24 protein-coding genes and 1 pseudogene are annotated in these 41690 nt (G+C 70.6%); 5 read left to right on the forward strand and 20 right to left on the reverse strand.

Features of this window, described 5'->3' with window-relative positions; genetic code table 11:
• Nucleotides 1-145 precede the first annotated feature (145 nt).
• Nucleotides 146-1363 (reverse strand): glycoside hydrolase family 19 protein, encoded by a 1218-nt coding sequence (locus G4D87_RS02620; protein ID WP_163778223.1) that lies wholly within the window; start codon nt 1361-1363, stop codon nt 146-148.
• Nucleotides 1364-1535: 172 nt separating this feature from the next.
• Nucleotides 1536-2897, reverse strand: coding sequence for an MFS transporter (locus G4D87_RS02625; protein WP_163778226.1), 1362 nt, complete (start codon nt 2895-2897; stop codon nt 1536-1538).
• A gap of 357 nt (nt 2898-3254) precedes the next feature.
• Between G4D87_RS02625 and G4D87_RS02630 the strand changes: the two genes are divergently transcribed.
• Nucleotides 3255-9719, forward strand: coding sequence for a MupA/Atu3671 family FMN-dependent luciferase-like monooxygenase (locus G4D87_RS02630; RefSeq protein ID WP_163778231.1), 6465 nt, complete (start codon nt 3255-3257; stop codon nt 9717-9719).
• Nucleotides 9720-9788: 69 nt separating this feature from the next.
• Here the strand turns inward: G4D87_RS02630 and G4D87_RS02635 are convergent, their stop codons facing one another.
• Together G4D87_RS02635 and G4D87_RS02640 are read right to left on the reverse strand one after the other, a co-directional pair.
• Nucleotides 9789-10139, reverse strand: coding sequence for a BP74-related protein (locus G4D87_RS02635; RefSeq protein ID WP_163778235.1), 351 nt, complete (start codon nt 10137-10139; stop codon nt 9789-9791).
• Between the two features lie 60 nt (nt 10140-10199).
• Nucleotides 10200-11012: a phytanoyl-CoA dioxygenase family protein gene (locus G4D87_RS02640; protein WP_163778238.1), complete on the reverse strand. Its 813-nt coding sequence runs from the start codon at nt 11010-11012 to the stop codon at nt 10200-10202.
• Between the two features lie 136 nt (nt 11013-11148).
• On the opposite strand from G4D87_RS02640, the gene G4D87_RS02645 reads away from it, so the two are divergent.
• Nucleotides 11149-12357, forward strand: a complete 1209-nt coding sequence (locus G4D87_RS02645; RefSeq protein WP_205507391.1) for an extracellular solute-binding protein — start codon at nt 11149-11151, stop codon at nt 12355-12357.
• Nucleotides 12358-12468: 111 nt separating this feature from the next.
• Nucleotides 12469-13299 carry a GNAT family N-acetyltransferase gene (locus tag G4D87_RS02650; RefSeq protein WP_163778244.1) on the forward strand — a complete coding sequence of 277 codons (831 nt, stop codon included), beginning with the start codon at nt 12469-12471 and terminating at the stop codon, nt 13297-13299.
• A 130-nt stretch (nt 13300-13429) separates the two neighbouring features.
• Here G4D87_RS02650 and G4D87_RS02655 read toward each other — a convergent pair whose 3' ends face one another.
• Nucleotides 13430-14527, reverse strand: coding sequence for a helix-turn-helix transcriptional regulator (locus G4D87_RS02655; RefSeq protein ID WP_240357962.1), 1098 nt, complete (start codon nt 14525-14527; stop codon nt 13430-13432).
• A gap of 270 nt (nt 14528-14797) precedes the next feature.
• On the opposite strand from G4D87_RS02655, the gene G4D87_RS02660 reads away from it, so the two are divergent.
• On the forward strand, nt 14798-15925 hold the full coding sequence (locus G4D87_RS02660) for a metallophosphoesterase family protein (RefSeq protein WP_163778247.1): 1128 nt from the start codon (nt 14798-14800) through the stop codon (nt 15923-15925).
• A complete protein-coding gene (locus G4D87_RS02665; protein WP_163778250.1) occupies nt 15922-18669 on the forward strand; it encodes an AAA family ATPase in 2748 nt (915 codons plus the stop codon). The genes G4D87_RS02660 and G4D87_RS02665 overlap by 4 nt, the downstream gene beginning before the upstream one ends.
• A gap of 660 nt (nt 18670-19329) precedes the next feature.
• Here G4D87_RS02665 and G4D87_RS02670 read toward each other — a convergent pair.
• The 15 genes and pseudogenes from G4D87_RS02670 to G4D87_RS02735 all read right to left on the reverse strand — a co-directional run.
• Complete coding sequence (locus G4D87_RS02670; protein ID WP_163778254.1) at nt 19330-21297, reverse strand: ATP-binding protein; 1968 nt, start codon at nt 21295-21297, stop codon at nt 19330-19332.
• A complete protein-coding gene (locus tag G4D87_RS02675) occupies nt 21294-23066 on the reverse strand; it encodes a hypothetical protein (RefSeq protein ID WP_240357964.1) in 1773 nt (590 codons plus the stop codon). Before G4D87_RS02675 ends, G4D87_RS02670 begins: the two co-directional genes overlap by 4 nt.
• Nucleotides 23067-23080: 14 nt before the next feature.
• Nucleotides 23081-27595: a DUF8189 domain-containing protein gene (locus tag G4D87_RS02680; RefSeq protein ID WP_163778260.1), complete on the reverse strand. Its 4515-nt coding sequence runs from the start codon at nt 27593-27595 to the stop codon at nt 23081-23083.
• A gap of 3 nt (nt 27596-27598) precedes the next feature.
• The gene (locus tag G4D87_RS02685) at nt 27599-29452 is read right to left on the reverse strand and encodes a hypothetical protein (protein ID WP_163778263.1); all 1854 of its coding nucleotides are present in this window, start codon (nt 29450-29452) and stop codon (nt 27599-27601) included.
• A gap of 27 nt (nt 29453-29479) precedes the next feature.
• A complete protein-coding gene (locus G4D87_RS02690; protein WP_240357965.1) occupies nt 29480-30400 on the reverse strand; it encodes a hypothetical protein in 921 nt (306 codons plus the stop codon).
• 5 nt (nt 30401-30405) lie between these two features.
• Nucleotides 30406-32826: a phage tail protein gene (locus G4D87_RS39910; protein WP_163778269.1), complete on the reverse strand. Its 2421-nt coding sequence runs from the start codon at nt 32824-32826 to the stop codon at nt 30406-30408.
• Nucleotides 32826-35168: a putative baseplate assembly protein gene (locus G4D87_RS02700; protein ID WP_163778272.1), complete on the reverse strand. Its 2343-nt coding sequence runs from the start codon at nt 35166-35168 to the stop codon at nt 32826-32828. The genes G4D87_RS39910 and G4D87_RS02700 overlap by 1 nt, the downstream gene beginning before the upstream one ends.
• Nucleotides 35169-35570, reverse strand: coding sequence for a GPW/gp25 family protein (locus G4D87_RS02705; protein ID WP_163778274.1), 402 nt, complete (start codon nt 35568-35570; stop codon nt 35169-35171).
• 7 nt (nt 35571-35577) lie between these two features.
• Complete coding sequence (locus tag G4D87_RS02710) at nt 35578-37125, reverse strand: hypothetical protein (RefSeq protein ID WP_240357966.1); 1548 nt, start codon at nt 37123-37125, stop codon at nt 35578-35580.
• Nucleotides 37119-37817 carry a phage baseplate assembly protein V gene (locus tag G4D87_RS02715; protein WP_163778282.1) on the reverse strand — a complete coding sequence of 233 codons (699 nt, stop codon included), beginning with the start codon at nt 37815-37817 and terminating at the stop codon, nt 37119-37121. Before G4D87_RS02715 ends, G4D87_RS02710 begins: the two co-directional genes overlap by 7 nt.
• The gene (locus G4D87_RS02720) at nt 37814-38890 is read right to left on the reverse strand and encodes a phage late control D family protein (RefSeq protein WP_163778284.1); all 1077 of its coding nucleotides are present in this window, start codon (nt 38888-38890) and stop codon (nt 37814-37816) included. The genes G4D87_RS02715 and G4D87_RS02720 overlap by 4 nt, the downstream gene beginning before the upstream one ends.
• Nucleotides 38891-38908: 18 nt before the next feature.
• Nucleotides 38909-39082, reverse strand: a complete 174-nt coding sequence (locus G4D87_RS38805) for a hypothetical protein (RefSeq protein WP_205507394.1) — start codon at nt 39080-39082, stop codon at nt 38909-38911.
• 3 nt (nt 39083-39085) lie between these two features.
• Nucleotides 39086-40225, reverse strand: coding sequence for a CIS tube protein (locus tag G4D87_RS02725; RefSeq protein WP_163778287.1), 1140 nt, complete (start codon nt 40223-40225; stop codon nt 39086-39088).
• Between the two features lie 6 nt (nt 40226-40231).
• Nucleotides 40232-40711, reverse strand: a complete 480-nt coding sequence (locus tag G4D87_RS02730) for a phage tail protein (RefSeq protein WP_163778289.1) — start codon at nt 40709-40711, stop codon at nt 40232-40234.
• Nucleotides 40708-41690: pseudogene (locus tag G4D87_RS02735) on the reverse strand (phage tail sheath protein); the annotation flags it as partial. The gene G4D87_RS02730 and the pseudogene G4D87_RS02735, both read right to left, overlap by 4 nt.

The following is a 41690-nucleotide window of genomic DNA, read 5'->3' on the forward strand; positions in this document are numbered from 1 at the left end:
AGACGGGGCAGGGGGCTGCCCGGTTCCGGACGCGGGTGCTGCCGGGGCGAGGTGCTGGCGCCGGGCGGCCTGGAGCATGGCCGCCCGGCGTTCAGCGTTCAGTCTGAGGTGGAGGTGCGATCAATCCCCACCTCGGTGAAGCGTCTCAGCAGCCCAGGTTGGCGCCAGGGCTCACGCCCAGCATGCCGGTGAAGCGCAGATAGTTGTCGATGCGGCTCTGCACCTGGCCCGGGTTGCCACCGTTGCACTCCAGTGCGCCATTGATCGTGCGGATGGTCTCACCGAAGCCGCGGCCGTCGACCATGGCGCGGTGCGCGGACATGGTGCCGGCGCCGGCCTGCGTGGTCCAGAACCAGAACGCGGAGCGCCACGCGGCGTTGGGGTCCTGGGCCAGCAGGTCCGGGTTGGTGTGGAGCGGCAGCCCCAGCGCGGTGCCGGCGGCGCAGTAGTTGCCGTTCCAGGACAGCTGGATGGGCCCACGTCCGTAGTACCTCTTGCCCGCGACGCAGTTGCAGCCCGGCGGGCCCCATGAGCCGCAGTAGTCACCGCGATTGATCTCCTCGACGTACACGTAGTTCCCCGTCTCATGGGCCGTGTTGGCGAAGAAGGCCGCCACCTCGCGCTTGCGCGTCTCCAGCGAGCCCGTGTTGGCGAAGGCCGGGAAGGTGTTCGCGGCGGCGATGAGGCTGCTGTACGTGTAGAAGGGGTTCCGGTTCGGGAACATGGCGTTGAACGTGGACTCGCTCAGGATGGCCGCCAGGCCCGTGCCGGGGTTGCCTCCGCCTCCGTCGATGCGGTCGAACGTCCAGCGCTGGTTCGTGCGCTGCTCGTAGGGGTACTGCACCAGCTCCGTGCCGTTGGCCGTGTTGCCCCAGTACACGTCAATGGCCATGTCCGTGTGGCGCGCGCGGATGCTGAACTCGCTGCCCACCTCCTTCACGAAGCGGAACTGCTGGTTCGCGCCGCCGCCATAGCTCCACTGGTGGACCAGCGCGTTCGCCGCGGTGCTCACCTCCTTGATGTCGAGCGCCTTGTTGCTGTTCACGTTGATGATGCTGAAGTAGCCCCCGGACGTGGGCGTGACGCGGAAGCGCTGCGCGTTGGTGCCGTTGCAATCCCATTGCTGCACCTTGGCGCCGTCCGCCGTGCTCGACGAGGCGACGTCGATACACTTGTTCGTCATCACCGAACGGATGACGTAGGTGCCTTCGGTGACGGTGTCGACGATGGCGGCGCCTTCCACCTGGCCCACCGGTTCGAGGGCGGCGGGCGCTGGCTCGGCGCCACCACAGCCTCCCAGGGCGCTCAGGCCCCCACAGATTCCCAACAGGGCCAGACTGCGTGACACGAACTTGCCGGACATGCTTGTGCTCCTTGCGGTCGAGGGTTGCTCGGGCGCTCCACGCCTGGGGCGGGCGGAGGCCTTGGCTCCGGGGGACCGGAGCCGCAAGGACTGTACGGCAAGCAGTAAAGCATGAATAACTGGACAAAGACGCCGGGCGCGAAGCGTTGAGCAGCGGACGCGCCGCGGCGGCTCAGGCTTGCGGCTGCGCGGCCGGGCCGGGGGTCGGCAGCAGCGCGTCCGGGAGCTCGTCCTCCACGCCACGCACGCGCGGAGAGGACCCGGTCAGCAGGACACTGCCCGCCAGCATGATGCCCAGGACGACGTAGAGCAGGGCGATGCCGCGGCCCGGTCCGGTGCCTAACACCTGGCCGAAGGTGCTGGCCAGGGCGCCGTCTTGCGCCATCCAGGGGTCGAAGAGCCTGTCCGTCAACGGGCCCGCGAGCAGCGCCGCGATGGGCGGGGCAATCAAGGCGAGCATCCGGCGCGTGGAGAACACACGCCCCTGGATGGCGGGAGGCACCTTGCTCTGCCAGATGGCCTGCGAGCAGCCCATGGCCACCGGGGCGGTGAACATGAACACGAAGGCGGCGCACGCGACGACGAACACGCTGGCGGGGAGCGCCGCCGCCAGCAGGGCCAGGCCCGCGACGAGCTCCGCGCCCAGCACGCCGAAGATGCGCCGCTTCGGGCCTCCCCAGACGCCCATGGTGATTCCGCCCGCCACCATGCCGACGCCGGAGCAGGACACCACCAGGCCCAGCGTCGCCGGGTCCGTGAAGCTCAGCACCAACGGGGTGATGAGCACCGTCACCAGCACGGAGACCAGGTTGACGGCGGAGCTGAAGGCCAGCAGGCCCAGCAGGCCAGGGCGCTCACGGATGAAGCGCCAGCCCAGCGCGATGTCCGTCCACAGTGACTTCCTGGGCTCAATCTGCCCGGGCTCGGGCTGGGGAATGCGCACGCTCAGCAGCGTGGCCAACGCGAAGAGGAAGGTCGCCAGGTCGATGAGCAGCACGCCTTGCAAGCCAATGCTCACCACCAGCACGCCCGCCAGCGCGGGGCCCAGGAGCTGGCCGGCGCTCATGGCCAGCTCCACCATGCCGTTGGCCCGGCCCAGGTTCTGCTTGGAGACCAGCAGGGGCGTGGTCGTGGAGAAGGCCAGGACGCGGAAGGTGCTGAAGGCGGCGCTCAAGGCCAGCGGCGGATAGAAGTGCCAGTTCTGAAGGGCCCACAGCCCGGCGCGATCCGCCGCGACCAGGCACCACATCAACCCAATGGCCGTCATCGCGCCCAGGTCCGCCAGCAACATCACCCGCTGGCGGTTGCGGCGGTCCACCATGGAGCCCGCGACGGGGGCGAGCAGCACCATCGGGAGGAACCCGAAGAACGACGCCAGCGAGTACTCCGTGACGGAGTCGCTGTTCTGGTAGACGAAGACGCCCACCGAGAACTGGGTGAGCCCCGTCCCCAGTGACGAGACGAGCTGACCCAACCAGATGAGACTGAAGACCCGGGCAGGGTGTGTGACGACGTTCCTGCTTGAGAATGCCATGCCGTCAGCGGGCCTTCCGCGGACGTGCGCCGCTCGGTGTCAGATGCATCGCTAGAGTCTTCGTGAGCACGGCCAGGACGTCCCTCCGGATACCGCGTTCTTTTTATCAGGAACCGCCATTACTGTAAGAATCGTTCTTATCGTTTATATGGACAAGCAGGCAACGGCGGTGGCACAAGCTGCGCTGTATCGAGGGGGCGGGCTCAAGCGTGGTGCGAGCGTGCTTCCTCTTCCGGGCGAAGCGGCATGCTGTCTCGGGGAGCCTTGGCCGGAAGCTGTCTACCGGGGGGTTCTCCGTGCGCAGTCGGGTGTCGTGGCCGTGTGTCAGCCCGGGCCGTGTCCAGCGCAGGAGAAGACATGACCGAGCACATCGAGCCGCGAGCTCACCGTTTCCCCACCCTGGTGGACGTGTTGTGTCAACGCGCCGAGTCTCAAGGCGACGCGCTGTTGTATCGCTTCCTGGAGACAGGAGACGTGGACGGCCCGGTGGAGGAGTGGACCTACCGGCGGCTGGATTCGCGGGCGCGGTCGCTGGGGGCCCGGCTGCGTGCCCTGGGCGCGCAGGGGGAGCGGGCGCTGCTGCTCTACCCCCCAGGCCTGGAGTTCGTCGCGGGCTTCATGGGCTGTCTGTATGGCGGCGTCATCGCCGTGCCCTGCTACCCGCCGGACCCCACGCGGTTGGATCGCACGCTGCCCCGTCTTCGCGCCATCGCCCGGGACTGTGGCGCGCGCTACGTGCTCACGACGAGCACCATCCTGGAGATGGCGGAGTTCCTCACGCCGCAGGCGCCAGAGCTGGGGGAGCTGCAGTGGATTGCCAGTGACGCGGTGCCGGAGGCCGAGGCCACGGACTGGAAGCGCCCGGACCTGACGTCCGAGTCGCTGGCCTTCTTGCAATACACGTCGGGGTCCACGGGCAACCCGAAGGGCGTCAAGGTCAGCCACGCCAACATCCTCCACAACGAGTCGTTGATTACACGCGGCTTCGGGTTGCAGGAGGAGCGCTCGGTGGGCGTGGGCTGGTTGCCCATGTTCCATGACATGGGGCTCATCGGAAAGGTGTTGCAGCCGCTCTACCTGGGCTTCCCGTGCGTGCTGATGTCTCCCATCGCGTTCCTTCAGCGGCCCCTGCGCTGGCTGGAGGCCGTCTCCCACTTCAAGGGGACGTGCAGCGGTGGACCCAACTTCGCGTATGACCTGTGCGCGCGAAAGGCCCGCGCCGAAGACGTGGCCCGCCTGGACTTGAGCCACTGGGACCTGGCCTTCAACGGCGCGGAGCCCGTGCGGCGCGAGACGATGGAGCGCTTCGCGGAGACGTTCGCGCCCGCCGGCTTCCGGCGTGAGGCCTTCTATCCCTGCTACGGCCTGGCCGAGGCGACGCTCATCGTCAGCGGCGGCGTGAAGGGGACGCCCTGCGTGCAGGAGCGCTACGACGCCCGCTCGCTGGAGCTGGGACTCGCGAAGCCGTCGTCCGACGCGGCGGAGGGCGCCACGGCGCGCACGCTGGTGTCTTCCGGTCAGGGCGCGCAGGGCCTGCGGCTCCTCGTCGTGGACCCGGAGACGCGGGTGCCCCGGGCCGCGCACGAGGTGGGCGAGGTCTGGGTGGCCGGCCCCAGCGTGGCGGGTGGGTATTGGGATCGCCCGGAGGAGACGGCGCATGCCTTCGGCGCGCGGCTCGCCAGCGGCGAGGGGCCCTTCCTCCGCACCGGTGACCTGGCCTTCCTGTCGCCGGAGGGCGAGCTCTTCATCACCGGACGCCTCAAGGACCTGCTCATCATCCGGGGCCGGAACCTGTATCCCCAGGACCTGGAGATGACCGCGGAGCGCGCGCACCGCGCGGTGCGTCCCGGCTGCAGCGCCGCCTTCTCCGTGGAAGTGGAGGGCGAGGAGCGGCTGGTGGTGGTCTCCGAGGTGGACGTGCGCGAGGGCTTCGACGGCGCGGCGGTGGTGGGCGCCCTGCGCCGCGCGCTCGCGGACGAGCACCAGGTGCGTGCGCAGACGGTGGTGCTGCTCCAGGCCCGGAGCATTCCGAAGACGTCGAGCGGGAAGATTCAGCGCCGCGCCTGCCGTGAGGGCTTCCTGGCGGGCACGCTGGAGGTGGTGGAGGTGTCGGGCGAGGAGGCCGCTCCGGCGCCGGAGACCGCGTCTTCCGCGCCGACCGCGCCCCTGCGCGAGCGCCTGACCCTGGCGGCCGAGGAATCCCGTCCGGCGCTGCTGGTGGACTTCCTCCGCGTGGAGGCCGCGCGGGTGCTGCGCACGGCGCCCGCGTCCCTGGCGCCGGACACGTCGCTGGCCAGCCTGGGGCTCGACTCGCTGATGGCGCTGGAGCTGCACGGCCGGCTGGAAGAGGAGCTCGGTGTGTCGCTGCCCGTGGCCTTCCTCTGGCAGCACCCGACGCTGGGGGCCGCCGCCGCGCACCTGGTGGACGCGTGGAAGGGCTCCGCCGCGCCCGCCACGCCGCCGCTGAAGGCCGGCTCGCTGGAGGGAGAGTTGCCGCTGTCTCCCGGCCAGCAGCGCCTGTGGTTCCTGGATCGGCTGGTGCCGCAGAGCGCGCTGTACAACGTCCACTTCCAGCTCCGGCTCTCCGGCGCGCTGGACGTGCCCGCGCTGGAGCGTGCGCTGCAAGGGCTCCTGTCGCGTCACGCGGTGCTTCGCGCGGCCTTCCCGGAAGTGGAGGGCCAGCCGCGCCAGCTCCTGCCGCCCCTGCGTCCGCTGGACGTGGCCCGCGAGGACCTGCGGGCGCTGGCTCCCTCCGAGCGCGAGGCGCGGCTGAAGCAACTGGCCCGGGCCCAGGGTGAGGCGCCCTTCAATCTGTCGGAGGGGCTGCTGGTGCGCGCGGCGCTGGTGGCGCTGGAGGACCAGGAGCACGTGCTCCTGATGACCCAGCACCACATCGTCACGGATGGCTGGTCCATTGGCGTGCTGGCCCGGGAGCTGGCCGCGCTGTACCGCGCGGAGGTGGCCGGCGCCGCCGCGTCGCTGGGCGCGCCCGCCTTGCAGTACGTGGACTATGCGCGCTGGCAGCGCGGGCTGGACGGGGCGCTGGACGGGCAGCGCGCCTACTGGGCGCGGAAGCTCGCGAACCTGCCGCGCCTGGAGCTGCCCACGGACTTCCCGCGTCCCCGGGAGCCGGGCTTCCGCGGCGCGCTCCACCGCTTCGCGCTGCCGGCCGAGCTGGTGGATTCGCTCAAGGCGGTGGGCCGGAGCGAGGGCTGTACCTTCTTCGTCACGCTCGCGGCGGCCTGGGCGGCGCTGCTGCACCGCTACAGCGGCCAGGACGACTTCGGCCTGGGCACCATCTTCGCGCAGCGGGACCGGGCCGAGCTGCGTGACGTGGTGGGGTTCTTCGCCAGCACGCTGGTGCTCCGCGCGGACGTGTCCGGCGCGCCTCGCTTCCGGGAGCTCCTGGGCCGCATGCGGCACACGTTCCACGAGGCCCTGGCCCACGCGGACCTGCCCTTCGAGGAAGTGGTGGGCGCGTCGCGCGCGGTCCGCGGCGGCGACAACCCGCTGTTCCAGGCGAACCTGGTGCTGGAGAGCCTGCCGGCGGTGGACATGGACGTGCCGGGCATGCAGTGGCGTCCGGTGCTGCCCGTGCCGGACGGCGCCGTGGAGGGCACGGCGAAGTTCGACCTGCAGCTCGCCGTCGTGGAGACGCCGCGGGGGCTGGAGGGCGCGCTGGAGTACCGCTCGGACCTCTTCTCGGCCGAGACGATGGCGCGGCTCGCGGGCCACCTGGAGGCGTTGCTGCGCGGCATCGTCGCTGCTCCGGACGCGCGCGTGGAGGACCTGCCGCTGCTCGACGAGGCGGAGCGCCGCTCGCTGCTGGAGACCTGGAACGACTTCACGGCGCCGCTCTCCCAGGCGCCGTCGCACTGCATCCACGCGCAGTTCCGCGAGCAGGCCGCCCGCACGCCCGACGCGGTGGCGGTGGCCGCGGAGGATGGGACGCTCACCTACGCGGAGCTGGCGGGCCGCGCGTCCGCGCTGGCCTTGCACCTGAGAGGCCTGGGCGTGGGCCCCGAGGTGCGCGTGGGCCTGTGCGCCGAGCGCTCGGCGGAGATGGTGGTGGGGATGCTCGGCATCCTCGAGGCCGGTGGTGCCTACGTGCCCCTGGACCCGGACTATCCCCGGGAGCGGCTCACCTACATGCTGGAGGACTCGGGCGCGCGCGTGCTCGTCACGCAGTCCCACCTGGCGGGGACGCTGCCCGTGGGCGGCCTGCACACCGTGCTGCTGGATGCGGCGGATTCCTCCGCGGCGGCGCCCGCGTCACCGCTGGCCGTGGAGACCACGCCCGGCAACGCGGCGTATGTCATCTACACCTCGGGCTCCACGGGCCGGCCCAAGGGCGTGGTGGTGCCGCACGGGGGCGTGGCCAACTTCTTCGCGGCCATGGACGCGCGCGTGGGGCACTCGCCCGCGGGTGCCTGGCTGGCCGTCACCAGCATCTCCTTCGACATCTCCGTCCTGGAGTTGCTGTGGACGCTCACGCGCGGCTTCAAGGTGGTGGTGCAAGGGGAGGGGGCCTCGCTCAAGGCGCCCGCGCGCGCCGCGGGGGCCCGGAAGCGCCCCATGGACTTCAGCCTGTTCTACTTCGCGGATGACGCGGAGGCGTCGCGCGGGGAGAGCAGCTACCGGCTGCTGCTGGAGGGCGCGAAGTTCGCGGACACCCACGGCTTCGCGGCGGTATGGACGCCGGAGCGCCACTTCCACGCCTTCGGCGGCCTGTACCCCAATCCCTCCGTGGCGGGCGCGGCCGTCGCCACCGTCACGAAGCGCGTGGCCATCCGCGCGGGCAGCGTGGTGCTGCCGCTCCACCATCCGGTGCGCGTGGCGGAGGAGTGGTCCCTGGTGGACAACCTGTCCGGCGGGCGCGTGGGCATCTCCGTCGCCTCTGGCTGGCACGCCAATGACTTCGTCTTCGCGCCGGAGAAGTACGAGAAGCGCCGCGAGCTGATGATGGAGGGCCTCGACACCGTGCGCCGGCTGTGGCGCGGGGAGACGGTGCGCTTCCCGGGCGGCGGCGGCGCCCAGGTGGACGTGAAGCTGCGCCCCCGGCCCGTGCAGGCGGAGCTGCCCGTGTGGCTCACCGCCGCGGGCAACCCGGAGACGTTCATCACCGCGGGCCGGCTGGGGTGCAACGTCCTCACGCACCTGCTGGGGCAGACGTGGGAGGACCTGGAGAAGAAGCTGTCCCTCTACCGTCAGGCCTGGCGAGACGCGGGCCACGCGGGCGAGGGCCACGTCACCCTCATGCTGCACACCTTCATCGGCGAGGACATGGTGACGGTGCGCCAGGTGGTGGAGCAGCCCTTCCGCAACTACCTCAAGAGCTCGGCCGACCTGATGCGGGGCCTGGGGAGCACGCTGGGCATCGACATGGATTCGGCCACGGAGGCGGACCTGGACCGGCTCGCCGGCCACGCCTTCGACCGCTACTTCGAGACGAGCGGCCTGTTCGGCACGCCGCGTTCGGTGCGCGAGCGCATCGGGCAGCTCCAGGCCCTGGGCGTGGACGAGGTGGGCTGCCTCATCGACTTCGGCATCCCCGCCGACACGGTGCTGGCCAGCCTGCCGCTGCTGGACGAGGTGCGGCAGCGCTGCGTGCGGGACAGCCGCCGCGCGGGCACGGCGAAGACGCTTCCCGAGCAGCTCCGCGAGCACGGCGTGACGCACCTGCAGTGCACGCCGTCCCTGGCGCGCGCGCTGCTGACCGAGCCCGAGTCCGTCGAGGCGCTGGGCGGCCTGCGCCGGCTGATGGTGGGCGGCGAGGCCCTGCCGGGCGCGCTGGCCGCGTCCCTGCGCAAGGCGCTGCCGGAGTCCGCCGAGCTGCTCAACATGTACGGCCCCACGGAGACGACCATCTGGTCCTCCACGGCGCGCGTGGCCATGGAGGAGACAGCGGCGGTCGTCTCCATCGGCACGCCGCTGCTGCGCACGAGCCTGTACGTCCTCGACGCCCGGCTTCAGCCAGCGCCGGTGGGCGTGGCGGGTGAGCTGTACATCGGCGGCGCGGGCGTGGTGCGCGGCTACCTGGGCCGGCCCGAGCTGACGGCGGAGCGCTTCATTCCGGATGCCTGGGCCCGTGAGCCCGGGGCCCGGCTGTACCGCACGGGTGACCGCGCGCGGTGGCGGCCCGACGGCACCATGGAGTTCCTCGGGCGCGTGGACCACCAGCTCAAGGTGCGTGGCTTCCGCATCGAGGCGGGGGAAATCGAGGCGGCGCTCACCGCCCAGCCCTCGGTGCGCGAGGCGGTGGTGGTGGCGCGCGAGGACGTGCCCGGCGACGTGCGGCTCGTGGCCTACGTGGTGCCCGCGCAGGGCGCGGCGGTGGACGCGTCCGCGCTGCGCGACGCCCTGGCGCAGCGGCTGCCGGAGCACATGGTCCCCTCGCTCGTCATGGAGCTGCCGGCGCTCCCGCTGACGCCCAATGGCAAGGTGGACCGCAAGGCCCTGCCCGCGCCCAGCGTGGCGCGCTCCGCGAAGGCGGCCTTCGTGGCGCCGCAGGGGCAGCTGGAGGAGCAGATTGCCCAGGTGTGGCGCAGCGTCCTCCGCGTGGAGGCGGTGGGCGTGCACGACAACTTCTTCGACCTGGGCGGCCACTCGCTGCTGATGGTGCAGGTGCACGCACAGCTCAAGTCGGTGCTGGGACAGGACCTGCCCCTGCTGAAGCTGCTGGAGCACCCCACCATCAGCACCCTGGCGCGCTTCGCCCGGCAGGAGCCCGCGGCGGCGCAGTCCCAGGTGGAGGCGGCGCAAGACAGGGCCCGGCGGCAGCTGGAGAGCCTCAAGCGTCAGCGTCAGCGCGGCAGGAAGTAGCGCGGGGCGTAGAAGCGGCGGCGCGACGAGCCCGTGAGAATCACGAGGTTCGTCGTCGCCGCGCCCGGCCTACTGCACTTCGCGCGTCAGCCTGGAGTCCCACGGGCACCAGTGCCCCCCCGGAAGGAACGCACCGCCCGCCTCGTCGAGGTGGTCTTCCACATACGTCATGTTGGCGTCGCAGACTTCGATGGCCATCGAGAAGAAGCGGATGGTGCTGGGGTCCAGGTGGAAGGAGAACTTCGGGTTGTACTCCGCGGCCCGCTTGATGATTCGCCCGTGCACGTGGACTTCGTTCTGCTCCTCGCCTGAGAGAATCCGCCGCGCGTGTGCAATCGTCTTCTCGTCGGCCAGCTCGATGATGAACTCGAGGTTGGGCTGGCTGTGCTGCGTGAAGGCGAAGCGTACCGTGTTTGCCATTGAATTCCTCCTTGGGAACAGGGGCCCATTTAGGAGGTTGTCCTCGCGCGTTTGAATGACCTACCGGGAGGGTAGGTGTGTCTTGAACGCGGCATCGTCGTGCGCCAGGGCCTTCCGGATGGCGAGCTCCACGGGGCAGGCGTCTGCCTCCGCGCGGTCGAGCTGAAACGGAGCCGCGGGGAGGAGCGGCGGCTGCGCCATGAAGCGCGGCCGGGCTCCGCGGTGCGGCTGCGCGGCGTGGACCAGGAAGGGGTGGCAGAGGTACACCGTGCCGGGCTCACCCGTGGCGTGCGCGAGCTGGCGGTGCGCCGAAACGTCCAGCTTCCCGGCGAGCTCCATGAAGCTCATTCCCGTCTCTCCCTCGGGGGCGAGCACGCGGGCGATGTCCTGGTGCGAGCCCACGCGGAGGCGAGTGGGGGCGTCGTCCTCACCCACGTCGGAGAAGAGGAAGAGCATCAGCAAGGCACGGCCACGTGAGGCCACGTTCACCCGCCAGGAGAAGAACGAGCTCGGGTCGTCCCCTGGGAAGCTGGCATCGACATGCCAGCCGTCGTCTCCGGGCGCGTCCGGGCTGGGAAAGCGCACGGGGAACGTGCCCAGGCTGCCTCGGGGGAGCCAGCGTCCGGGCCCCACCAGCTGGTCGAACGCGCCTCGCAGCCGGGGGGTGTTCACCGCGCGCCGGAAGGGCTCCTGCGAATAGTCCCCGAGCCGGATGACGGGCTGCTTCCAGGTGGCCGGATTGTCCGGCGCGCAGCCCGTGTCTCGCCAGAGCAGCGCGCTGCAGGTGGCCGCCAGCTCGCGGGGAAACGCCTGGTCCAGCCGGACGAATCCACTTTCGATGAACTGCTCCACTTCGCCTGGGGAAAGTTCCATTCGGGTTGCCTCCTCGCGGTCCGGGGCCGCGGACGTCCGGCGCTGAATTCCCTGACATTGCGCCCCTGCGGGGCCGGCCGCACGTGGGGACATGCTTGGATGGTTGGTGATTCCCTCACTTCGCCGGAGCCACGCCATGCAATGGAGAGTCTTGCCCCTCGTCCTCGCCCTGTCCCTGGGGGCCTGTTCGGGGCCGTCGGATCCCGAACCCGAGGCCCCGCGGCCGTTGAAGGTCGTCCTCTTCCCCTACATTCCAGACTCGGCGGGGGATGGCTTCGCCAGCCTGAAGCAGCGACTCGAGGCGGACTTCGAGCGAGCGCATTCGGACATCGACGTGGACATCGTGTTCGACGCGAACCTGGACCTCTATGACCTGGATGAAGGAGGCACCCTGAACCAGCTCCTCGGGCAGGGAGCAGGGGCCGCGCAGGTGGTGGAGATCGACACGCTCATCATGGGGGACCTCGTGTCGAAGGGCTGGGTGCAGCCCGTTGCCCTGGAGGCGGGGGCCGCGCATCCGGCGGCGGAAGAAGCCGTCTCCATCGCGGGCCAGAGCTACGGCGTGCCGACCTACCTGTGCAGCTACGTCGTCTACGCGAACAGCCCCCACCTGTCGTCGGCCACGGATGGCGATTCCCTGGTCCAGATTCTCACGGACGTGGCACCGGGGCTGCGCCCGCTGGCGGCCAACTACAGCGGAAGCTGGACGCTGCCCTCGTCCTACCTGGACGCCTGGGCTGACACGAATCCCACGGGCGTGTTGTCCCAGGCGCTGTCACTGCCGCTGGACGCGTCCGCGCTGGATTCGTTCGAGGACGTGGTGAAGAGCTGTGAGCTGGAGGCGGGCGTCAACCCCTGCCTCGACGGCACCTTTGCGGACAATGCAAAGGCGGAAGAGGCGTTCGCCGCCGGGCAGGCCAACGGCTTCATGGGCTACACGGAGCGGCTGTTCTTCGTCCGGAAGGCCAACCCGGGCATGGCGCTGCCGGAGGTCATCTCCGTGCCGCTGGGCACGGGCTCCGAGCCCGCGGTGTTCGTGGACGCGCTGGTGCTCAATGCGCAGTGCACGGGGACGTGTGCCGAGGACGCCCGCGCCTTCACCGACTTCATGAAGGACCCGGCCGTGCGCAGCCTCATCGCCTTCAGCGAGGACGCACCGCAGGGCACGACGCCGCGCTATCTGCTGCAGGCCTCTCGGGCCTTCTATGAACAGGAGCCCGCGCGCGGGGACCCGATGTATCAGAAGTATGCGCGGTTCCTGAGTGGGGCGCGGCCCTATCCCAACCAGGGCTTCCCGCAGAACCGGAAGGCGCTCCAGGCCGCGCTGGTGGACGCGCTGAAGTAGAAATACAGACGCGGTTTGACGGCGCGGAGGCTTTCGCACCTGGGGCCTGGGCGGCGAAGGAAGGGGCAGGCCGGCGTGATGCCGGACCTGCGCCACGCCGAAGGGGGCCCCATGCCGTCCATGACCTGCCGTGTTGTCACGACCCAGCGAGAGCTGGACGACGCGCTCCGCGTCCGTTGGGCTGTCTTCGGAGGTGAGCTGGAGTTGATTCCAGGGAAGGCCCCGCCCACCCGACGGGAGGTGAACGGCTTCGACACGCTGCGGACCACCACGCACCTGGTCGTCTATGTGGAGCAGGAGCCGGTGGCGACCGTGCGGATATTGCTACCGAACGCCGAGGTGGCGTCCGTGACGGGCGGCGTGCTGGGCGTTGAGATGGAGCAGCGGCTGGACTTGTCGGGCCTCGGCGGGCCGGGACGGGTGGTCGCCGAGGCCTCGCGCTTTTGCGTGCGTCGGCCGTGGCGGCACTCCGAGGCCGTGGTGCTGCTTCAAGCGGCCTTCTACGCGGAGAGCCGTCGGCGGGGCGTTACAGACTGGCTTGCCGCGGCGAACCTGGAGACGGATTCAGAGGAAGATGCGCGCCTCATCCAGAAGGCCTTTGCCCACCACGGTTGGCTGAGCCCGCACTGGCGGATGCGGACACCCGGAGCATCGGTGACACCCGTCGTGTCGAACATGCCCTTCTACTCAGCCGAGGAAAAGGCGCGTGCCCGGGAGGGGCGATGGGAGACGTTGCGACTGCCCCGGTCGCCCGTGCTCGTGGCCCGGCGAATGGGCGCACGGTTCATCTCCGAGCCTCTTTATGACGCGGGCTTTCGGCGGTTCACGCTCCCGCTCATCGCTGCATTGGACAACATTCCCACCAGGACATTGGCGCGGTTCGCCGCGCTGATGCCCGAGGGGAGCACGTACCACTCGGGAGGTAGAGACATCTCCCCTTGACCAGACCATTCTTCCGCATCAGCAGAGATGTCGAAGAGTGAGGATGGCCGTGGACGGGCAGGTCGTGATTCCTGATGTGAGGCCGAACGCAGGTCGCCGTGGGCAGGCCCACGGTTTCGTGCGGCTTGCCTCAGACCGGCTTCAGGAGTTGGGCGATCTGGTGCATGAAGTCGGCGCGGGAGTCACACCTCAATCGCCCATAGATGTCCCGCACGTGCACCTTTGCCGTATTGGGCTTCATCCGGAGCGCTTCGGCGATCTGGTCTGTGTTCATGTTGTTGGCCATGGCTTCGGCGACTGCAGCCTGCCGCTCGGTCAGTTGCCGGGCCAACTGGATGGGAAGCGAGATGGACTTGGGGAACTCGTTCAAGAAGAGCCCCCACTGGCGTGGACCTTCGTGCGGCGGCAATTCGATGAACGTGACGTGCAGCGACTGGTCGTTCTGGTGGAATTCCACTGTGTCGCTGCCGTCCCGCTCGAGGAGGTCCATCCGGACCAGGGCCTTCAGCCGGTCCACGAAGGAGCGAGGGAGCCCAGCGCGAGTTCTTGGGGCATGTGCGAACCACGCATCGAGGATTTCGCTGGCTCGCCGCGAGCGATGCACCTCGGAAGCCGCGGCATTCAAGATGATGAACTCGAAGCCCTGGCGTTGCCCCAACGCTTCCAGGAGACGGTATCCAGTCAAGGCGCTGTCAAGGATGCGGGAGTTGCGAATCGCGGCTTTGAAATGGCGCGAGAGGAGCTGCATGGCCCCTTGTTCCTTCCTGGAAAAGGGGCGGCACTTGTCCCGGTACGCCGTAATTCCGCAGAACACACCCGCGTCGATGTTCAGCAGCACCGCCATGACCTGCTCCAAGTTCACGCCAATCTCACGGCTTTGTTGATAGAGGAGGCTGTGCTCCAGCGCTCTTCGGGAGAGCATCTCCTCGTCCCGAAGGACCGTATCAGGCTGGCGCACCACCGACTGGAGGACGAAGTCATTGGCCTTCAGCGATTCATACTGGGCCAGCAGTTCGTTTGGCGCCCCTGCCTCTTCAATCCACTGGTACTCCACTGGCCGCCCTGGCGTGACGATGCACATTGCCCAGTAGTCCGCGGGGATGAGGCGGGCGAGCGGAGCCTGCGCCTGGCTCAGCATGTCCGGCAGGTGCTTCGATTCGTGGAGTGCGAGAGCGACATCGTGGGTGAGCAGGAACTCACGCGAATTGAGGCGAATTGACGCGACCATTTATCACTCCGGCCAGTAGCTGCACCGATGGACAGCATAGAAGTTCAGGTCCTGAATAGGCATCCTGGCACTGTCTGTCAGTACCACCGGGGAGGTAGACGCCACCCCCTTGTGCCCGAGCTGACCTGTCGCTAGTCGAAGGCGCGTACGGCCAGCTCCTGCGCCATCTTCACGAGGGGGCGGGGCGGCCCTCCACGTCGGATCCATGAAGCCAGTACTACTCCCCTGGAGGTATGTGCGGCTCCGCGAAACCTCCGTACCGTCCTTTGAATGGTCAGGATCCTTCATTCAGCGGATTGGCAGATGGGGCTCCGAGCCCGTCATGTGGCTCATGTCGCGGAGGACGTGCGGAAGGCGCGACTGGAGGCCGCGAGCAACGTCATCAGCGCGGCCAACCGGTCAAAGGTGGACGCCGTCGTCCTGGCGGGTGACATCTTCGAGCACAACGTCGTCGAGGATCGTGTCGTCCATGCGGTCATCAAGGTGCTCGCGGGCTCTCGCGCGCCCGTGTACATCCTGCCCGGCAACCACGATGCGCTGACGCCCGATGCCGTCTTCCGCCGGGCCTCCTGGAAGCAGCGCCCGGAGCACATCACCGTGCTGGAGGGGAACGCGGCGGTGCCCATCCCGAACACCGATGCCGTGTTGCTCCCCGCGCCACTCCGCCAGAAGAAGGGCATGAAGGACCCCACCGCCGGATGGGAGGGGGCGTCCAGCCTGGATGTGATTCGAATCGGCGTGGCGCATGGCTCCCTGCGCATCGAAGGCAAGCACGCCGCGGATGACTTTCCCATCGCACTGGACGCGGCGGCCCGCGCTGGCCTCGACTACCTGGCCTTGGGGCACTGGCATGGGCAGTACATCCATGACGGTCGTACGGCCTACTCGGGAGCTCATGAGACGACGAAGTTTGGTGAGGCGGGGTCGGGGCAGGCGCTGCTGGTGGAACTCTCGTCGCGGGGCGCCGAGCCCCGGCTGGAGCCGATTGCAACAGGGGCGCTGACCTGGAGGACGGTGGCGCTGGACCTGAGCCAGGGCCACGCGCCGGAGGTGGCTGGGGCCCGGGAGCTCGTGGCGCAACTGGCACGCCCCGAAAGGGCGCTGCTGCGCATCCTCACCACGGGACTTTCCTCCGAGGACGCCTCATCCGGGTTGGAGGCGTTCCGGGATGAGCTTCAGGGGAGAGGGCTCCTCCATGTCGTCATCGAGCGTGAGGATGTCCCACGCGCCAAGGCAGAGGGGCGCCTCGCGGACATCGCGGGTTCGAGCAGCCTGGTCTCCTCGTTGCTGGAGGGGCTGAGCAGACCGGCCGCGCCTGGGCCAGGTGTCACGCCGGAGCCCGTCAGGCTCGCGGCCAGAGAGTTGCTGTCAGCGCTGGTGATGGAGGTGTGGAAATGATTCTGCGCAGGCTTTGCGTCCAGCACTTCCGCTGCTTCCGGAGCCCCGTGGAGCTGCAAGGGCTGGGAACGGGCATCCATGTCATCCACGCGCCCAATGAGACGGGCAAGTCGAGCCTCATCCTGGCCGTCGCAAGGGCGCTGTTCGACCGCCACTCAACGAAGGACCGGGAGATGCACCTGCTTCGTCCCTGGCAGACGAAGCTCTCTCCGCGGGTGACGCTGGAGTTCGAGACGGGAGGAAAGCGCTACCGGCTGGAGAAGGCGTTCCTGGATGGCGCCAGCAGCGTCCTGGATGAGTGGACGGGGAGCCGGTTCGAGCGGCTCGCTGACTCGCAGGAGGCGGATGCGTTGGTCCGAGGCTTCCTCGTCTCCAGCGTGCCCGGAAACGGCGTGACGAAGGTGGGCAACTGGGGCCTGGCCCGGCTGCTCTGGCTGAATCAGTCGGCAGCGCGGTACGACCTACCCGGCCTCGATACACCGCTCAAGGCCCGCCTCCTGGAGACGGTTGGCGTCGCCGCCCTGAGCAACGAGGAACAGTCCCTCCTGCATGCGATGGAGAGGGCCTACCGCCGGTTCTTCACGCCCAAGGCGGGAAAGCGCGTCGCCGGAAGCGACCTCGAACGTGAGGGGGCTCGCGTGCGGGAGTTGCGCGAGGAGGCGGCTCGGCTGACCCAGCGGCTGGCGGAGATCGAGCAGCTCGCCAGCGAGAGCATGGACCTGGGCCAGAAGCAGTGCTTGCTGGCCGAGGAACGGAGCGCCCATGAGCAGCAGCTCGCCAGCTTGCACGAGCGCATCGCGGAGGAGGAGAAGCTGGAGCAGCAGGCGGCGCTCCGGGAGAAGGACGTCGAGCGTCAGCGAAAGGAGTGGCAGGCGCTGGACCAGAAGCAGCGAGCGCTTCTCGCGCTCCAGCAGAAGATAGCCCAGCAGGAGGGGCTGCGGGCTCGCAACGAGCCGGCCTTGAAGGAGGCCCAGGGGCGTGTCCGGCGCGCCGAGGACGGGGCTCGGGAAGCACGCGAGCGACACAAGGCGCAGCAGGGGGAAGTGGAGCTGGCGGAGCAGCGCGTGGAGCGAGGACGCCTCCTCGAGGATGCGCGCGCCTCCCTGGAGGCGCAGCGGAAGTTGGACGCGCTCGTCAAGCAGGGGACGCGGGTGGAGACCGGGGTGGAGAATGCCCGGCGCAAGGCCGCGGCGCTGAAGGCGCTTCCAGACACAGAGGTGAAGCGCGCCGAGGAGGTGGAGCGCAAGCTGACGCAGGCCCTGGACAGGCTGGCCGCACAGGGCGTGGAGGTCTCCTTTACGGCCGAGAGCCCGCAGCGCATCGAGTGGGAGGCCCAGGGGCACACCACCCCGCACAAGCTCACCAGGGAGGGCCAGAAGGTCTTTAAGGGGGTGCGCGCGGGTTCACTGCGCATCATGGGCGTGGGCGAAGTCCGCGTGCGCACCGCGGCCGAGGAGATTGGCAAGCTCGAAGCGGAGGTCGAGAAGCACAGGAAGGACCTGGCGCGCCGCCTCCATGAGCACGGCGTCGATGATGTGGTGGGCCTGCGCGCGGCGTGGCAGTCCCAGCAGGCCGTGCTTCAGGAGCTGTCGAAGTACGAGGAAGCACGGAGCCAGTTCCTGGAGGACCACAAAGTCGAGAGCGTCGAGGTGCTCAGGGAACAGCAGCGTGAGCAGGCACGGAAGACCGGGACGCTGAGCGCCCAGCTCAACCTTTCGCGGGAGGAGCTTCAGACCCACCCGTTTCCCGAGCTGAAGGCGCTGACGGAGGAGCTCAAGGCCCGCAGGCAGGAGGTGAAGGTTCGGGACAAGGCGCGGGAGGAGGCGGAGGGGGCGCTCCGGACGACAGAGCAGCACCTGAAGGTCGTCACGCAGGGGCGCAACTCCGCGCAGGCCGCGGCCCAGGCGCTGGGCTTGGAGCTGAAGACCCAGCTCAACACCCTGGGCTTGTCGCTCGAAGAGTTGGGCGCGGAGGTCGCGCGGGCGGAGGCGGAGCTGCTCCGCTTGGAGAACATGGTCAAGGGGCTCCGAGCGCAACTCCCCGGCCCGGAGGCGCGCGCCACGTTCGCGCGGAAGAGGCTGCAGGACACGTTGGAGCGGATTGGCGGCGAGGAGAAGAAGAACCAGGAGGAGCGCATCCGGGCGCAGGCCTTGCTGGAGCAGGCCGCGGCGGACGGACTGTACTCACGGCACTGCGAGGCGGAGGAGAAGCTGGCGCTGGCGGAGGCCTCGTACCAGCGACTGGAGACACGGGCCCAGGCAGCGGAGCGCCTCCGCGCCATGTCCCAGGCCTGGCAGGACCAGGTGAACCAGACGTTCGTGGCGCCCATCGAGGAGGAGCTCCACGCTCGCCTAGCGTATATCCGTGGAGGAGGGCGGCCCGAGCGACTGCATTTGGACGCGGAGTTCAGCGAGGCACGGCTGCAGACGGCGGAGGGGCCCTGGCCGCTGGAGGGCTTCTCGTGGGGGATGCGCGAACAGACCCTGTTCGCTCTGCGGCTGGCGCTCGGGGAGCTGCTGGCCAGGAAAGGGCCGCGACCGGAGCCACAGCTCGTCGTCCTCGACGACGCCCTGGTGAACACAGACGCGGCCCGGCATCAGCGCGCGCTGGAGGTCATCGAAAGCGCGGGGGACTCGTTGCAGATCCTCATCCTCACGGCCTTCCCGGAGCGCTACCGGACCCTCCGGGGCGTGAAGGAGTTCGACCTGAAGGCCCTGGCCTCGGTCACCGCGACGGTGCGGTAGGGGGCAAGCCATTGGGCTGAAGAGCGGATGCCTCCTTGCGCATGGCCTGGATGGATTGCCTCGCAAATGGACTCTTCGGGTCGCTGACAAAGACGACGAACCCCGTCCTCATGACCAGCGCCCCTGGGAGTTCCCAGTATGCGCCGAGCTTCGTTCTCACCGCTGGAGGCCCGAGGTGCCGCTCCAGGTGCGCCTCCATCTGCTTGCCCCAGCGCAGAAGTTGCTCGTAGGGACCCATGAGAGGCTGGAACGCGATGCTCTCGAGTCCTTGACCGGTCTGCAGGAAAGCCACCTTGAGCAGCGGAACGCTGGCGAGGGTCAACGGCGGGTTCCGCCACTCCCGGGACTCGGGGTGCACAATCTCCGTTGGACAGGGTTCGGGATGGTAGGGCTCTAGCGCGTGAGGGGAGTGCCGCTCCAGCGACGCCGCGGATGCCCCCCAGGATGGGAGCTCCATTCCCAGAGCGGTCTCAAGCGGTGACGTCACGGGTGCAGCGGTGAGTAACGCCAGCAGCACTGGGGCGAGGGTCATGGTGCTCCTCCGAACGGGTGAGCGCCCTCCTGCACGCCGGGTGCCGACGCGCAGGGCCCGCGCTCCGAGAGTACCACTGCCACCGGCCTACGTGCGGCGCTGTCGTTCTGGCCGACGGACCTACGCCACTAGCGGCGCTTTGTGTCACGGGGGCCGCCAACGGAGCCCGGGGGACGGAGCTCGGAGGGGGGCTCGCGGCCCAGCTTCCGGTACTCATGTGCGAGCGCCTCCAGGATGTCCGCAGGGTGGATGGCGCGGCCCGCCTCCCGCGCGATGAGCGCGGCCGTCAGCACCACGTTGCGAATCTGCCCTCCTGCCAGGTCCGCCGTCGCAGCCAGTCGGCTCAATTCCCTGGCGGGGAGCTCGTGCGCCGTGCCCAGGTGCGTGCTCCAGAGCGCGCGCCGCTCGGCGGGGCCGGGCAGGGTGAAGTCGATGATGGCATCGAGGCGGCGCGTGAACGCTGAATCGAACCGGCTCTTGCTGTTGCTGGTCAGGAGGGCCACGCCGTCGAACGCCTCGATTCGCTGGAGCAGGTAGTTCGTCTGTGCGTTGGCGAACCGGTCGTTCGAGTCCTTCACGTCGGTGCGCTTGGCGAAGAGCGAGTCCGCCTCATCGAAGAGCAGCACCAGGTCGGCATGCTCGGCCCGCGCGAAGAGCTGCGAGAGGTTCTTCTCCGTCTCGCCGATGTACTTGCTCGTCACCGACGCCAGGTCGACGCGGTAGAGCGGCAGTCCCAGCTTCGTGGCCAGCCAGCCCGCGGCGAGCGTCTTGCCCGTGCCCGACGCGCCCATGAAGAGCGCCCGGACCCCCGCGCGGTAGCGCACCGTCGCGGAGGGGCCCAGGCCGTCCACCAGGTCGTCCCGCGCGCGGCACCGCGCCAGGAGCAGCTCCAGCTCTCGTTTCACCTGGGGCACCAGGACGATGGCGTCGTCGTGGATGGCGTCCATCAACGGCTCCGCGAGCGTGCTCATGCCCTCGGACTCCGCCACCCACGCCGCCGCGAGCACGTCTTCGAGCTCGGGCGCCTGCCGCCCGTCCAGCTCCGCCTTCTGCCGTGCCAGCCGGCCCAACTGGGCAATCCGTCCCGCGCCCTGGCGGTGCCGCCGGGCCAGCTCCTCCGCGAGCGCCGGTGCGCCCAGTGAGGACTCCCACAGCGCCCGCCGCTCCTCGCTGGGAGGCCGTGGAACGGACCAGCGCAACACCGCGCGGTCCGCCGCGTCGAGCGTGCCCTCCGGCCCGGTGAGGGCCAGCACGGGGCCGCTGTAGTACGGCAGGTTGGGAAGGGCCTTCCGCTCGCCGGGCCCGAGCTCGTGGACATGGATGGGGAGCAGTCCTCGCTGAATCAGGAAGGGCCCCAAGCCCGGCTGCGGCTCCGCTCCGAGGAAGAGGGGCGCGCGCCCGAGCGACGTTGCGACCGCCGCCGCCACGGTGCGGGTCTCAGAGAGGGACGTGCCGCGCAGCACGAGCGTCGACCGAGGCTTGTCCGCGAGAAAGCGCGCATACCGGTGCACGCCGTCCATGATGGAGGGAGGCAGCGGGACTTCCAGGTGGTGGGCCGCGCCGAGCGTTGCCCCAGGCCAGGTGACGTCGTGGCCGGACAGCGCCAGGAAGAGCGGCAGCGGCATGGCCAGCGTTTGTTCGCACAGTGGCAGCTCCTCCCGGAGGCGCGTCAACAGCCCGCTGCCCAGGGCCGCTCCGGCGGTGAGAAGGAGCAGGGCCTCCTGTCCCACGGAAGCGGCCGGCGCCAGCGCGCTGGACACCAGTCCCAGCGTGGGCCGGGAGGCCCCCACGGGCGCTTGAAGGTACGCGACGGCCCGGCCCACCATCGGGTCCTGCTCGACGGCGGCGACCAGGACCACTGCGAGGAGCTCCACCAGCGAGAGCCCGAGCGCTTCGCCGAGCATCACGAGTCCAGCATCCTCGGAGCCCGGACGTGTGAGCCGCTCCCGCGCCCGAGTGACCCAGTCCCGTCCTGTTGCGTCCAGGTGCTGTCGCAGGAAGCGCAGCTCGATGGCCTCTCCATCCCCTGAGTCCTCTTGTGTGAGGGCCAGCGCCGCGAGGACCGTGGTGCGAAGGGGCAGGGAGGACGTCGTCATGCTCCGGTCTCGTCGTATTGGTAGTGGTACTGGATGACGCGGGCGAGCCAGGGAACCCAGCCCGGGTTGACGTCGAGCCCCGCGCGGCGGATGCGGATATCCACCTGCGAGGCCGCGAAGACGATGTCCAGATGCGTGCGGGTCGTGACGAGGCGGCCGGGACGGAGGACGAGCGCTCTGAGTCCCAGGTGTGCCAGCCGTCGCGTGACGCGGCCCACCGCGAGGAGGGTCGCGCGCAGCAAGAGCGTGGCGTCATCCCAGGGGAGTGGATGCGCCAGGGGCGTCGGGAGGCCTCGGTCGAAGGGTGGGGGCAGCGCTCCCCCGTGAGACGTCGAGGCGAGCGGCACCCGGGTTCGTGCATCGAAGGCGACGCGGCGTCCCGTGGGTTCGCGGAGGAGACGGAGCGGTCCTCGCGCGCCGATGCCTGCCTGGAAGCGCACGGGGAGGACGAAGGGGCTGGGCTCGGGCAACGGCGCCGCGGCCTCCTGGAGCACGCGGAGCAATGGGTCCGTCGAGGGAACACCCAGGCGCTCGGCGACGTGCCGGAGGAAGCGCTCCGGGACTCCAAGGTCGGCGAGGGCGGGGTGGCCCGCCAGGAACTCCCCGAGGCCCAGTGCGTTCAGCATGGGCACGAGGAAGAGCAGTCCCCCAGCGACCGTGGGGAGCGCCTCCTCCGTCGCGTGGAACAGGGGCGTGTCCTGAGGCGTGGTTCCGGTGTCTCTGGGCGTCGTCTCTCCTGTGTCCGCGAGCGTGGGGCGTGCCGCCTGCCGCGGAGCCGCTGTCACACTCGCGAGGGACGCGGAGGTGCCGTCCATGGGCCTCGTTACTTTGGCTGAAGAACGCGCGTCGGAGAGCGCCCGAGGAGATTGTGGCGACGACGCGGCGATGCCCGGAACCACGCCCGTGTCGGCGGGGACCGTGGGCGCGTCCGGCTTCGGAGGGGCTTGTGGTTGGGGCGGTTCCCGTGGCGTGGGCAGGTGTGCCGCGGGGGAAGCCTGGATCGCCTCCAGCACCCGCCATGCCCGTGATGGAAGCTGGGGCGCGGCCACCCGGGAGGGCATGCGCGTGCAGAGCGCCACCGCGGCCAGCCACAAGGCACGGGCGTCGCCGGAGCCCCAGGCGCGTGTCCAGTGCGCGAGCGTGCTCCGGAGCGGTTCGGGGACCTGCTCCGCCGCGCCCACGTCGTCCAGGGGCAGCCTCGGCGCCGGGCGGGACGGGAGGTGTCCCCACCAGGCTCGGACAAGCGCGGGTCCATCCTGCCATCGCAGCGCGCCCAACAAGGGGGCCAGTGCGCCGAGCGCGTGCAGCTCGGAGACGAGCGTCACCGCGGCGGCCTGGCCAGGCCCCGTCCGCAAGGCGCTGGCGAGCGCGAGGCGGAGCGCGTCGTCCCGGGACGTCCCGGTGAGCAGGCCAGGGACAGCCAACCGCCAGAACCAGGCGTCCAGGGGCAGTCCCCGGGCAAGCCGGGTGGCCAGCAGCACGAAGGGCTCCAGCTCATCCCGGAAGTAGACCGCCTGCGCGGCGGCGGCGGACCGTGACTCCGCATGCACCGCCAGCAGCGCCACCTCACGCACGCGTTGCTCCACGACGAGCGAGAGCGTGGCCGGGCTGCGGTCCGCGTGAATCGTTCCGAGCGGCAGCCGGCGGATGAGCAGCACCTGGCCTCCGGGTGCATCCGGAAGGGAGGCGGTGCGCAGTGCGTCCTCCAGGAGGACCGCCCCTCTCTGGACGAGCGCGTGGCTGGCCGCCGCGAGCTTCACCTGGCGCACTCGCCGTTCCGAGGTCACCGGAGCAGTGTCCGCCGCGGCGTCGGGAGCAGGCCGCCTCGCTGCTCGGGCTCGGAGAACTTCGCTACCGTCTTTTCCGCGAGGTTCACGCTGGCCGCGCTCGTGGAGAAGACGCGCGCGCGGGCCGTGCCGGTGCCCAGGTCCTCCACCACGGCCTGGACCGTGTGAACGCCGGAGGCGAGCAGCACATGGGTGCCCACGCGGATGCGCGAAGGGTCCACTTGCAGGTCCAGCACCGTTCCCACCCTGGCGGGGGCTGGCTTCGGCAGGTGCCCGGCGACGATTTCTCCCACGGGCGCGTGGCTCGCGAGCAGCAGCGCCGAGCGCACCAGGTCGTTCATCAGCGTCACGGCCTCGGTGCGTGACGGGTTCATCTGCGCGAAGAGCCAGTCCACCAACTCCTGAAGCTGGCGCCGGCTCGTGACCTCCAGCGTGTTCCACTGGGGCAGCCGGGCCAGGTCCCTCAGGTCCCACGGCGCGTCATACTCGCTGAGCATCGACGCCCACTCCATCCGGACGCGTGGAGGCACCTCCCCGAAGAGGAAGTAGAGGTACGTGGCCACCTTGGCGATGTTCTCCATCTCCCGGGCCGCGGCCTGCGCGACGTCCGGCCGCCCGTGCGCGGTGTCCATCAGGTCGCCGAACGAGGTGATGGGCAACGCCAGCGTCACCAGCTCCGCCCAGCCGCGATGGACGAGGCTGGCCAGCTCCAGCGTCGCGGTGACGACCCGGGCCTGGGAGACAATCTGGCTCTGCGCGGTGAAGACACGACTCACACCTTCACCCGAGCGACTGGGCGCGCGGGCTATCTGCGGGAGGGCGGGCGGCACGCGCGCCGTGGCGCGCCGCCGGGCCCCTTCCAATGTCCGGTGGACGAGGTCCAGCCGGTCCAGGCGCTGGAACAGCAGTGGCCCTTGCGCGAACCAGTCCAGCGGGGCGTCGCGCAGGAGCTGGATGAGCGCCCAGAGCTCCGGAGGCGCGGCGCGTGTCTCCGCGAGCGCCGCGGGCAGCTCCGACTCGTAGAGGCCGGTGTCCAACGCGCGGACGGGCGTGGCTCGGTCCAGGACCTGCTCCCGGGGCCGGTGGTAGACGAGGAAGCGGACGTGCTCGCGCAGCACCAGGGTGCGTCGTTCGTTGATGCGCTGCAGCCGGGCCTGCTCCTCGGCCAGGAGCGCGCGCGCCACCATGACGTCCTGGCGCGACTCGGAGACCTCCGTTCCAATCACCGTCAGGCGCTCGCCGCCCCGCGCTTCGTGGGCCTGGAGCACGCTCACCAGGCGCCCGCCTTCCTCCAGGGCCTCCCGGTATTGCATGACGCGGTCCTCGAGGTTTCGCAGCACGGCCAGCACGTCCTCGAGCTGGGCCACGGACATGGAGAAGTAGGTGGCCTCTTCCGCTCGCGTGGGCACCTTGGGCGCCACGTAATCGGTGAACACCTGGCTCCAATCCTCCGCGGTCAGGGCCCGCAGCTCGCTCAACGGAACGCCGATGCGCGGCTCCGGGGGGGGCGGAGGCTCTCCGTCCACCGGTGGCACGCGCGACCTCCGCCACGGGGGGACCTTCACGTTGGGGACCTGCACGGACTCGAGGTTGAACTCCATGCCGGAGAGCAGCGTGAACAGCTTGCCGAGCACCTCGCGCTTGATGGCCATCGCCGAGTGAAGCGTGCCGATGACGGGCGACACCTTGAGGAGCCGGTCCCGCAGGTTGGTGGGGTCCAGGTAGCGGACCGTGGACCAGCTCACCTTGCGCTTCGCGCTCAAGACGCCGATGAACTTCTCCACGTCCGTCAACGTGGCGACGCGCGTCTCGGCCTGCGCGACGTCGGTCAGCACGGGAGACGCCGTCATTACAGCGGACGCGGTGCTGCCCAGCATGAGCTGGCGGACGCGGTGGATTTCCGACTGGACCTGCAGGAAGGCCGCGTCCACGGCCTCGTCGACGCGCTGGATCCGGTTGGACAGGTCGCGCATCAGCCCACGCAGGCCCAGGGTTCGCTGGGCGGTGTGGAGGGGCGAGCGCACCGGCCGATGCCACAGGAGGTTCTCACGCGCCCTGACAACCACATCCAGATGGTCACCGCGGCGGATGGCCGCGGGCGCGGAGCGCGCCACCTCGGTGCCCAGCGTCTTCCAGGGCGTCCAGGTGGTGCCGTCGAACCGGGCGTACAGGATGCGGCCGTTGACCGCGCGGGACAGGACATCCAGCACGCCCTTGCCCGGCGCGGACAGCGCGGCGGTGAGCGAATGGCCGCCGCCCAGGTCCTTCCACTCGCTCCACACCAGGCCATTGAAGCGCCGGTGCAGCAGGGAGCTGCCCGAGAGCGCGACCAGGTCCACGGTGCCGTCATCCGGTGAGGCGCAGGCCTTGAACCAGCGGACCTCCCGTCCCAGCGAGTGGTTCGTCCAGACCTCCGCGCCGTGCGTGGGGTCCGGGGAGACGGTGACCTGCTGGAGGTTGCGCTGGGCGTCCAGGAGGAAGGCCATGAGCTGGCCCCGTGACACCACCGCCGAGATGGGCTCGCCCTTGAACGCCAGCGGCGTCTCAAAGGGTTTCGGACGGATGACGCGTGAGGCGGTGACGGTCATCCACCAGAGTGAGACGACCTGCCCTCGGAGGGCCTGGTAGAAGACGTCCGTGCGGCCCTCCGAGGGAGACACCGCGGCGGCGTCTCCCATGACGCCGCTCGCCAGCACGCGAGGGCTGCTCCAGGGCTGATTGCTGACGCGGGTGTCCAGGGAGGTGTTGTGCAGGTTGCCCTGCTCATCCCGGAAGTAGACGTCCAGCCGCCCGCGCGGCCACATCGCCGCGACGGGCACCGAGCGTGATTGGACCCTGCCCTGAATCACGGGCGTCACCTTGCTCCACGCCCGGCCGTCGAAGGTCCGGTAGCCCAGCGTCCAGAACGGTCCCCGGAACAACACATGCGCCCGCTCCTCGGTGGAGATGACCAGGGGCGCTGAGGTGAGCTGTCCCGCGAACTCCAGCCGGGGCGTCGGGTCTCCCTGGGGATGCGGCAGCAAGTCGGAGCGCGCATCGACGGCCACCTCCCAGGACGGCTCGAAGTGGTTCTGAAGGTAGGCCTCGGCCGAGGGCACCGTCTCGCCCGACGTCCCGTAGTCCTCTTCGGTGGGGTTCGTCGGGTCGGCGGCGGGGATGTAGCGCGCCTCGTCCGGGTCGGCCTCCGGGTCCACCAGGGGATGGTGTTTGCCGGTGGCGCCGTACAGGCTGTCCTTGAGGGTGCTCATCCGGGCGCGCACGACGAGGCGCCGCTTCAGCCATCCGCCCAGGCGCTGAAGGCCTTCTTCGATGGCGGCGAGGAAGGCGGGGTCCAGCGGTGCGTCATGCAGCAGCCCCGGCTCATAGACGGCGCCAGGCACGGGGACGAGGATGCGAACGCGCTCCTCGCGGGTGATGTCCAGCGGCTCCAGAGCGGCGCTGGCCATCGCCACCGTGTCGAGCTGCTCCAGGGGAATGGGGACCGCCTCCAGCTCGAACCGGTCGGGGAAGAAGCGCCGCGTCCACGCGCGGTAGTCCACGGCGTCCGGTGGCAGCACGCCCACGGGCGGCAGGCGGCGGAAATAGAGGATGGCCTTGTCCTGGGCGAGCCGCTCCGCGGGGAGCTCCGCCAGGTGGTCGTTGAACTGGAGGATGCGCGCCTGCCACAGCACGGGCGAGCCACGGGACTTCAGCAACGGCGTGCGCGCGCGCGGCAGTCCACCCGCTCGCGCCACCGCGTGCCGGTCCACGAACACCGCCTCGGGACCGTCCGGCCCCTGCCCGAAGCCCAGCAGCCCCAGTGGGACGCCCGCGTGCTCCCAGGGGGCGAGCACTCCACTCCGGCGACGGCGCTCCCGCTCGAAGAGGCTGTACACCAGCCGGCTGCGCCAGCGCAGGGAGTCGTCCTGCGGCATGTCCCAGCCCTGGGGCCAGCCCCAGAGCACCAGCGCCGCGCCCTCCGTGCGCACCGCGTCTTCAAAGGCCTGGGACTCCGGGTCCACCTCGCAGGCGTCGGTCTGCGAGGCCGGTGGCGGCAGCACGGACGTGGTGGGGACCAGCACCAGCACCGCGGCCTTGGGAAACAGCAGCGGGTCCACGGGGGGCTCCTCGTTGGCCAGCGCCTCCAGGGAGAACGTGGAAGGGTCCCGGTGTCCTGGGAAGAGGGGAAGCGCTCCCAGCGGGGCGCGGAGCTGCCGGCGGACGATGACGTCCTCACCTGTCACGGCAATGCCGTTGCCGGGCCGGACATGGATGAACGTCTGTGAGCCCTCCCGCTCCAGATGGACCTCCAGCCCGGCGACGATGCCCGGCGTGAGGTGCTGGCCCAGCAGCGCGAGCCTCCCCGCGCGATGCTCCTGTTCCAGCGCGAGCGCGTCCGCCGACACGGCGCGTCCCGTGAAGAAGTGGGCCCTCCTCCGCCACTCGGCGTCCACGCCGAAGGGCGCCATGCGTGGCTCCACGCGGAGCACGTGTTCGTTGGCCAGCGGATCCGCAATCGGCTTGGTAATCATCTCTCAGCCCCGCAGCGTGAGGAACGCCTCGTCGAGCGACACGCCTTCATCCAGCAGCTTCTTCAACTCCGTCACGAACGTGGCGTAGGACGCGGCGGTGAGCGTCATCACGTAGGCCCCGATGTCGGGCATCCGGTAGGACGCGGCCAGCGTGGCCAGCGGCACGTCCAGGAGGCTGGGCTCCGCCTCCAGCCGCACCAGGCCCTGCTTGACGGTGGCGGGGAACCGGTTGAGCGCGGCCATGTACTCCTTGTGCTGGATGCGCTCCAGCCGCAGCGTGGCGGAGGCTAGGCCCGCGAACTGCCACCGCGTGGTCCCGTGGGCGAGCGTGTTGAGCAGGGGCACGAGCTGGCCAATGGCCATGGCGGTGCCGCGCTGGGGCAGGGCGGAGAACTCGTCATAGAGCTCCGCCTGCCGGAGCTTCTTCACGAGCTCCTCGAAGTGTTGCTCGCCGTCGTGGTCCTCCGGCTCGGGCAGCGGCTGGCCCGCCGCGGAGTGGTGGTGCGGCAGGCTGCGCCGGCAGGCATACCAGAGGGTCCGCGAGCCGGAGAGCAGCTCGCTCCACGCCGCGTCCACCAGGTCTGTCACGGGCGCCTCGGGCACGGGCTGCACCTGCCAGCGCCGCGTGAGGTCCAGCAGGGCATGCGCGGGCAGCCGCCGCGCCACCTGTCCCACTGCCGCCGCCCGCAGCTTGAGCGGCGCGGCGCGCAGCACCTCGCGCAGGCCCTCCAGCCGCTGCGCCATGCCATGGCGCGCCACGGGCACCATCACCAGGACGGACACCGACTCCAGGGCTTCGCCCGTCCGCGTGAGGTCGATGGGGGGCAGTTGCAGGGACTCGTCGAGGATGGCGCCGAGCTCGTCCTCGGCCACCACCGTCAGCTCGACGTCCACTTCGGGCGGGAAGTAGAACTCCGTGAGGCTGCCCGCCTCGATGGCCGCCGCGGGCAGGGTCCCCGCGGCGGGCAGCGTGAAGAAGTGCTCGCTCGCGAGGAACCGCTCGCTCTGGCCCGCCGCGCGACGCGCCTGGAGCACCTCCTTCAGGTGCTGCTGATACTGAAGCGCGTGGGCTTCCCGCAGCTCGCGTGGGGCCACGCCGAAGCCCACCACGCCGCGCTGTTCGGCGCCTACCTCCCGTCGCACCAGGAAGGTGTCCAGCCAGCGAAGGGTGCCTCGGTCCAGCGCCAGCATCGCCAGCGGCAGCGCGTCCACGGGGAGGTTCCGCATCCCCGCCCCGGCGAAGACTTCATGGGCCGCGCGCCCGCGGCGCGTCTCGAAGTTGCCGCCGCCCACCGGGTCTGGGTAGGGGATGAGCGTCAGCGCCACCGCCTCGATGATGTCGCCGTCCTGCGTGGTCCGCGCGGCGCCCAGCGACGTGGGGTACGAGGCCACCGGGTTCGCCGTGTACTCCACGGGGCGCAGCACCAGCACGTACAACCCAGAGCGGCTCCGCGCCAGCTCGCGCGGCACGGGGGCGAGCCCGAAGGCCGCGTCCAGCCGCTGAATCTCCGGGATGTCGTCCAGGCGGATGCCCGTCAAGTCACGGGGTACGACGACCAGTTCGCCGCCGGGTGTCAGGCCATGGCCCAGGCGGACGGTGAGCGTCGTCCGGTCCTGGCTGGGCGTGACGCTCAGGCCGTGCATCACCCCGGTGCCATTGGCCCGGGAGAGGTCGGCCTGCCGCGTGAGGAAGTAGTGCTGCTCCCGCGTGAGGTCCTTCGCGGTGAGGAAGCGCCCGTCGAAGAAGAAGGAGCGCACGCGCCGGTCGTCGTGCACCATGGCCCGGGCGGTCTCCAGCGCTTGTGCCGTCTCCCAGGTGAGCTTCTCCCGGGCGGGTCCACTGGTTGGGTTGAACACGGTTATCCCCCTTCGAGAGAGTCGGGCCTAGAAGACGCCCATCCACCGGGCGAGCGCGGCGGTAGAGAGGCTGAAGGGCCTCAAATCGTTGTCGACGTAGACAGCCCCCTGCCGCGTGGGCCGCACCTCCGTGCCGCGCACGTCCTCCACGTCCGTTGCGCCAATGACGACGCGGGCGAGGAAGACCCACGCGGGATCCCTCATCTTCAAGTCAGGCTGGGTCGGGTCCGTCAGCAGCGAGGCCGGGATGAAGGTGTCGCTCCACAGCTTCGCCAGCTCCTGTTCACGGCTGCCTCGCCAGGCGCTGAAGATGGCCTGCCGGAGCTTGAGGCGCCGCTGCACCGGGTCTGGCTCGTCCACGGGGTCCGGGAAGGGGCTCTTGGGGGCCTCCGGAGGGGGATACGCCGTGGAGCGCGGCACCAGCCGCAGCTCGTAGCCGTCGCGAATCCGCGAGGCGACCACGGCGTCCATGGCGTCGAAGGGCCCCGCCGCGAAGGCAGGCGTCTTGCCGCGCTCGCACTGGTGGAAACGCAGGAACAGGTCCGCCACCACCCCCGTGGGCGGAAAGCCCGCGGCATCGGGGCTCAGCCGGTACTCGGCGGGCGTGAAGACGCCGAAGTCGGCCAGCTCCAGCGGCTCCTGCCAGTACCAGCGGTCCAGCTTGAGACACGCGTCCGTGGGCACTTCCACCAGCCGGCCGAACGGGTCCAACGCGAGCCCGGCGGACACCCGGAGCTCCTCATGCTCCGGCTCGGTGCCCTCGTGATGACTGACATGGAGCCCGGCCACCGTCCCGACGCCGTGGAGGTACGCCAGGGCCCGGGTGAGCCGGCCTCGGTGATAGGTCTGTTCGGCGGTGAAGTCTCCCGCGTCCAGGAGCACGCCGGCGGCGTAGTGGAGCCGGTCTCGCGTCTCCGCGTCGAGCAAGGCGTCATTCGGGGGCGACATGGTCATCAACCTCCTTCCAATCGGGGGTCCAGGCTCGACGGGCGCTCAATGACGTCCGCGAGCCCCAGCACGCTGTGGCCCACTCGCACCGAGGTGGGCGCGGGAGCGGGCCCGACGTAGGTGTCCACGCCCACCAGCGACGCGACTCCGACGAGCAGCGGGCGGCTCGCGGTGATGACGGACACCCACACGTGCGCGGGGGCCTCCTGCTCCGCCACCTTCCGGATGAGGCCCAAGGTCCGCGTGTCCGTGCCCTGGTGCACCAGCACCGTGAGCCGGTGTGCCAGTCGCTCCAGGAAATGCTCCACCGCCTCCGCCTCCGCCGGGGACCGCAGCGTTTCGTCCCCGAAGACGGCCAGGAACTCCTCGCGCGTCTCATCCCCGAGGAAGAGCGTGTCGCCCACGTAGGAGTTCCCGCTCCGAGCCAGGCCCGGCAGCAACGGGTCCTCCGCGTCCGCGAGGTCCGCGCCCAGGATGGTGGCCAGCGTGCGCCGGAGCCGGAAGTCCTCCACCACCACCACCGCGCCTCGGTTCACCGCGCCGTCCGTCACCAAATCCAGCGCCAGGCGCAGGCCATCCACGCAGCCGCGCCGCCGGGCGAGCGCGGGCGCGGCTCGAAGCATCGCGCGCCGCTGGCGCTCGCCCACGACGGGGTCGAAGGAGAGGCCGACCCAGCTCGCGAGCCACTCCAGCGAATCACCCGGGACGTGCCCGGGGTCGGTGAGCACGTGCGCATGGGCGATGCGGTCCTCGATGGGCGTCAGCACGCCCTCGACGATGCCGAGGAAGCGCTCCAGGAAGTCCGCGGGAGTCGCTCGGCCGGCGGTGTCCGCGTCCTCGCCGAAGCGCTCCTCGCGATAGAGGGACGGCAGGTAGTTGTCCACGTAGGAGAAGCGCGATGCATACGCGCGCAGCGCTCCCACTTCGGGCGTCCGGCGTCCGTCGCCGAACAGCTCCACCCGCACCCACAGGTACCGTCCGGAGAGCGCGCGCACCTTCGTGTGGGCGCGCTGGATGAGGACGGTGAACAGGCCACTCTCGCCCGGGGCCGGCGGCGCGGGCAGCATCCCCGGTTGGAACGGCACCTCCGACGGCAGCGGGACCCAGCTCCCGTGCGGGACGTCTGGATGGACAGGGGCCTCCGGGATGAGGCCCAGGCGATGCTCATGCCAGTGTGGCGAGGCGCTGGGCGGCGCCAGGGGCTCGTCGGTGGCGGCGAGCCAGACGCGCACGCCGGTGCGGGGAGGCAGCAGCGCCTCCACGTACAGGCGGTGCCACACCGTGCGCCCGTCGCCCGAGTCAAAGGGCCGGTTCGGCGGATTGGCGGCGCGGCCCCGCTCGGCGCACCGGGGCAGCGACAGGGCTTGAAGTGGCACGGGCGCCAGGTCGGCCAGCCCCGGAGTGACGGCGTGGTGCGGAGGCCGCGCACCCTGAAGGAAGGGCCCACCGTCATGGCCGGGCAGTGGGAAGTAGTCTCCCTGGGGAATCGCCTCTGACGCACCAGCCGGGAGCGCGTAGGCCACCGCCTCCACCTTGCCGTCGTTGAGCAGCGACAGCACCGCGGCGCGGCCGTCCGGGAGGATGGCGAGGCTGAAGGGCCGCAGCACACCCGGGAGCGCGACGGGCGTGGAGAAGCGGCCCGTGTAGAAGCGCAGCCGCGCATACGCCTCGTCCGGGGGCACACCCGCGAGCGCCGGGTCCATGACCCAGCTCAGCACCGCCAGCCGCCCCTCGGCGTCACATGCGAGCGCCACCGGCGCTTCGCCGGGCCACGCGAGCGTCTCCAGCATCCGGGTCCGAGGCGGGTCCGGATTCTCTTCCGTGGGACGGAACACACCGGCGCCGGAGGGAATGGACAGGAGGTCCGGGAGCGGCTGCCCGTCCACCCGGCCGAGCACGGCGGGAGGTGCGTTGGGCGCGAAGGAAGGCGGACCGCTCAGGACGTAGGCGCCACCGCGCGGGTCCGCGGCGATGCGGTGCGCGGCGATTCCCTCGGCCGGGAACACCACGGCGGACCACACCTTGCGCAGGTGGAGCGCCACCACGCGCTGGGCCACCGCGAGGTAGAGGACGCCGCCAGCTCCAGGCGACAGGTCCGTCACCGCGCCGGCCAACCCGACCTGCGCGGGCTCGAAGCGCAGGGTGGTGCCAGCGCCTCCGCCCGCCGCGCGCACCTGCCCGGCCACGTCATCCCACCAGGCCCACGTGCCGAAGGCGTCCACCGCGCCCGGTACGCGAGCGAGCCTGGGCTCGAGCACCGCGAGGTCGAGCACTTCATCGAAGGTGCGGGTCTCTCCCAGACTCCCCAGCCGGAGCGTCCTGCGCTTCGCGTCGTAGAGGCACACCTCACCCGCGGAGACCGAGCTCTCCGTGGCCCAGTCCTGCACGTCCGCCAGCATGTAGAACCGGAGGCGGTTGGCGTCCATCAGCAGACCTCGGGGACCATGGGCACCGCCACGCCCGCCTGCGAGGAGTCCATGCCGCCGCTTCCCTCATCGCCGATGCCGTGGAGCATCGTCGGCACCTCCCCGTCGGCGTTCACCGCCACCTTGAGCAGCTCCGGGAGCTGCCAGTCCGCGATGGACAGCTCCACCGGCGTCGTCGCGGTGCTGCCCTTGAGCTGGAGCCAGCTCGGGTTGACGGGGCCCTCGGCCTGACGGGCGGACGGAGCAGGGGGCTCCACCGTGAAGCGCGCCACGTCGGCCGTGGCTCCGGCGCGACGCGCATCTCTCAGCACGCGCGTCACCGTTCCCCAGGCGAAGAGACTCACCCCCGCGATGCTGGCCACCCCGGGGACCTGCGCCACCGCCACATAGAGCTCCCGGTCCTGGACGTCCCGGCCCAGCGGCCAGCCCTCACCGGTGGGGCCTCCCGCCGGCAGCGGGAAGATGAAGCGGCGCACGGCCTGCCGCACCGCCTGCACCACCGTCTCCCTGCCAAAGCCCTCGCGCACGGTGATGCCCACGCCGAGCCCCAGGGGGACGTACTCGCAGCCAATCACGTAGAGCTCGGTGGTGAGCGGCCGGCGCGCATCCAGGTAGGCGTGGACGGCTTCCAGCAGCGGCCGGTCCGCCCGCGGGTAGGGCGGCTCGAGCCGCGTGGCCGTGGGCAACACCATGACGGAGACGACACCGGGGACACCGTCTCGCCGTCGCCTCGGCTCGAAGCGGGGCAGCACCTCCACCCGGCCCAGCGGCACGCCCGGGGTGCTCGCCGCGAGCCGCCGGTAGTCCTCCTCCGTCACGGCCCGGTCCACGTGGCGCAGCAGCGCGGGGATGCGGCGCTCGGCCTCCGCCAGCGTCTCCGTGTCCCGGCCCCCCAGCGTGGGCTCCGGCTGCCGCACCCGCAGCCCCGGTGCGGGGCTTCCATCGACCCGGAAGGCGCTGAGGTCCTTCAGGCTGCCAGGTGGGAGATTGCCCGCGGCGCCGCCGCCGCTGCGCATCCGGGCCACCAGCACCTGGGCACCCGCGGGAGGCAGACGTCCACGCACGCCGTCTCCAAACCGGGCGGTGCCCGCCTCGGAGTCCAGGGCGTAGACGGGCTCGTCGCGCCGGGCCAGCGCCAGGTCTTCGATGAGCCGCCACTCGCGGTAGCCCGCCCCTGGCTCTTCGATGAAGAGCTGGAAGGTTGCTCGCTCCACGGAGCCGGAGGGCAGGCGAAACTCCTGCTCCGCGGTGCCGTCGCTCTGTCCAATCAGGCGTCCGCCTGTTGTTTCGCGCTGGTCCACTTCGACCGCGTTGATGTCCACCCAGCCCAGCGCGAAGCGCTCCGGCTTTCCGCTGGGACGCAGGCGCAGCCAGCTCACCAGTCTCGCCGCCACCCTCGGGTCGTCCAGGCGGGGGGGCCGGTCGCCCAGGCCGGCGCGCGTGTCCGCCCTCACGTCGTTGACCGGCGCGCCCAGGTCGGACGGCAACAGCAGCCGCGCGACGCCCCGGTGGGACAGCTCCTGCGTCGAGTCCGCTATGACGGTGAGCCGGTGGTAGACCGGCGACCCGTCCGCGGCGGGCGTGCCCGTCACCTCCCAGACGTGCGGCAGCCGGCCGCGCGCCCCGAGCAGCTCGGACAGGGCGGGCACCTCCATGACGGGGGAGATGCCCATGCTCAGGACGCGCGGCCCCTGTCCGTTCCCCTTCGTCAAGTCATCGCGCAGGGCCACCACGTGTTCCGCTTTGGGGGCGAGCAGCGCGAGCCACAGGCTCCCGTCCACCGTCTCCGTCACCAGGTCCAGCCCGCGCGGGTCAGCGGCGCCGAGCGGGAACACGGGTGTCGTCGCGTAGAAGCCGTGCTGGGCCTTGGGGTCCAGGCCATAGACCTGCGCGAGCCGGGGCAGCATCGACGCGTGCTGCTGACGCTCGGTCTCCGTGAGCGGGCGCTTGCGGTACGCCTCCGCGGTGAGGTGCACCACGGTCAGCTCCTCCAGCGTTTCGAAGGGCACGGGCTTGCGCAGCGAGGCGAAGGCTCGCAGCGACACGGACGACTGGAGCACCTCGGTGTCGAAGTGCACGCTCACCACGCCCGTGGCGGCCTCGGCGGGACGCAGGCTCGCGCCCAGCAGCCGGAGGAAGGCCAGTCGCTGGCGCTCGGGGATGAGGTTGGCGCGGTAGAGGATGGAGTCCGCCAGCCAGGCGAAGAGCTCCAGCAGGGTGCGCCCCGGGTCGCCCACGCGGGCATGGGTCCACTCCGGGGTATGGCCCGGGATTCGGGAGAGCAGCTCTTCGACGAGGTCCGGAAAGCTCCTGTCGTCGAGTCGGGGAGGAATGATGGGCATCTAGCCTCCGAGGTCCATGGCGAGCCCGAGCTGCTGCACGTCACCCGTGCGGCGCAGGCGGTAGACGATTTCCACGCGGACCTGGGCGGGCAGGTCCGCCACCTCCAGCACGTCCACGCGGATGAGCTCCAGGCGCGGCTCCCACTCGGTGAGCGCGCGCTGCACCAGCTCCTGGATGCGCCGGCGGGTGGACACGGTGTTGGGCTGCCCCATCATCCGCTCCAGCCCGGCGCCGAAGCCCTGCCGCATGAGCTGCTCGCCGGGGCGCGTGCGGAGGATGACCTCGATGGACTGACGCACGCTGGCTTCCAGCGTCGGAAACGCCAGCTCGCCGCGCTCGTCCGGCATGAGCCGCAGCGGGAAGCCCACGGGAGGGCGTCTGTCGGGAGGCTTCGGGAGCATGGCGCGGTCAGTCCTCGAACCGCTCGCGCAGCGAGGCGGGAATGGGGATGCAGATCTTGATGAGGGCAATCCAGAAGAAGACGATGTTCAGCAGCGACAGGAAGAGGTTGAGGACGATGAAGGCGCAGAGGGTGATGATGGGAATGTTGAACCCACACAGCCACCCGATGCCCTGACCCGCCGCGGGCGGACTGGCTGAGCCTTCAAGGAAGTCCTTCGGCGAGTTCTTGTTCAGCAGCTCGTTCAGCCCCGGCGGCACCTGGAAGGTGACGTTGGGCTTGAAGGCGCTCAGGTCCTTGAGCGACGGGAGGGTGATGAGGACGGGCGGCAGCTTTCCGCGCTCATGCCAGGCGGCGATGGTGAAGGGGGCGCTCTCCTCGCTCCAGACGATGGCGGGTGGGCAGCCCTCCTCGCGGTGGACCCGGATGAAGGCCCGGGCCACGTAGCGCGAGCCACGCCGCTCGAAGCGCCGCTCGGGAGGGATGAGGTCCCGCATCCGTGGCTCGGTGGCGGCCTTCGCCGCCTGGAGGATCCGGGCGGCATCCGCGGTATTGGGATGGGTCCACGCGCGGGGCAACACCACCGTGCCCGTCTTCCCCTGGACGAGGACCTCCGCCAGCCCGGCGAGCGTCGTGCCCGCGGGCCGCAGCTGGCCGTTGCCATTGTCAAGCTGCACGCGGTTCATCGCCGTCATGAGCGCGGGCGTTTGGAATGCGTCGAACACCGCGACCAGTCCGCGCAGGAAGTCGATGAACAGGGAGAGCTTGTCGTGCGTCGCCTGCGGCAGTCCGCGCTGGGCCACGTCCTGGTAGGTGACCGACAGGCCTTCGAGCCCTGTCCAATCCACCGCCTTTCCCGCGGCGAAGTAGGGGGACAGCAAGCTCCGCACCTGCGCGTCGTCGAAGGCGGGCCCTGGGCTGGATGCGCGCTCCGGTGCTTCGCCGCTCGCCACCTGGAGCAGTCCGTACAGCACGGTGCGCTTCGCCGCGGCGCACGCGTCGGGCGGTGCGATGAAGAGCGAGGTCACGCTCTCCTGGTCCCGGCTGGTGGCCCGCATGAGGCGCAGCAGCTCGCGCCGGACGTCCGCGGGGCCGGGGCCCGCGGGCCCGTCGCGCCGTCCAGGGTCGGGGTCGCGCTCCTGCTCCTCACCTTCGAGCGCCACCCAGCCGGCGATCTTGCCGTCCCGTCGCACCCAGGCCTCGCGCGTGTTGCCCGCGCCCACACGGCGGATGACGAGCCCCGCGCTCTCGATTCGGGTCGCCTCGACCCGAGGCTCACCGAACACGTCGCAGCAGGCCTCCAGCAGCGCCACGTTGAACACGCCGTGAACGGGCTGGAGCAGCTTGAGCCCCTGGGGGGTGCGCGTCCCATCGGAGATGAGGGTGCCCGCCAGCGCCTTGCGGCCTTCCTCGGACCTGAGCTCGCCGAAGAGGGCTTGAACGAACTCCTGGTCCTGCCGCTCGATGAACGCGGGGGCGCCGCGCTGGGCCGCCAGCGGGGCGCCGGTGGCTCCGTCGAAGACGAGCCCGCGCAGCTTGACGGGGTGGCTCACCATACGTTGCCCGCCCCTGGCGTGTACGTCACGCCCATCACCGAGTTGGTCTGCAGCACGTCGCACTTCACGACGCCCGTGAAGGATGACATCGCCGCGTTGACCGTGACCTGACCGGCGCTGACCTCCACCTCACTGGCGGAGACGGACACCTTGGTCGCGGCCCGGACGGTGACGCCCTGCGAGGCGAGCGTGACGGTGTTGCCTGCTGCTTCCAGCGTGAGCTCGCCCCCGCTGGACTGGTTCAGCGTGGCGCTCACGCCGCCGGGGACTTCCAGGGTGATTTGCGCGGCGCCCTCGCTCGCTTCGACGATGGCGATGCGGCTGCCGTTCCGGGCCTTGATGACGTAGCGGTCCACGCGCGTCCCACCGGGTGTCTCCGGCGGACGGGCGCTCCCGTTCCACAGCCCCCCCACGACGAGCGGCTGGCGCGGGTCGCCGCCGGCGAAGACCACGGCCACCTCGTCATCCTTGTCCGGGAGGAAGAGCGCGCCCCAGCCACTGCCGGAGAACGGCACGGCGACCCGCGCCCACAAGGCCACGTCCGCATCGGCCAGGCCCTCCGGCGCGGTGAGCAGGCGGACTTGCACGCGCGCCAGGTGCTCGGGGTCCTCCACGGAGACGACCTTCGCCAGATAGGTGCCGAGCATGGCGCCAGGCAGGCGGCGCTCCTGTGCGTGTGCGGTGTCGGTCATGGCGCTCCCAGGAAGGCGCACTCGGCCTCGAAGTCCGTCTCGTAGCCGTGGAGGGTGTCGAAGCGGTGGCTGGCACGGACCACGTAGTAGGTGTTGTCGAAGCGGGCGCTCATGCCGCTGAGCCTCACGTGGGTCCCCACGCGGAGCGCGGGGTTGCCCTCCGCGGTGGCGTCGACGCGGACGAAGCGCCGGGCGCGCGCATCGAAGGCGGCCCGGGCGATGGCGGTGGCCTCGTCGCTGGTGGACACGGGCAGCGAGCCGAGGTGCTCTGTCCGAGCGCCCAGCGTCTGCTGGAGCAGCTCCGCGCCGGTTCGCCCCTCGCCCGGGCCGGGACGCGAGCCGGAGCTCTGGCCGGAGACCGCGGCCCCCTGGAGGGCGTTCCACCCGGTGCAAGTGACCTCGGTGGCCTGATGCGCCAGGTCCGCCGTGACGCGCACCCGGCGCAGCTCCGCGTAGAGGTTCAGCTCCAGGGTGCCCCGGCGCACCGCGCTCCGTGGCGAGACATGGAGCGCGTCACCCGTCACCTGCAGGTCCGCATCCCGCGTGGCCAGCAGCCGCCGCGCGAAGGCCAGGTCGCTTTCGTTCCACTGGACCTGGAGACCCAGGGACGCTTGAAGGCCCGTGATGACGGGCGTCAGGCCCAGGTCCCGGGCGAGCTTCTCCGCCAGCTCGGCCAGCGAGAGGTCGCCGTGGACCAGCGTGCGCCGCGCGAGTCTTGCCTTCTGCAGGGCATCCTCGGCGAGCACGACGAACTCCGGCGCGGAGTCTTGCGAGAACACGGCTTCGATTCCGGTGATGACGCCGCGAAAAATCTCCTGTGGGGCGCTCTCGGGACCGGTGTAGATGCCGATGGGTGCCCCGAGCCTGAGCAGTTGCTCGTCCTCGAAGACCTGCTCGGCCTCGGTGTCGGCGTAGCGTGCGACGGCCTCGAAGCGCAGCTCGAGCGAGCACAGGCCGCCTTCGGCTTCGTCGACGCGCATGCTGCTGACCAGCCCGGTGACGCGTGCGTCGGCCTTGCCGAAGATGCGCACCGTGGGGCGGTGATGTTCTGGCTGGGACGTGGCGTCAGTCATGGGGAACGGGGAGCGGACTCAGTCGGCGAAGAGCCGGGCCTTGCGTTGTGTGAGGAGCCGGAGGGCGCGGGCGAGGGCTGTCGGATCCACGGGAGGCGGCGTGAGCGCCGGCTCCGCGGTCGGGCGCTGGCCCGCGTTGGACGTGGAGCCCGAGACGACGGACCCCTGGACCTCGTCGAAGACAATGGACATGGCTCAATCTCCCTCGAAGCGGAGGCGGCCCCGGGAGGGCAGGGTCGCGCCGAAGCGGGGCGTGGGGACCCGGGCGCGTCCTCCGAGCTCGAAGAGGCCGTCTCCGGTGGTTTCGTAGGTGGAGGTGTCCACGTGCCCGGTGGCGCGCACGGTCTCCAGTCGGACGGAGGTGCGTGGAGGACCGGCACGCAGTCCCGCGAACGCGCCTGCCGTGGCGGAGAGGCCCGCGGAGGACTGCGCGCCAGACCAGGCATTCGCGGTCCAGCCCGAGGCGGATGCCCCCGTGGTCGCGGGGAAGTTGGCTCCAGCGGAGAAGGACGCCCCCGCGGAGAAGATCGGGCTCGATGCGGACGCACCCACGCCGAACGCGGCTGAGCCTCCCGCCATGGCCCCCGCGTTGAACGAGGCGCTGCCTCCAAACGAGGCGCCTGCTGAAAAGGCGCTACCGGCGGAAACGCCCGCACCCGCTGAGAAGGCTCCGCCGGCTGAGAAGCCACCGCCAACGCCCAGCCCCGCACCCGCGCCGATTCCACCCTCCAGGCCCGCGCTCAGGGCTCCGCCTGTCGCGAACGCGGTGGGCGGGGCCAGCGGGACGGACGGGTCGACGGTCATCACGTCCTGGCTGGGGAAGCGCGGATTGTCTTCACCGTTCTGCTCCGCGACGGCGCGCGAGATGGGCTGGTCTCGCGCAGCGGCCATCTGCCGCGAGCTCTCGCCTTCGGCGCCCCGGGAGAAGACGCGTTGCTGCCGCGTCATGCCCACCGAGACGGTGGAGCGCAGGGGGATGCCATCCGATGCGAAGAAGTCGATGGTCTCCCGATAGGTGTCCACCAGACCGGTGAACTCGAAGGCGCCCCACTGGAAGGTGACGTCCGGAGGAATCTGGCTCTTGGTGCCCATGAACTGGGCAATGCGTATCGTGTGGTCGCAGACGTTGGCGCCCGTGTCGGTGGTGTCGAAGACCAGCTCCATGGTGAGCTTCGCGCTGCTCTCCGAGACGAACTGCTGGTTCTGCTGGCCCTGGGCGTCCTGGAGCTTGTTGGTGACGGTGTACTGGAGCGAGCTCGGGTTGAAGTGCACCCGCACCTCTTCGCCGTTGCTCTCGTTGATGAAGCTCGCGCTCGCGGGAGTCGTGTCTGGCATGGCGCGCTAGTCCTCGAGGGAGAGTCCTTCGTGAACGAGGTGCAGCTCTTCGATGCCGACGTCCGTCGCGCGGGCGTTGAAGTCGGCCGCCTTGAACTTCACCGGCATGGCGCGCTCCAGCTTGTAGGTGAGCACCGTCTGCGTCCCACCGTCCTCGGACGGGGCCTTGAGGCGGATTCGCACGGTGCACCGGTACCCGTAGTCGCCGCCCGTCACCCGCATGAACCAGCGAGCCAGCCGCTCGCCCGATGAGAGGCCTCGCTTGAGCACCACGGTGCCAAAGCTCACCGGCCCGGCGCGCTGCACGGCGCCCAGGTTGTGTCCGCCCACGCGAATGGCCTTGGGCTCCATGGTGGCCTCCAGCCCCGTGCACTCGGAGAAGGCCCCGTCCACGGGGGCCTCTTCCGGGCCACCGCCCGACAGCGGCTCGGGCTGGAAGGTGAGCTCGAAGCGGAAGGTGTGCAGGGGCCAGAGGTCTCCGCTCATGCGGCTTCCTCCTGCTGGAGCGACACGTCACCCTCCAACGCGGAGAGGAGGACCTGCACCCGTTCGATTGCCGCCGCGGGAGCCAACTCCACCAGCGCGATGAGCCGCCCGTTGTCGAGGTCGTCCTGCGTCATGGTCGTCCGGTCACACCGCACGGAGAACGCCTCGCGTGGCGTCGTTCCTCGCAGCGCGCCCTCCGCGAAGAACCGGCCGAGCACGGACTCCATCCGGTAGCGCAGCGCCAACCAGGTGTCCTCGTTGGAGGGTGAGAACGTCAGGTCCGCGCCGAGCTGCCTCGCCGCTCGCAGCACCGAGGAGATGAGCCGGCTCACCGGCGCCTGGCGGTGGCTGACCCGCTGGCTGGACGTCACGTCGGACAACACCTGCATCCCGCGGGGCGTGGGTCCCAGCAACGTGACGCGCTCGCCCAGTGCGCGCAGCGGCGAGGCCGGCTCGCGCGGTTCCTGGTCCAGGCGTGTTGGGATGGGGAAGACCTCCCGTACCTCCGCGAGCCCCAGTCCCAGGGCGCTTCGGAATGTGCCGCGAAGCAGCGCGCTGCGTGCCAGCACCCCCGTCAGCGTCCCGTCCGGGGCCGCCAGCCGCTCCGGAAGGCCCTCCGAGGACGCGGTCCGCAGCCACGGATAGGCGAGCTGGATGAACGCGCTCTGGAACGGGGTGAGTACGCCGCTGGCATGGAGGAACGCGCCCAGGTCCTGCGTCGCGGCGCGCTTGCCCGCGGGCGTATCGAAGACCAGGCTTGTCGAGGGCAGCGGCAGCGACGCGACCAGGTGCGTCTCCCGCAGGCGCCTGTCGCGGAGGAGCTCGGCCAACACGGCGAGGAAGGCCGCCCAGTCCAGGTAGGCGGTGAGTCCGCAGCGAGGCGCCGCGCGCTCCGGCGTCTTCCACTCGGACCCGGTGGCCGCGCCAGGCGTGGCGCACTCCACGAACCCCGGGGCACCCGCGGGTGGCAGGCGGGGGA

Origin of the sequence: Myxococcus vastator (genome assembly GCF_010894475.1) — a bacterium.
GTDB lineage: Bacteria > Myxococcota > Myxococcia > Myxococcales > Myxococcaceae > Myxococcus > Myxococcus vastator.

What these genes read in the sequence shown, in the direction of transcription:
- G4D87_RS02670 (WP_163778254.1), bottom strand. Translation starts at nt 21,297, where the DNA reads ATGACGACGTCCTCCCTGCCCCTTCGCACCACGGTCCTCGCGGCGCTG.
- G4D87_RS02710 (WP_240357966.1), bottom strand. Translation starts at nt 37,125, where the DNA reads ATGGTGAGCCACCCCGTCAAGCTGCGCGGGCTCGTCTTCGACGGAGCC.
- G4D87_RS02665 (WP_163778250.1), top strand. Translation starts at nt 15,922, where the DNA reads ATGATTCTGCGCAGGCTTTGCGTCCAGCACTTCCGCTGCTTCCGGAGC.
- G4D87_RS02680 (WP_163778260.1), bottom strand. Translation starts at nt 27,595, where the DNA reads ATGATTACCAAGCCGATTGCGGATCCGCTGGCCAACGAACACGTGCTC.
- G4D87_RS02660 (WP_163778247.1), top strand. Translation starts at nt 14,798, where the DNA reads ATGGTCAGGATCCTTCATTCAGCGGATTGGCAGATGGGGCTCCGAGCC.
- G4D87_RS02725 (WP_163778287.1), bottom strand. Translation starts at nt 40,225, where the DNA reads ATGCCAGACACGACTCCCGCGAGCGCGAGCTTCATCAACGAGAGCAAC.
- G4D87_RS02700 (WP_163778272.1), bottom strand. Translation starts at nt 35,168, where the DNA reads ATGCCCATCATTCCTCCCCGACTCGACGACAGGAGCTTTCCGGACCTC.
- G4D87_RS02690 (WP_240357965.1), bottom strand. Translation starts at nt 30,400, where the DNA reads ATGTCGCCCCCGAATGACGCCTTGCTCGACGCGGAGACGCGAGACCGG.
- G4D87_RS02645 (WP_205507391.1), top strand. Translation starts at nt 11,149, where the DNA reads ATGCAATGGAGAGTCTTGCCCCTCGTCCTCGCCCTGTCCCTGGGGGCC.
- G4D87_RS02640 (WP_163778238.1), bottom strand. Translation starts at nt 11,012, where the DNA reads ATGGAACTTTCCCCAGGCGAAGTGGAGCAGTTCATCGAAAGTGGATTC.
- G4D87_RS38805 (WP_205507394.1), bottom strand. Translation starts at nt 39,082, where the DNA reads ATGTCCATTGTCTTCGACGAGGTCCAGGGGTCCGTCGTCTCGGGCTCC.
- G4D87_RS02705 (WP_163778274.1), bottom strand. Translation starts at nt 35,570, where the DNA reads ATGCTCCCGAAGCCTCCCGACAGACGCCCTCCCGTGGGCTTCCCGCTG.
- G4D87_RS02720 (WP_163778284.1), bottom strand. Translation starts at nt 38,890, where the DNA reads ATGACTGACGCCACGTCCCAGCCAGAACATCACCGCCCCACGGTGCGC.
- G4D87_RS39910 (WP_163778269.1), bottom strand. Translation starts at nt 32,826, where the DNA reads ATGGACGCCAACCGCCTCCGGTTCTACATGCTGGCGGACGTGCAGGAC.
- G4D87_RS02625 (WP_163778226.1), bottom strand. Translation starts at nt 2,897, where the DNA reads ATGGCATTCTCAAGCAGGAACGTCGTCACACACCCTGCCCGGGTCTTC.
- G4D87_RS02655 (WP_240357962.1), bottom strand. Translation starts at nt 14,527, where the DNA reads ATGGTCGCGTCAATTCGCCTCAATTCGCGTGAGTTCCTGCTCACCCAC.
- G4D87_RS02715 (WP_163778282.1), bottom strand. Translation starts at nt 37,817, where the DNA reads ATGACCGACACCGCACACGCACAGGAGCGCCGCCTGCCTGGCGCCATG.
- G4D87_RS02630 (WP_163778231.1), top strand. Translation starts at nt 3,255, where the DNA reads ATGACCGAGCACATCGAGCCGCGAGCTCACCGTTTCCCCACCCTGGTG.
- G4D87_RS02650 (WP_163778244.1), top strand. Translation starts at nt 12,469, where the DNA reads ATGCCGTCCATGACCTGCCGTGTTGTCACGACCCAGCGAGAGCTGGAC.
- G4D87_RS02620 (WP_163778223.1), bottom strand. Translation starts at nt 1,363, where the DNA reads ATGTCCGGCAAGTTCGTGTCACGCAGTCTGGCCCTGTTGGGAATCTGT.
- G4D87_RS02635 (WP_163778235.1), bottom strand. Translation starts at nt 10,139, where the DNA reads ATGGCAAACACGGTACGCTTCGCCTTCACGCAGCACAGCCAGCCCAAC.
- G4D87_RS02730 (WP_163778289.1), bottom strand. Translation starts at nt 40,711, where the DNA reads ATGAGCGGAGACCTCTGGCCCCTGCACACCTTCCGCTTCGAGCTCACC.